The sequence below is a fragment of the Acidovorax sp. CF316 genome (assembly GCF_000276605.1).
Classification (GTDB): domain Bacteria; phylum Pseudomonadota; class Gammaproteobacteria; order Burkholderiales; family Burkholderiaceae_C; genus Acidovorax.
In genome coordinates, this window is sequence record NZ_AKJX01000137.1 from 1 (window position 1) to 43,013 (window position 43,013).

The 43,013-nt window shown below is 68.0% G+C and carries 40 protein-coding genes, 1 tRNA gene and 1 pseudogene; 21 read left to right on the forward strand and 21 right to left on the reverse strand.

The window, feature by feature from the left end; translation table 11 throughout:
* The 4 genes and pseudogenes from PMI14_RS16985 to PMI14_RS17000 all read left to right on the forward strand — a co-directional run.
* Positions 1-751 (forward strand): annotated as a pseudogene (locus PMI14_RS16985) (hypothetical protein); the annotation flags it as partial.
* Positions 748-1,008: a hypothetical protein gene (locus tag PMI14_RS34285; RefSeq protein ID WP_007856450.1), complete on the forward strand. Its 261-nt coding sequence runs from the start codon at positions 748-750 to the stop codon at positions 1,006-1,008. The pseudogene PMI14_RS16985 and the gene PMI14_RS34285, both read left to right, overlap by 4 nt.
* A gap of 135 nt (positions 1,009-1,143) precedes the next feature.
* A complete protein-coding gene (locus PMI14_RS16995; RefSeq protein WP_007856451.1) occupies positions 1,144-1,785 on the forward strand; it encodes a trimeric intracellular cation channel family protein in 642 nt (213 codons plus the stop codon).
* 157 nt (positions 1,786-1,942) lie between these two features.
* A complete protein-coding gene (locus PMI14_RS17000) occupies positions 1,943-2,563 on the forward strand; it encodes a Pr6Pr family membrane protein (protein WP_007856452.1) in 621 nt (206 codons plus the stop codon).
* A 182-nt stretch (positions 2,564-2,745) separates the two neighbouring features.
* On the opposite strand, the gene PMI14_RS17005 is transcribed toward PMI14_RS17000, so the two are convergent.
* The 4 genes from PMI14_RS17005 to PMI14_RS17020 form a co-directional block, all read right to left on the reverse strand.
* Entirely contained in the window at positions 2,746-3,693 is a 948-nt protein-coding gene (locus PMI14_RS17005; RefSeq protein ID WP_007856453.1) for an NAD-dependent epimerase/dehydratase family protein, read from the reverse strand.
* Positions 3,694-3,781: 88 nt separating this feature from the next.
* On the reverse strand, positions 3,782-4,072 hold the full coding sequence (locus PMI14_RS35425; RefSeq protein ID WP_007856454.1) for a hypothetical protein: 291 nt from the start codon (positions 4,070-4,072) through the stop codon (positions 3,782-3,784).
* The gene (locus PMI14_RS35430; protein WP_035204270.1) at positions 4,069-4,476 is read right to left on the reverse strand and encodes a M24 family metallopeptidase; all 408 of its coding nucleotides are present in this window, start codon (positions 4,474-4,476) and stop codon (positions 4,069-4,071) included. Before PMI14_RS35430 ends, PMI14_RS35425 begins: the two co-directional genes overlap by 4 nt.
* A gap of 245 nt (positions 4,477-4,721) precedes the next feature.
* Positions 4,722-5,321 carry a LysE family translocator gene (locus PMI14_RS17020; protein WP_007856456.1) on the reverse strand — a complete coding sequence of 200 codons (600 nt, stop codon included), beginning with the start codon at positions 5,319-5,321 and terminating at the stop codon, positions 4,722-4,724.
* A gap of 124 nt (positions 5,322-5,445) precedes the next feature.
* On the opposite strand from PMI14_RS17020, the gene gcvA reads away from it, so the two are divergent.
* Together gcvA and PMI14_RS17030 are read left to right on the forward strand one after the other, a co-directional pair.
* Complete coding sequence (gene gcvA, locus PMI14_RS17025; RefSeq protein WP_007856457.1) at positions 5,446-6,360, forward strand: transcriptional regulator GcvA; 915 nt, start codon at positions 5,446-5,448, stop codon at positions 6,358-6,360.
* Between the two features lie 133 nt (positions 6,361-6,493).
* Positions 6,494-6,931, forward strand: coding sequence for a surface-adhesin E family protein (locus tag PMI14_RS17030; RefSeq protein ID WP_035204274.1), 438 nt, complete (start codon positions 6,494-6,496; stop codon positions 6,929-6,931).
* A 120-nt stretch (positions 6,932-7,051) separates the two neighbouring features.
* On the opposite strand, the gene PMI14_RS17035 is transcribed toward PMI14_RS17030, so the two are convergent.
* Together PMI14_RS17035 and PMI14_RS17040 are read right to left on the reverse strand one after the other, a co-directional pair.
* The gene (locus tag PMI14_RS17035; RefSeq protein ID WP_146187875.1) at positions 7,052-9,508 is read right to left on the reverse strand and encodes a hypothetical protein; all 2,457 of its coding nucleotides are present in this window, start codon (positions 9,506-9,508) and stop codon (positions 7,052-7,054) included.
* Positions 9,509-9,719: 211 nt separating this feature from the next.
* The gene (locus PMI14_RS17040) at positions 9,720-10,616 is read right to left on the reverse strand and encodes a LysR family transcriptional regulator (RefSeq protein WP_007856460.1); all 897 of its coding nucleotides are present in this window, start codon (positions 10,614-10,616) and stop codon (positions 9,720-9,722) included.
* 122 nt (positions 10,617-10,738) lie between these two features.
* Between PMI14_RS17040 and PMI14_RS17045 the strand changes: the two genes are divergently transcribed.
* Complete coding sequence (locus tag PMI14_RS17045) at positions 10,739-11,353, forward strand: short chain dehydrogenase (protein ID WP_007856461.1); 615 nt, start codon at positions 10,739-10,741, stop codon at positions 11,351-11,353.
* 81 nt (positions 11,354-11,434) lie between these two features.
* Here the strand turns inward: PMI14_RS17045 and PMI14_RS17050 are convergent, their stop codons facing one another.
* The gene (locus tag PMI14_RS17050; protein ID WP_162137121.1) at positions 11,435-13,945 is read right to left on the reverse strand and encodes a hypothetical protein; all 2,511 of its coding nucleotides are present in this window, start codon (positions 13,943-13,945) and stop codon (positions 11,435-11,437) included.
* Positions 13,946-14,176: 231 nt separating this feature from the next.
* On the reverse strand, positions 14,177-15,688 hold the full coding sequence (locus PMI14_RS17055) for a PLP-dependent aminotransferase family protein (protein WP_007856463.1): 1,512 nt from the start codon (positions 15,686-15,688) through the stop codon (positions 14,177-14,179).
* Positions 15,689-15,754: 66 nt separating this feature from the next.
* Between PMI14_RS17055 and PMI14_RS17060 the strand changes: the two genes are divergently transcribed.
* The gene (locus tag PMI14_RS17060) at positions 15,755-17,014 is read left to right on the forward strand and encodes a benzoate/H(+) symporter BenE family transporter (protein WP_238541858.1); all 1,260 of its coding nucleotides are present in this window, start codon (positions 15,755-15,757) and stop codon (positions 17,012-17,014) included.
* A gap of 150 nt (positions 17,015-17,164) precedes the next feature.
* Here the strand turns inward: PMI14_RS17060 and PMI14_RS17065 are convergent, their stop codons facing one another.
* From PMI14_RS17065 to PMI14_RS17090, 6 genes are all read right to left on the reverse strand, one after another.
* Positions 17,165-18,166, reverse strand: a complete 1,002-nt coding sequence (locus PMI14_RS17065; protein WP_007856465.1) for a tripartite tricarboxylate transporter substrate binding protein — start codon at positions 18,164-18,166, stop codon at positions 17,165-17,167.
* Between the two features lie 81 nt (positions 18,167-18,247).
* A complete protein-coding gene (locus tag PMI14_RS17070; protein WP_007856466.1) occupies positions 18,248-18,976 on the reverse strand; it encodes an SDR family oxidoreductase in 729 nt (242 codons plus the stop codon).
* A 105-nt stretch (positions 18,977-19,081) separates the two neighbouring features.
* Positions 19,082-19,873, reverse strand: coding sequence for a 3-oxoadipate enol-lactonase (gene pcaD, locus PMI14_RS17075; RefSeq protein WP_007856469.1), 792 nt, complete (start codon positions 19,871-19,873; stop codon positions 19,082-19,084).
* A gap of 29 nt (positions 19,874-19,902) precedes the next feature.
* Positions 19,903-21,108, reverse strand: coding sequence for a 3-oxoadipyl-CoA thiolase (gene pcaF, locus PMI14_RS17080; protein WP_007856470.1), 1,206 nt, complete (start codon positions 21,106-21,108; stop codon positions 19,903-19,905).
* 53 nt (positions 21,109-21,161) lie between these two features.
* Entirely contained in the window at positions 21,162-21,821 is a 660-nt protein-coding gene (locus PMI14_RS17085) for a 3-oxoacid CoA-transferase subunit B (RefSeq protein ID WP_007856471.1), read from the reverse strand.
* A 26-nt stretch (positions 21,822-21,847) separates the two neighbouring features.
* Positions 21,848-22,549 carry a 3-oxoacid CoA-transferase subunit A gene (locus PMI14_RS17090; RefSeq protein ID WP_007856472.1) on the reverse strand — a complete coding sequence of 234 codons (702 nt, stop codon included), beginning with the start codon at positions 22,547-22,549 and terminating at the stop codon, positions 21,848-21,850.
* Positions 22,550-22,684: 135 nt separating this feature from the next.
* Here PMI14_RS17090 and PMI14_RS17095 point away from each other — a divergent pair, with 135 nt between their 5' ends.
* Complete coding sequence (locus PMI14_RS17095) at positions 22,685-23,485, forward strand: IclR family transcriptional regulator (RefSeq protein WP_007856473.1); 801 nt, start codon at positions 22,685-22,687, stop codon at positions 23,483-23,485.
* 111 nt (positions 23,486-23,596) lie between these two features.
* On the opposite strand, the gene PMI14_RS17100 is transcribed toward PMI14_RS17095, so the two are convergent.
* Entirely contained in the window at positions 23,597-23,830 is a 234-nt protein-coding gene (locus PMI14_RS17100; RefSeq protein WP_007856474.1) for a hypothetical protein, read from the reverse strand.
* Positions 23,831-24,059: 229 nt separating this feature from the next.
* Here PMI14_RS17100 and PMI14_RS17105 point away from each other — a divergent pair, with 229 nt between their 5' ends.
* On the forward strand, positions 24,060-24,353 hold the full coding sequence (locus PMI14_RS17105) for a hypothetical protein (RefSeq protein WP_007856475.1): 294 nt from the start codon (positions 24,060-24,062) through the stop codon (positions 24,351-24,353).
* An 80-nt stretch (positions 24,354-24,433) separates the two neighbouring features.
* A complete protein-coding gene (locus PMI14_RS17110) occupies positions 24,434-24,868 on the forward strand; it encodes a DUF1841 family protein (RefSeq protein ID WP_007856477.1) in 435 nt (144 codons plus the stop codon).
* A 66-nt stretch (positions 24,869-24,934) separates the two neighbouring features.
* On the opposite strand, the gene PMI14_RS17115 is transcribed toward PMI14_RS17110, so the two are convergent.
* The gene (locus PMI14_RS17115) at positions 24,935-25,600 is read right to left on the reverse strand and encodes a cytochrome c (protein WP_007856478.1); all 666 of its coding nucleotides are present in this window, start codon (positions 25,598-25,600) and stop codon (positions 24,935-24,937) included.
* Between the two features lie 109 nt (positions 25,601-25,709).
* On the opposite strand from PMI14_RS17115, the gene PMI14_RS17120 reads away from it, so the two are divergent.
* From PMI14_RS17120 to PMI14_RS17140, 5 genes are read left to right on the forward strand one after another with little or no spacing between them, the layout of a single operon-like run.
* On the forward strand, positions 25,710-26,564 hold the full coding sequence (locus PMI14_RS17120; protein ID WP_007856480.1) for a MoxR family ATPase: 855 nt from the start codon (positions 25,710-25,712) through the stop codon (positions 26,562-26,564).
* 10 nt (positions 26,565-26,574) lie between these two features.
* Positions 26,575-26,868: a hypothetical protein gene (locus PMI14_RS17125; RefSeq protein WP_007856482.1), complete on the forward strand. Its 294-nt coding sequence runs from the start codon at positions 26,575-26,577 to the stop codon at positions 26,866-26,868.
* Entirely contained in the window at positions 26,865-27,467 is a 603-nt protein-coding gene (locus tag PMI14_RS17130; protein WP_007856484.1) for a GNAT family N-acetyltransferase, read from the forward strand. The genes PMI14_RS17125 and PMI14_RS17130 overlap by 4 nt, the downstream gene beginning before the upstream one ends.
* Before the next feature lie 31 nt (positions 27,468-27,498).
* Positions 27,499-28,686: a VWA domain-containing protein gene (locus tag PMI14_RS17135; RefSeq protein WP_007856486.1), complete on the forward strand. Its 1,188-nt coding sequence runs from the start codon at positions 27,499-27,501 to the stop codon at positions 28,684-28,686.
* A 49-nt stretch (positions 28,687-28,735) separates the two neighbouring features.
* Positions 28,736-29,011, forward strand: coding sequence for a hypothetical protein (locus tag PMI14_RS17140; RefSeq protein WP_007856487.1), 276 nt, complete (start codon positions 28,736-28,738; stop codon positions 29,009-29,011).
* 62 nt (positions 29,012-29,073) lie between these two features.
* Here PMI14_RS17140 and PMI14_RS17145 read toward each other — a convergent pair whose 3' ends face one another.
* Complete coding sequence (locus tag PMI14_RS17145; RefSeq protein ID WP_007856488.1) at positions 29,074-30,408, reverse strand: ankyrin repeat domain-containing protein; 1,335 nt, start codon at positions 30,406-30,408, stop codon at positions 29,074-29,076.
* A gap of 306 nt (positions 30,409-30,714) precedes the next feature.
* Entirely contained in the window at positions 30,715-31,200 is a 486-nt protein-coding gene (locus PMI14_RS17150) for a DUF4279 domain-containing protein (RefSeq protein WP_007856489.1), read from the reverse strand.
* Between the two features lie 140 nt (positions 31,201-31,340).
* Here PMI14_RS17150 and PMI14_RS17155 point away from each other — a divergent pair, with 140 nt between their 5' ends.
* Positions 31,341-32,642, forward strand: a complete 1,302-nt coding sequence (locus tag PMI14_RS17155; protein ID WP_007856490.1) for an aminotransferase class V-fold PLP-dependent enzyme — start codon at positions 31,341-31,343, stop codon at positions 32,640-32,642.
* A 406-nt stretch (positions 32,643-33,048) separates the two neighbouring features.
* On the opposite strand, the gene PMI14_RS17160 is transcribed toward PMI14_RS17155, so the two are convergent.
* The gene (locus PMI14_RS17160) at positions 33,049-33,615 is read right to left on the reverse strand and encodes a dihydrofolate reductase family protein (RefSeq protein WP_007856491.1); all 567 of its coding nucleotides are present in this window, start codon (positions 33,613-33,615) and stop codon (positions 33,049-33,051) included.
* 90 nt (positions 33,616-33,705) lie between these two features.
* Positions 33,706-34,137, reverse strand: coding sequence for a hypothetical protein (locus PMI14_RS17165; protein WP_007856492.1), 432 nt, complete (start codon positions 34,135-34,137; stop codon positions 33,706-33,708).
* Between the two features lie 261 nt (positions 34,138-34,398).
* Here PMI14_RS17165 and PMI14_RS17170 point away from each other — a divergent pair, with 261 nt between their 5' ends.
* From PMI14_RS17170 to PMI14_RS17185, 4 genes are all read left to right on the forward strand, one after another.
* Positions 34,399-34,944, forward strand: coding sequence for a hypothetical protein (locus PMI14_RS17170; protein WP_007856494.1), 546 nt, complete (start codon positions 34,399-34,401; stop codon positions 34,942-34,944).
* 183 nt (positions 34,945-35,127) lie between these two features.
* The gene (locus tag PMI14_RS17175; protein WP_007856498.1) at positions 35,128-37,086 is read left to right on the forward strand and encodes an autotransporter assembly complex family protein; all 1,959 of its coding nucleotides are present in this window, start codon (positions 35,128-35,130) and stop codon (positions 37,084-37,086) included.
* A 54-nt stretch (positions 37,087-37,140) separates the two neighbouring features.
* Positions 37,141-41,574, forward strand: a complete 4,434-nt coding sequence (locus PMI14_RS17180; RefSeq protein WP_007856499.1) for a translocation/assembly module TamB domain-containing protein — start codon at positions 37,141-37,143, stop codon at positions 41,572-41,574.
* Positions 41,575-41,934: 360 nt separating this feature from the next.
* Positions 41,935-42,009, forward strand: a tRNA-Arg gene (locus PMI14_RS17185).
* A gap of 413 nt (positions 42,010-42,422) precedes the next feature.
* Here the strand turns inward: PMI14_RS17185 and PMI14_RS17190 are convergent.
* Positions 42,423-43,013: LysR substrate-binding domain-containing protein (locus PMI14_RS17190; RefSeq protein ID WP_007856500.1), on the reverse strand; the 591-nt coding region annotated here is incomplete at its 5' end.

Genomic DNA, 43,013 nt, shown 5'->3' on the forward strand with positions numbered 1-43,013 from the left:
GGCCGGCCTGCCGCCGCTGGCGCAGCGGCCGGTGTGGGCCGTGTGGACGCTGATCGGCACCTGGCTCATCACCTCGCTGCTCGCGGCCTGGGCGCTGCGCCACCTGGCGCTGTGGCGCGTGTCACTGGGCGCGGCCGGCGTGCTGCTGGGGTTCGCCGGCGCGGCGGGCCTGGTGCTGGGTGCCCCGCTGCAGTGGCCCATGCTGGCCAGCCTGGTGACGCTGGGTGTTGTGCTGGCGGGGCTGGCCGCCTTCATCGGCCCGGCGCGGGTGCAGGCGAATCGCCGCCGCGACAGCAGCGGTGGTAGCCACGGAACGCATCACAACCAACACCGCCGCACCGCGCACTGGCGGTGGTGCTGGCCCTCCATGCCTTCCACGCAGGCCCTTTCGTTCTGGCTTGCGGGTCTGCTGGCGGCCGAGTCCTTGCGCATCGCCCTTGCGGCGGGCGAGCCCGCGCGCGGGGCCGGCATGCTGGGCCTGCTAACGGCCTTCTTTCTGGTGCTACCCGCTGCCACGCTGCAGGCCTGGTGGCCGCGTGCCGCCGCCGTGCTGGCGGCCCTGTCAGCGTCAGCGCTGGCGGGTCTGGCCTGGCGTTCGGGCATGGTGGTGTGGGGCATCGCTGCGGCCCTGTGCCTGGCCATGGGCATCGCGGTGCTGCGCCGCCTGTGGCGGCAACGGTGGCAGCACACAGCATCGGTGCCCGCCACCCAACCCGCCCAGCCCACGCAGCACGCGGAGCCGGCAGCATGAACGACACCCTCGCCGTGGCCTGCACGGCCGCCGCCTGCCTGCTGGCCCTGGTGCACTGGGCCCAGGCCACGTCCACCCGCGCCTGGGGCGATGCCTTGGCGGGCCCGCCAATGCAGCGCAAGGCCTGGGGCCTGGCGCTGGGCACGCTGGCCCTGCAGACTGCTGCCGCCACCGCGTGGCCGCCGGCCTGGCCGCGGGCATCGCCATCGCGCTCGCCTCGTGGATGGTGCTGGGCTGGGGCCTGGTGCTGGCCATGAACCAGTGGCCAGAGGGCAGCCTGCGCTGGGCGCGGCGCATCGGTGCCCTGGGTTGGGCCGGCTGTGTGTTGGGCCTGCTGGTGCACGCACTGGCGTAGCCCCCCGTAACAAGCAGCGCGCGGCACAATCGCGCCCATGGACCTGCTCGACGCCCCCTGGATTCACACGCTGCGCTTTTTCATCGAAGTGGCGGCGACGATTGCCTTCGCGCTGTCGGGCATCATCGCCGCGGCGCGCAAGCGCATGGACGTGGTGGGCGTGTGCGTGGTGGCCTTTGTCGCGGCCTTCGGCGGCGGCACGCTGCGCGACCTGTTGCTGGACCAGCGGCCCTTTTTCTGGATACGCCACACCGGCTTTATCTGGGGGCTGCTGGCGCTGTGCGTGTGCGCCATGCTGTTCATGCGCCAACGCCATTTCAAGCCCACCGAGCGCGCCATGCTGCTGCCCGACGCCATCGGCCTGGGCCTGTTCGCCGCGGTGGGCATCGACACCGCCACCGCCGTGGGCATGCCGCCCATCATCGCCGTGATGATGGGCGTGACCACCGGCGTCTTCGGCGGCGTGCTGCGCGACGTACTGTGCAACGAGGTGCCCCAGGCCTTCAGCGACCACCGGCCGTACGCCCTGTGCGCGTTTGCCGGCGGCTGGATCGACGTGGCCCTGCGCCAGATGGACATGCCCCCCTGGGCCCCGCTGCTGGCCTGCGTGCTGGCCACGGCCGGGCTGCGCGGCCTGGCGCTGTGGCGCAATTGGGAGCTGCCGGCGTGGCGGGTGTGATGCAAGGGGCTGCGCGCGCACACAAGCCTCCGTCAACCCTGCACGCGCAAAGTGGGAGCAAACGGTCGCCTCGATGGGCTTAAATTAACGGGCTGAATGCATCGATTGCGCAATTTCGACCACGCGGCAGCTTCGTCGCCACCAACGCCGATCCACCATGCCCCCCACACCCCTCACCGCCGTTCTCCGCCTGGCCTTCGCCCTCCTCACGCTCGCTGCCGTCGGCTGGCAACTGTGGCTGCATGTGGGGCTGGGCTACAACGTGCTCAACTTCTTCAGCTACTTCACCAACCTGTCGAACCTGTTGGCCGCTGGCGTCTTGATCGCGGGTGCATGCCGCCAATGGACGCTCGCGCGGCCCTCGGCCGCTTTCGAATCGCTGCGCGCCGTGACCGCCACCTGCATGCTGGTGGTCGGCGTCGTGTTCGCGCTGCTGCTGCGCGATGTGGATCTGGGCGAGCTGAGGCCCTGGGTGAACTCGGTAGTGCACCATGTGATGCCCGTCGTGGTGCTGCTCGACTGGCTGCTGTGGCCGCCGCGCCCGGCCGGGGGCGTACGGCCGCTGCGTTGGGTAGTGGGGTTCGCGGGCTTGTACCTCGCGTATTCGATGGTGCGCGGCGCTGCCGTTGGGTGGTACCCCTACCCCTTCCTGAATCCGGCGCAGGTGGATGGGTACGGCGGCGTGGCAGTCTATGCGGTGGGAATCGCGGTCGTCTTCGTGCTCGCAGGGTGGGCGCTGCTGGCCTGGGCCAGCCGGCGTGCGCGGGTGGCGACCTAGCTAGTGTGCTGCCTCACAAACATGGGGTGCCAAAGCCGCGTTTTTCACACGCACGGTTGCGTCGTGAGCGCCAACAGGTGTGGTGCCGCAATTTCGTGCGCAACAACGAGTGGCGCGCCGATGCACTGCGGCCGCATCGCTGCAAGTCAATCGGCCAATACGATCGCACCCCTCTCCAATGACTACGCGCCGGGTGCGCAAAGGCGCCGCAAGTCCACTTCTCTTTGCGACGGCTCCACGGTGAAGTGGGAGGCAGAAGAAATCCAATCGAATGCTGCCTGCAGACCCTCCACAAGCGGCGTCTGAGGTCGCTCGCTCCAGGTGGCCAGTTTCTGCGTCGACAAGATCAGGTGTGCCTTGCGGAAGGGGAAATACTCCCGTGCCGGGATGGTGGAGTCCGAGACATGAACGACATGGCTCTGGCGACCGGCGATCTGCCCAAGAAGTGCGATGTACTGGTTGAAGGAAACGTAGGTTGGTGATGCCAGGTTGTAGATTCCGGGAGCCACGGCACACTGCGGGTCCAAGAATCCGACGATGGCGCGCGTCAAATCGTCAATGCCCACGAACTGGATGAGCGTCTCCCCGTCTGCCGGAACAAAAATGGGGGCCTGCGCCAGTTGTCTGGCCCACACGAAGCGCTCCCGGTCCAGGTTGTTCCCGGGGCCATAGATGTACGGCGGCCGAACCACGAATTGGCGAGGGATCGAGGATGCGCAGAGCACCGTCTCGGCCGCGGCCTTGTCGCGGCCATACGTTCCCCAGATGCCATCCCCGTGTGCAGGCGATGCCTCAGAAAACGGGAGTGGCGCGGTGGACCGCTCATAGACCGCGGCAGAGCTGAGCAACACATAGGTGGTGGGCATCGCATGCAGCCCGGCAAGAAGCGCACGGCAATCCTCCGGGCCGTAGCAAGAAGCGTCGACCACTGCATCAAAAGTGTGTCCGCGCAAGCGCGATGCCAGTTGGTGCGCATCCCTCCGGTCACAGGCGATGTGGTGTGCAGCGCCCCAGTCGGACTGAACCAACCCACGCGTCACCGCCGTGACGTCGAAGCCCTGTGCGATCAATCGCTGCAGCAACGCGCGGCCGACAAACACCGACCCTCCCAGGAGCAGTACCTTCTGCATAGATAGAGACTTTGCGGTTGGAGTGGGCTAACCCGTGGCCAAGATGGTACTGAAATCCATGTGCGGTGGCCACATGCCCAACGCGGCGTCAGAGGGCGGCAATTTTCCCGTCGGCCCCGAAGAAATAAATGTCCTCATGCTTGAAGCCCCATTGGCCTCCCAGTTCACGGATGTGAGGTTCAAACGTGAACAGCTTCGCATCGCCAAGCCGTGCGCTGTTACCCGCCTCGATGAATCGACGATCTATTCGAGAGGATTCGATACTGTGTCCAACGTTGCCTGAGAAGTCCAGATTTTCGAAGCCAAGGCTGGCGATCTCCGCGTTCGCAAAATCGAACAGGTGCTCGAAGCTTGTTTCCCTGGTGGCGAAAGAGATCACTCGCCGATGTAGTTGTCGCTCTGCGTCCAAACCCGCTTGAACTCAGGCAATGTGGGCATATCCGTGTGCCGACCGTTTTCGACAACAAAGCTGCGGGCGCAGTCTCCCCAGGCTCCATTCAGCGACGGACTTAAGTCGACGGTGACGAGATTGGTGGCGCCGACGGGCTCGCTTTCAGGCACATAGTTAGCACCTGACACGGACAAGCAACTCCGGGAACCTAAAAGAACAAACGCCGGGCAGTCGTAGTACCAAGTGGCTGTTATGCCAAGGCGTTTCATCATCGAGGTCGCACGCGCGGCGATTGTCCTCTCGCTATCGTCGGGGGTGATGGTCTCGCCCAGGTCTGCGAGCACCCGTCTGGCAATGGCTTGGACTTCGCGATGGTGTCTGATCGTCGGCATGTGGGCTTCCAGGGAAAGCGGAGAAACATCGCCGCAAAGCGTCGAAAGCCCGCTGGGGGCTGATTGTCAAAATCTAGCCTACACGCCGACAGGCTGCAGTCCAAGTAAGAATTTGTCCATCATGAAAGGCAGGCATCTGGAGCCATCGGGGGCAGGGCTTGATGGGGGCTGCAGGTTGACTGCGGCTAGTGGGCTGTCACCCCATATCGGTGAATCGAATGGCAGGCCCCGGCCGGCCGCGCCCCTCACGACACCGCCATCACCCCCGCCACCACCAGCATGCACGCCCCGAACGCCAGCCCCTGCAGCCGAATGGCACGCGGGCTTTGCGCGCGGCTGAAGAGCACCTGCCCGCCATAGATCCACACGAAGTGGCAGGCCAGGCCCACCACGACGAAGACCACGGCCATCTGCAGCACCTGGGCCGAGAGCGGCAGCGCAGGCGAGAGAAACTGCGAGAACATCACCAGAATCATCGAGTGCACCTTGGGGTTGAGGCTCAGCGAGACAAACCCGTCGACAAAACCCAGCGGCCGCAGGTCCTGCCGCTCGGTTGCGCCCGCGCTGCGAAAGAAACACCAGGCCAGGTACACGATGTAGGCCGTGCCGCCCCACTTGAGCGCGGTGTAGGCGGCCGGGTTGCGCGCGAACACCTCGCTCAGCCCAAAGCCGTAGACCAGGCACCACACCAGGTTGCCAGCCTCGAAACCCATCCAGAACGGCACCGTGCGCCGCAGCCCGAACTGCCCGCCCGATGCGGCCAACACCGTATTGCCCGGGCCGGGGCTGACGATCATGGGCACGGCAAAGGCAAGGATCAGGAGCCAGGTGGACAGTGCGATCATGGGCGGCGCTTCCAATACAACAACGGAGGGAGAAAGCACCGATTACAGCGGCCGCACCCGCTGTTGCCAAACGATGTAATCTCATGCCATCGATAAGTAATATTGATGGAGAGGATTTCATGCAATGGCCCGCCGCCTGCCCCCGCTGAATGCCCTGCGCGCCTTCGAGGCCGCGGCACGCCACCACAGCTTCACGCGTGCGGCCGATGAGCTGCACGTGACCCAGGCGGCCATCAGCCACCAGGTGCGGCAGCTCGAAGAGTGGCTGGGGCTCAAGCTGTTCGAGCGCCAGGGCCACACGCTCACCCGCACCGCGGCCGGCAAGGCCTATGCTCCCGAGCTCAGCCGCCTGCTCGACGCCCTGGCCAGCGCCACCGAGCGCGTGGCCGGCAACGACCGCAGCCTGGTGGGCCCCCTGCGCATCACCGCCCTGCCCTCGTTCGTGGCGTGCTGGCTGGTGCCGCGGCTGGCACGCTTTCGGGCGCTGCACCCGGGCATCGACCTGCACATCACCAGCGAGCTGGGGCTGCACGACTTTGCGCACGGCGGCTTCGACCTGGCCATACGCCTGGGGCTGGGGCGCTGGCCCGGCCTGCAGGCCGACCTGATTTCGCGCGAGCGCCTGTCGCCCGTGTGCAGCCCGGCCCTGCTGTCGGCGCAGGCACCGCTGGCCACCGTGGCCGACCTGCAGGCCCACATCCTGCTGCACGACCAGCCGGGCGACCTGTGGCCGCGCTGGCTGGCCCTGGCCGGCGCCAGCCGCAGCGAGGCCGAGGCCATCGCGCGTGCGGGCCCGGGGTTCAGCGATTCGGCCCTGGTGCTGCAGGCCGCCGCCGAGGGCCAGGGCGTGGCGCTGGGGCGCATGTTCCTGGCCTCGGCCGACATCACGGCGGGGCGGTTGGTAAAACCCTTCGTGCTCGACCTGCCCAACGACTACAGCTACTGGCTGGCCTACCCCCCGGCGGCGGCCGGGCAGCCGCGCCTGGCGGCGTTTCGCGACTGGGTGTTGGCAGAAACATCGGCCTGGCGCAACACCTGAACGGGTGGGCACGCCACGGCCCGGTGCACGCCCTTTTTGTAACGGGGAAATGCCGGGCACCCGCCTCAGTGATAATGAATTTCCGATTGCCTCCCCCATCCACCCTCCGTCCCTGGACCGACCGAAGACCCCCATGCTGTGTGCTGTTGTCCTGTGTATCGCAGCCCTGGCAGGCGGGCAGCAACCGCAGCAGCGGCCCGTTTCCTCGGATGGCTGGTTCACGCTGAGCGGCGACCGCGCCGATGCCGGCAAGAACCTGATCGAGATCCTGCCCGAACCCATCGGCGTGGACCAGCGCGTGGTGCTCGACCTGCGCGTCTCGCGCGACCAGCAGCGCACCTCGTTCCGCGGCCAGAAGTACCGCTCCTACTACGCCAAGGTCGTGGTCGACTGCCCCTCGCGCAAGGCCTGGTACCTGTGGCTCTCGTACTACGCGCAGCCCGAGTGGGCCGGTGCCATCGTCGGCCGCGAGGAGTACAAGGAGGGCGAGGCCCCGGTGCTGTTCAAGGACATGTCCAGCGAGTGGTCGCGGCGCATGATCTCGGCGGCGTGCAAGGTGCGCAATCTGTAGTGCCGGCTCCTGCCCGCACTGTCCAGTCTCCGTCCGACCGGTGAGCGATGCACCTCCCTGCGCTTTCTCGATCAGGCCCGAGGCCTTTGATCCAACAGGCGCCCTGCATCCGGTGATGCCTCAATCGGTGATGCGCACAGCCTGCACCTGGTTACCCTGCCGCAAGTACAACAGCCCGTCGGCTCCCATCCACCAGGGTCCCGCCAGCGGCGGCACCTGCGCAGCACTGCCCGTGGGCAACGCCCACTGCGGCACCAGGCGCCATGCCTGGCCCCCCAGGGTCAGCACCATGCTGCCGTTGGCCGCTGAGGGCTGCACTGCAAGCCCGGCACCCGGCATCGCGGCGCTCACGATGGCGCCCGCCTGGGTGTAGTTGAGCAGCGATGGCAGCAACAACTGCCTTGCGCCCGGCCCTGTCTGCAGGTAGATGCGGCCCTGCTCGTCCAAGCCGATGCGGGGCGTGCCGGCGATGGCGCCGGCGCCGGCCCAGTCCGGCCGCAGCACATAGGTCTGCCCGCCCGTGCGCAGCTGCAGCACGCCTTCGGCGCCGAGCTTGATCGTCGCATCGGGCAGCACGGCTGTCACGGCGTTGGCCAGGCCGGCCAGGTCGGCCACTGCGGGGGCGAACTGCACCACCACGCCGCCGCGCACCCAGCGCAGCAGGCCCAGGGGGGTGAACGTGAGGCCATCGGGCAGGCGCGCATCGATGGTAATGGGCAGCGTGGGCAGCAGTTGGAAGACCTGGCCGCCATCGCGCACCAGCAGCACGCCGGAAGGCGTCACCTCCAGCCCCTGGGCCAGGTTGCTGCCCGACAGGCGCGCCAGTGCGCCAGTCAGTCGGGCGAATGCCTTGTTGTCCACCGTGATGGACGCAGGCAGACTGGCAAAGGCCATCGCATCGCCTGGCTGCTGGGTGTCGCCCTTGAGCGAGCCCAGGGTGATCGCGACCACGGCGCCCTGGTCGTTGACCTGCAGCCGCTCGCCGGCCTGCAAGCCCATGCTGCCCACGGCGGGCAGGCTGCCTGCCGGGGCGGTGAGCGAGCCCACCTGCACCGCCACAGCCAGCGGCTGGGCTTCAATGACGGTGTTGGCGCTGCCCGAGCTGAGCAGCACCTGACCCGCCAGCACCATGGGCTGGCCCACGGCGCTCGCGGTCATGGTGGCCCAGCCCTGCAGCACCACCAGCACCAGTACGCTTTTGCCGTTGACCTCGGCGATGCGCAGCTGTGTGCCGGGCAGTGCCTGCACCGATACCGGCTGGCCGTTGACGATGACATGCAAGGTCACCGGCGTGGTGCCCGTGCCGGGCAGCACGATGGTGCCGCCAGCAGCGCCCGGGCCCACCACTACCGGCACGGACGGATCGGTGACGGTTGCGGTGCCGGAGGTGTTCAGCGGCAGGGTCGGGGCGGCGACGGGCTCGTCCGGCACCTGGGGGGCGGGCAGGCTGACCGAAAAGACGCCCGGCATCGTGGCCACCCGCTGCAGGTTTCCATTGGCATCCCGTGCACCGGCAACCCGTACGTCCACTGCGGCAAAGGTCGCCACACCGGCGCCCACCGTGTAGTTCTGCACATAGTGCGTGCTGTCGGCCCAGTTGCCCGTGGTCGCCGTCAGAATCGTGCCCAGGCTCTGGTTGGGGAAGCTCAGCGTAGGCGTGCTGGCCGTGTCCATGGCTTCACTGAACGCCACGGTCAGCGTCTGCACGCCGCTGGCGGGCACTCCGCTGCGGAGGGTTGCAGCGCTGGGCGTCACGCTGCCGACGGTGGGGTTCTTGGTGTCGATGCTGAACACGCCCGTGAGAGCGGTGTCGCTGTTCTTGATGTTGGTATCGTCCTTGCGGCCTACGCCGCCCGCCACCGTGATGTTGATGCTGTCGAACTGCTCATCGCCATCCGCAATCGTCCAATAGATTCTGACCGCATTGCGACTCGCCCATGTCGCGGAGAGGTTCGTCAAGCTGAGCGGTATGCCGCCGGTATTGGTGAACACCAGGTTCGGGCACAGATAGTTGAGCGTCACTCCGTTGGGACACCCCGCGTAGTCTGTCGCAATGTTGTACCGGATGACGAACTCGACGGTTTTCCCGATATCGGCGTCCGTGATGACACGGCCACTGCCCGCGGGGTTCACGAAAACGTTGTCGATGACGCCCCGCATGTCTTGCACGCTCGGCGGCGGAATGACGACGACGTAAGGCGTGATGTCGAATACATCGGCCTTGAACCCTGGCACCTGTGCCGCGCCCAGCGTGTCCTGCGCGCCATCCACGGCCACATCGACGGTGCTGGTGTTCACCGTGACATAGTCCGCCTCATAGATCTGCCGGAATGTCGTTGCATTGACCCAGTCCGAACTTTTCGGCATGAGAAACGAGCCCGGGTCTTCTCCAGGGGTCGGAAAGGAGAGCACGGGATTGACTGCCGTGTCCATGGGGCTGTCGTAGGTCACCATCAGGTAAAACGACTGGCCCGCCTGCACCGGGTTGAGCTCGGACACGATCGACAGCACCGTGGGGGCCGCCAGCGCCAGGGGCGCAGCGAGGCAACAACCCACCAGCAAGACAAGACGGCCCACGACCCGCGCCGCGCCCGAACACATGCGCGCACCGATCCGCGCCATTCCCATCCCGGGAATCATTGGAAAACTCACAAACACCCCTCGCAGGCCGATCGCCACGACTGTTTATATTTGCGCCATGCGCTGTTGGTTATTGGCAACCCAGCATCTCGAGTGGCGCTGAATTATATCGTTACACCTCAAAATAACGGCCCTCGACTGCGCAGACTCACGTTGCACGCTCCCCCATCGCCCGCACCATGAACTCGACAAAGCGCGCCAGCTTGGGCAACTGGCGCCGGTCCGGCGCATAGACGAGGTGCACCGGGCGCGGTGCGGGCACGCAGCGGGTGAGCACCGGCACCAGCCGGCCCTCGCGGATCTCCTCGGCCAGCAGCACCTCGGGCTGCATGATGAGGCCCAGGCCGCGCAGCGCCGCCTGGCGCAGGCCGTCGCCCTGGTTGCAGGTGAAGCGCGCCAACTCGGGCCACTGGAAGGCCTTGCCGCCATCGTCGTACAGCGTCCACTCCACGCGCCGCTGCCAGACCGAATGGCTCAGGCACTGGTGCTGCGCCAGGTCGGCCACGCGCTCGGGGCGGCCGTGGCGCGCCAGGTAGCCGGGCGTAGCGGCGATCACCATGCGGTAGGGTTTGAGCGGCCGGGCCACCAGGCCCTCGTCGGCAATGGCGCCGATGCGCACGGCCGCGTCGAAGCCCTCGCCCGCCATGTCCACCACGCTGTCGGTCAACTGCAGCTCCACACGCACCTGCGGGTGGGCGAGCAGGAAGTCGGCCACCAGCGGCGCGATCACCTGGTTGCCCAGCGTGAAGGGCGCGCTCACGCGCAGCAGGCCCTGGGGCACGGCACGGTTGCGCTCCACCGCCGACTCGGCCCAGCGCACCTGTTCAAGCACGCGCCGGCAGTCCTCGTAGAAGGCCGCGCCCACCTCGGTCAGGCTGTTCTGGCGCGTGCTGCGCTGGAACAGGCGCGCGCCCAGGTGCTCCTCCAGCTTGCGGATGTGCTTGCCCACCATCACGGCCGAGATGTCCTGCTGGCGCGCGGCGGCCGCAAAGCTGCCGGCCTCAACCACGGCCACCATGACCTCCATGTTGCGCAGCTTGTCCATGGCGATTGCAAACCCTAAGTTAGTTCAGGAAGAACTTCACTGTACTTTATGCGCTGATTGATTCACAAAACAATCCAGGCTTCTTCAACGCTTTCGGGCAACACCCGCAAAAGGAACAAGCCATGTCCTCCATCAGCAAGGTTCTTCTCATCGGCGCCAGCGGCACCATCGGCCAGGCCGTTCTGGCCAACCTCTCGGCGCGCCACGAGGTCATCACCGCGGGCCGCAATAGCGGCACTCACCGCGCCGACTTCGCGCAACCTGGCGGCGTGGCCGCCTTGCTCAAGGCCGTGGGCAAGGTCGATGCCATCGTGAGCACCGCCGGCAACCTGCACTTCGGCCCTCTGGCCGAGATGACGCCCGAGCAATTCAACCTGGGCCTGCAGGACAAGCTCCTGGGCCAGGTGCAACTGGCGCTGCTGGGCCAGCACTACCTCAACGAGGGTGGCTCGATCACGCTGACCAGCGGCATCGTGGGCATCGAGCCCATCCGCAACGGCGCCAACGCCACGGCGGTGAACGCCGCCATCGACGGCTTCGTGACGGCCGCCGCCATCGAACTGGCGCGCGGCGTGCGCATCAACGCGGTGAGCCCCACCGTGCTGACCGAATCCATGGGTGCCTACGGCCCCTTCTTCCCGGGCTTTGAATCCGTGCCCGCCGCGCGCGTGGCCCTGGCCTACCAGCGCAGCGTGGAAGGCGGGCAGACGGGGCGGGTGTACCGCGTGGGGGGCTGATAAAGCCGGTGGCGGGGGTGCTGGGCCTGCATGCCTGCAGGTTGAGCGCCCACGCGGCAACCGCCGCCTGCCCGTAAAACCTCAGGCAATCAGGTTGCCCGTCGAAATGGTGCCGATGGTTCCCACCAGTTTGACGAAGAAGTCGGTGTTGTCGAACTGGCTGGTGTCCGAGCCCGTGTTCTGGAACAGGTAGGTGCCTGCAGCCGTGCCGGTCTGGATGGTGATGAGGTAGGACTGGCCGGTGTTGTTGAGGACGACGGACAGGCCGGCGGACATGGTGGCCAGGTAGTTGCTGGTGTCGGCGTTGCCGATGATGTAGGACCCCACGAACGCGGCATTCACGCCAGTCTTGAAATAATCCACCCCGGTGGCATTGAAGTTGCCCACGACGTCGATCTGCGTCCGGTTCGACATGTTGGCGCCCGTCTCGATCAATGTCTCCGAACCGGAGCCGGCAGTTTGCAGATTGATCACATCGACCGCCGCCCCACCCGTGACCGTCGTGGCGGCGGGGCTTGAGCCCAGAAGATTCAAGGTCTGGCCGCCCGTGCCCAGGGTGATCGTGTTGTCACCGGTACTCTTGGTGTAGTTGAGGGTGACACCCGCACCGTTGACGTTGGTCAAGCTGGCAGTGCCGGTGCTGCCGGCGACGTTGACCACCTCGATACCAGCGACCTTGGTGCTCAGGTCGATGTTCTGGGTGGTGGTGGCGCCGATGTTCAGGACGTCGCTACCGTTGCCGCCATCCACCGTCGTCAGAAAATTGATGATCTGGTTGGACGTGAAGTTGAAGGTGTCCGCCCCGGTACCGCCGATCACGCTCACGGCGACATTGGCCGACGTGAAGTTGTTGGTGCCGTTGGCCAGGTTGTAATTTTCAATCGTATTGAAGGCGTTGAAGCTGCCAGCGGTGGTCAGGTTCAGCGTTTCGGTGCCAGCCGCGTTGATGGTGCCGCTGAACTGCGACATCTGTGCAATCGTGGCGGTGATGTTGGCATTGTTGGTCACCGTCAGGTTTTCGAAGCCGGTGATGGTGGCGTTGCTGAGGTCCGGCGTGGACGAGAAGAGCGCCAGGCTGTCGGTGCCCGTGCCCCCGGTGTAGGTGCCCAGGATGGTGACGCCGTTCAGGGCCAGGCTGTTGTTGCCATTGCCCAGCGCGGCCGTGCTGGAAACGGTGGCGTTGATGGTGACGTTGTCGTTGCCCGTGCCGCCGGTGTAGTTGACACCCGCCGTCGCGGAGTTCATGTTGACCGTGTTGGTGCCCGAGGCGCTGCCCTTGACGGTGGCCGTGCCGGTCAACGCGCTGGCCGTCCAGGTGAAGCCGCCCAGGGTGATGCCACTGGCATCGACGGTGGTGAGCGCCGTGCTGTTGGCCGTCAGGGTCAGCCCGGCGTTGCCGCTGACGTTGAAGCTCTTGACCGAGTTGCCCAGCCAGGTCAGGCTGTTGTTGAAGGCGCCAGTGGGGGTGAGCTGGGTGTCGCTGACGGTGATGTTCACGGTTTCCACGCCGCTGGCGGTGACGCCGGTGGTGGCGAAAGCGACACCGCCGGTGCTGCCGTCCGTCAGCGTGAGGTTGACGATGTCATTGACTCCGCCTGCAAACGCCGCATTGGAAATGGTGAACGCGGTACCGGCGCCCGTCAGCGTGACCTTGCCGTTGCCGGGCAAGTTGACCAGGGTAAGGCCGTTGGCGCCGGAAAAACTCACATCGCTGTAGTTGCCCAGGGTCTGCAGGTCGATGGTCTGGTTGGTCACCCCGGTCAGGCGCAGCTTCTCGAAGCCGGTCACGTTGGCGGCAAAGGTGCCGCTACCCGACGCCGTGGCCGCATAGGCGGCCGTCAGGACGATGGTGTCGGTGCCGGCGCCGCCATTGACCTTGATGGGCAAGAGGGCCGTGTTGGGGATGAAGGTGTCGTCGCCCGAGCCGCCGTTGATCTGGGTGAAGCCCGCCGGGACGTTGTAGGTGAGGGTGTTGGTGCCATCGGCCAGGTTCAGCACCTTGATGTCGCTGATGGTGCCGCCCGTGCTGCCGTTGTTGATGGTGACCGTGCCGGCGGTGGTCAGGGTCAGGACATCGTTGTCCGAGGCATCGCCGGCGATGGTCGTCCCGTTGAGGGCGGCAATGGTGGACTTGAACACGTCCGTGGCCCCGACGAGACCGGTGAACGTGCCGCCCGCGGTGGTCGTGATGGTGCGGTCGGTGATGGGTTCGAGAATCCCCGCCAGCTCGGGCGTGGACTTCAGCCGCAGGTACTCGTAGGGCGTACCGACGGACCAGTTGGCGTCATAGGCAAAGCCCATGCGCTCGGCCAGCTGCCGGTAGGTGTACTCGGCCTGCTCTGGCCGGGCCCCGCGCGCGCTGTACAGCTGCAGGTTGCTCAGCAGGTAGTTCTTGTCCTGGTACTGGCGCACCAGGGCCCGCTCGGCAGCCTCCAGCGGATTGCTGCTTTGCATGATGGCCGTCCAGTCGCGCGTATCCAGGTTGCTGCCGACATTGCCGTACAGCGTGAGGATGGCGCGCGCAATCAGCTGCTGCCCGCCTGGGCCTGTCATGGAAGCACCCAGAAGTTCGGCAATGGTCGGTGTTGGCATGGCGTGGATGAAAGAAGAGATGAATTCGGTGGGACATACCGCCCAGGCAGTCTTCCGGGAGAAGAAAGGCGGGCCCTGGCAGGAACGCGCAGGCGGCGGCAGGCACAGAAAAAGCGGGCCTTCCCTGGAGGCGCGCCACCCCAATTGCAAAAATTTGCAACAGACGGTGATTATCTTAGTTCAAGGCGTCCGGGGCGCCAAACTTTGCTTTGCAGGGGCGGGTTGCCGCCCTCACACCCGCCCGCCAACCCCACCCGCATGCTGCAACTCCCCCGCCAGCTGCCCCAGCACGCGCACGGCCTGCTCCAGCTCGCGGCTCCAGGGGCGGGCGATGTTCAGGCGCAGGTAGTGGGCGTATTTGGCGGTGGTGGAAAACAGCACGCCGGGGGTGAAGGCGATGCCCTGGCCCACGGCCAGGCGCAGCAGGGCGAGGGCGTCCACGGCCTCGGGCAGCTCCAGCCACAGCCACCAGCCGCCGGCGGGGCTGTGCACGCGCGTGCCGACCGGGAAGTGGCGCTGCACGGCCTCGGCCGCGCGCGGCGTGGTCTGGGCCAGGCGCTCGCGCAGCTTGCGCAGGTGGGGCTGCAGGCCGCCGGTGCGCAAGAACTCGGCCAGCACGGCCTGCTCAAGCCAGGGGGCGGCCAGCGAAGTGCTGAGCTTGAGCGATTCCATGCGCGCATGCCAGCGCCCGCCCGCTGCCCAGCCCAGGCGAAAGGCGGGCGCCAGGCTCTTGCTGGCGCTGCCGCAGTAGATCACGCGGCCATGGCGGTCCCAGGCCTTCACGGGCTGGGGCCGGTGCGGCGTGTGCGAGAGGTCGCCGAACACGTCGTCCTCGATCAGCGCCAGGTCGTGCTGCTCCACCAGGCGCAGCAGGCGGCGCTTGTTGCGCTCGGGCATGGTGTGGCCCAGCGGGTTCTGGAAGTTGGGCATGACGACCACGGCGCGCACGCCGCTCTCGTGCTCCAGCACGTACTCCAGCGCTTCGAGCCCCATGCCCTCGCTGGGCGTGCAGGGCAGCTCGATGGCGCGCAGGCCCAGGTTGCCCAGCATCTGCAAGAGGCCGAAGTACACGGGCGACTCGACCACTACCGCGTCACCGGGCCGGGCCACGGCGCGCAGGGCGACGTTGAGCGCCTCGGTGCTGCCGTGCGTCACCATCAGCTCCTGGGGCTGCAGGTCCAGGCCGTAGCCCGCCATCCATGCGGCCAGCTCGCTGCGCAGCGCGGGCAGGCCGCTGCCTGTGGGGTAGGTGCCCAGCATCTCGGGCTGGCTGCGCAGCAGGCGCTGGGCGATGCGCGCCAGCGCCGCGGTGGGGTACCAGGCGGGCGCGGCGTTGGCCAGGTGCAGGCCCCACTGCAGGGGCTGCTGCGTGGTCAGCGCATACAGCTGGGTCATGCGGTGCTCCAGCGAGACCAGGCGGTCGAGCTCCACCGGGGGCGGCGGCGCAGGCCTGTTGTCGGCCTTTGCGGCGGCGGCCACGGCGGCCACCGCGGGGGTGCGCCCCGCGTTCGCCGGCTCGGCCACGTACATGCCCGACTTGTGGCGTGCCTGCACGGTGCCCAGGGCTTCGAGGTGGCGGTAGCAGCGCACCACCGTGTCCACGCTCACGCCCTGCGCCGCGGCCAGCGCGCGCACCGAGGGCAGGCGCTCGCCCGGCGCGTAGCGTCGCCGGGCGATGTCGCGGCGCAGCTGCTGCGCGAGCTGCAGGTAACTGTGCTGCAGTACAGATGAAGTCTTGGCCATCTGTACAGCATAAACGCAGCGCGCTCTGTGCGCGCCGGCGCGCCGCGCGCGGGCACCATGGGCGGCATGACGACTCACCAAAGCCCCCTTGCCCCCACGCTCCCCGGCAGCACCCGCCTGCTGGCCACCGCGCGCGACCTGTTCCCCGCCGTGCTGGCCGGCCTGGTGGCCGTGCTCATCTCCTACGCCGGCCCGCTGCTGCTGGTGCTGCAGGCCGCGCAGGCGGGCCATATGCCGGCGGCGCAGCTCACCTCGTGGGTGTGGGCCATCTCCATCGGCGCCGGCGTCTGCGGGGTGTGGATGAGCTGGCGCCAGCGCGTGCCCGTCATCTGCGCCTGGAACACGCCGGGCGCGGCGCTGCTGGCCAGCGCCCTGGTGGCCCTGCCCTACAGCCAGGTCATCGGCGCCTACCTGCTGGCCGCCGCGGCGCTGCTGCTGATCGGCGCGACCGGCGTCTTCGACCGGCTGATGGCGCACATCCCGCGCAGCCTGTGCGCGGCCATGCTGGCGGGCATTCTGCTGCGCTTTGGCATGGACGCCTTTGGCGCCGCGCGCAGCACCGTGCCGGGCGCGCCCTGGCTGGTGGGCGCCATGTTCGCGGGCTACCTGCTGTTCAAGCAGCGCTCGGCGCGCTATGCGATTGCGCTCACCCTGCTGCTGGGCGTGGCGCTGTGGCAGGGCCTGGGCTGGGGCCAGGCGGCCACGCCTGCCACCACCGCCGCCGCCGCCGCCAGCCTCGCCGGCTGGGGCTTTGCCTGGCCGGTGTGGACCACGCCCGAATTTTCATGGAACGCCGCGCTGGGCACGGCCCTGCCGCTGGCGTTGCTGTGCCTCACCGGGCAGCAGGTGCCGGGCGTGGCGGTGCTGCGCGCATCGGGCTACACCACCCACAACAACAATGCGCTGATCGCCGGCACCGGGCTGGCCAGCCTGCTGCTGGCGCCGTTCGGCGCGCACGGCACCAACCTCGCGGCCATCACGGCCGCCATCTGCACCGGGGAAGAAGCCCACCCCCTGCCCGAGCGGCGCTGGGTGGCGGGCGTGGCCTGCGGCGTGTTCTACCTGCTGCTGGGCAGCTTTGCCGGGGCCATCACGTGTGCGTTTGCGCAGCTGCCCGCTGCGTTGGTGAGCACCGTGGCCGGGCTGGCGCTGCTGGGCGCTATCCAGAACGGCCTGGCCGGCGCCCTGGCCGAACCCAGCGAGCGCGAGGCCGCGCTGGTCACCTTCGTGGTCACGGCGTCGAACGCCAGCCTGCTGGGCCTGGGCTCGGCCTGCTGGGGGCTGGCGCTGGGGCTGCTGACCTGGTGGGCGCTGAAGCGGCGCTGAACCGCGACGCTGGTAGCGCCACGTTGAAACTGGCGCGGCCAAGGCCAGTGCCCCCGCGCAAGGGCCGCCCCGCCGCGCTGGGGGCGTCCCCCTCCCGAATCGCGCAGCGAGTCGAGAGAGGGGTGAAGGCGCGAAGCGACTCAGGGGATGTCAATCCAGGCTAGCGCCCGACTCCTGCACGACCTTGCCCCACTTCACGCTTTCCGTCTTGATGAAGGCGGCGAATTGCTCGGGCGTTTCGCTGTATGTCTCGGCACCCTGCTCGTTGATCTTCTTCTTCACCTCGGCCTGGTTCAGCACCTTGACCAGGGCGGTGTTGAGCTTGGCCAGCACCGGTGCGGGCGTGCCGGTGGGCGCGAACATGCCGAACCACGAGGTGGCCTCGTAGCCGGGCACGCCGGCTTCGGCGATGGTGGGCACGTTGGGCAGCTCGGGCGAGCGCTTGGCGGTGGTCACGGCGATGGGCACGAGCTTGCCCGAGCGCACGTGCTGGATGGCCGAGGGCATGTTGTCGAACATGATGCCGATCTGGTTGCCCAGCAGGTCGGTCACAGCCGGTGCGCTGCCCTTGTAGGGCACGTGCACCATGTCCACCTTGGCCAGCGACTTGAACAGCTCGCCCGACAGGTGGATGGAGCTGCCGTTGCCCGACGAGCCGAAGTTCACCTTGCCGGGGTTGGCCTTGGCGTAGGCAATGAGTTCCTTCACGCTCTTGTAGGGCTGGGCCGGGTTGGCCACCAGCAGGTTGGGCACGTTGGCCACGCGCGTGAGCGGCGCAAAGTCCTTGATCGGGTCGAAGGGCATCTTCTTGTACAGGCTGGCGTTGATGGCATGCGTGCCCACCGTGCCCATGAACAGGGTGTAGCCGTCGGCTGGGGCCTTGGCGGCCAGCGCGCCGCCGATGTTGCCGCCCGCGCCTGCGCGGTTGTCCACGATGACCGGCTGGCCCAGCTCCGTGGTCAGGGCCTGGCCGATGATGCGCGCCAGGATGTCGGTGGTGCCGCCCGCCGCGAACGGCACGACGATGGTCACGGTCTTGCTCGGGTAGGCGGCTTGCGCGAGGGCGCCTGCCGGGATGGCAGCGCCGACGGCGGCGGTGGCCAGGGCCGCCAGCAGGGTGCGGCGGGTGGAGGGAATACGGATGGGGTTCATGTCATCTCCTGAACACGGTTAGAAATGGGGGAAGGCAAGGCCGCTGGCACTGCAGGACCTCGGGGGAAAAATGCCGGGACGTCAGACACCGGCCACGCCGACCGTCATGCCGCCGCAGACATACAGGACTTGCCCGGTGACAAAGCCGCTGCGCGCATCGAGCAGATACGACACGGCATGCGCCACGTCGTCCGGCGTGCCCACGCGCTTGACGGGCACGGATTCGATGATGGCGCGGGTGCGCGGCGCGTCGGGCGGGTTGGCGCGGTCGAACAGCTCGGTGCGGATAGGGCCCGGGCCGATGGCGTTGGCCGTGACGCCGTGGCGGCCCAGCTCCAGCGCCCACACGCGCGTCATGCCGATGAGGCCGGCCTTGGTGGCCGAATACGCGGTGCGCAGCTCCTTGCCCAGCGCGGCGCGCGAGGACATGTTGACGATGCGCCCGAACCCCGCCTCCTTCATGCCGGGCAGCAGGGCCTGCATGCACTGCAGGCTGCAGCGCAGGTTCAGCGCCACGGCCAGGTCGAACTCGTCCAGCGTCTGGTGCTCGGCCTCGGCCGGCACCACGATGCCCACGTTGTTCACCAGCCGCGTGATGGGGCCGCCGGCCAGGGCCTGCTGCAACGCGCGCGCCGTGTCGGCGGTGTTCGACAGGTCGGCCTGGATACCGCCGGGCACGTGGTCGACCACACGGTCAATGACCACGGGCTCGTAGCCGTCGGCCCGGCAGCGCTCGGCCGTGGCCGCGCCAATGCCGGCACCACCACCGGTGATGAGGACGCGCTCGCGCAGGCTGCTTGCTTGGGTCATGGGGGTTCTTCCTTCCAATGTTCAGGGGGTGGCCAGGGTTGCGCCCAGCCAGCGGGCGCCACACGCGCCATTCGGCGCGGTGGCAGGGGTGGTGTGTTTCAGTGCTCAGGCCACAAAGGCGGCCAGTGCGGCGTCGAATTCGGCCGGGGCTTCCAGGTTGGACAGGTGCGATGCCGGCAGCTGCACCAGCTGCGCACCGGGTATCGCGGCCTGCATGGCGCGTGCGTCGGCCACCGTGGTCACGGGGTCGGCCACGCCGGCAATGAGCAAGGTGGGTACGGCGATGCGGGCGATGTCCCCGCGCAGGTCGCTGGTGGCCAGCGCCTCGCAGCAGGCGGCATAGCCCTCGGGGGCGATGCCGGCGATCCAGCCCTGGGCGCGGCGCACCAGGTCGGGCTGCGCGGCCACGAAGGCCTCGCTGAACCAGCGGCCGGGAGACGACGCGGCCAACTCGGCCATGGCGGCGGCACCCTTGTCGCGCACCAGGGCGGCGCGCGTGCGCCAACCCTCTTCGGTGCCGATCCTGGCGGCGCTGTTGGCCACCACCAGGTGGTTCAGGCGGTGGCCGGCGTGCACGCCCAGCCACAGGCCGGTGAAGCCCCCCATGGAGATGCCGCAGAAGCTGGCACGCTCGACCTGCAGGGCGTCGAGCAGGGCCAGCACATCGCCGCCCAGCTGCTCGAAGCGGTAGGGACCGGGCGAGACGACGCTGCCGCCATGGCCGCGCGTGTCGTAGCGCAGCACGCGGTGGTCGCGGGCCAGGCGCGCGGCCTGGGCGTCCCACATCTCCAGGGTGGTGCCCAGGGAGTTGGAGAGCACCAGCACGGGTGCGCCCTCGGGGCCGTCGATGGCGACGCGAAAGGCCCCGGCGGGGGTCTGCAACAAGGTGGTGGGCACGGCCTGGGCTCCTGTAGACAAGCTGCGGGTCAGACGCGCTCGAGGATGATGGCGATGCCCTGGCCCACGCCGATGCACATGGTGCACAGCGCGTACTGGCCCGCGTGCTCGTGCAGGCGGTTGACGGCGGTGGTGACCAGGCGCGCGCCGCTGGCACCCAGCGGGTGGCCCAAGGCGATGGCGCCGCCCCAGGCGTTCACACGCGCGTCGTCGTCCTTCAAACCCAGGGCGCGCAGCACGGCCAGGCCCTGCGCGGCAAAGGCTTCGTTGAGCTCGATCACGTCCATGTGGTCGATGGTCAGGCCGGTCTGCGCCAGCACCTTGAGCGTAGCAGGCGTGGGGCCGAAGCCCATGATGCGCGGTGCCACGCCAGCCGTGGCCATGCCGACCACGCGGGCGCGGGGCTTGAGGCCATACTTGCCGGCGCTGGCCTCGTCGGCCAGCAGCAGGGCGCAGGCGCCGTCGTTCACGCCGCTGGCGTTGCCAGCCGTCACGCTGCCGTCAGGCCGCACCACGCCTTTGAGCTTGGCCAGCGCTTCCAGGCTGGTTTCGCGAGGGTGCTCGTCCTTGTCGACCACGATGGGATCGCCCTTTTTCTGGGGGATGGTCACGGGCGTGATCTCGCGCGCCAGGTGGCCGGCCTTCTGTGCGGCCACGGCGTTGAGCTGGCTGGCCAGGGCCATGCGGTCCTGCGCCTCGCGCTCGATGCCGAACTCCACGGCCACGTTCTCGGCCGTCACGGGCATGGAATCCACGCCGTACTTTTCCTTCATCAACTTGTTGATGAAGCGCCAGCCGATGGTGGTGTCGTACACCGCGTTGTTGCGGCTGAAGGCCGTCTCGGCCTTGGGCATCACGAAGGGCGCACGGCTCATGCTCTCCACGCCGCCGGCAATCATCAGGCCCGCCTCGCCGGCCTTGATGGCGCGCGCGGCCGAGCCCACGGCGTCCAGCCCCGAACCGCACAGGCGGTTGATGGTGGCGCCGGGCACCTCGATGGGCAGGCCCGCCAGCAGGCTGGACATGTGCGCCACGTTGCGGTTGTCTTCGCCGGCCTGGTTGGCGCAGCCGTACAGCACGTCGGTCACCGCGGCCCAGTCCACACCGGGGTTGCGCGCCATCAGCGCCTTGAGCGGGATGGCGCCCAGGTCATCGGTGCGCACGCTGGACAGCGCGCCGCCGTAGCGCCCGAAGGGGGTGCGGATGGCGTCGCAGATGAAGGCTTGCTGGCTCATGGTTCTTGTCTCCTGAGGATGGTTGTGATGAAAGCGGTGATGGACGAAAGGGGTCAGGCAGCGGCCAGCAGGGGCAGGCCGACCAGGCGTTCCAGCTCGGCATGCGTGAGCCCGTCCACCATGTCGATGACCTGCAGGCCCGCTGGCGTGCATGCCAGTGTGCACAGATCGGTGTAGATGCGCTTGACGCAGGCGACACCGGTGAGCGGGTAGCTGCACTGCGCCACCACCTTGCTGGCGCCCTGCTTGGTCAGCAGGTCCATCATCACCCAGGTCTGCTTGGCGCCGATGGCCAGGTCCATGGCGCCGCCCACGGCGGGGATGGCGCCCGGCTCGCCCGTGCTCCAGTTGGCCAGGTCGCCCGTGGCCGAGACCTGAAATGCGCCCAGCACGCAGATGTCGAGGTGGCCACCGCGCATCATGGCAAAGCTGTCGGCATGGTGAAAATACGCGCCGCCGGGCAGCAGCGTCACAGGCTGCTTGCCGGCGTTGATGAGGTCGTAGTCCTCATTGCCCGCAGCGGGCGCCGGGCCCATGCCCAGGATGCCGTTCTCGCTTTGCAGGATGACCTCGCGGCCCGCGGGGATGTGGTTGGCGACCAGGGTCGGCTGGCCGATGCCCAGGTTCACGTAGGCGCCGTCGTGGATGTCCTGCGCCACACGGCGGGCCAGGTCGTCCTTGCTTCGTTTTTGGTAGCTGGTGGAAGTGGTCATGGTGGTGTTCACTCGGTCCGCGATGTTCAGGCTGTCTTCTTGATGCCGCCGGCTTGCGTGGCGACCCGGTCGATGCGAACGACATGGGTGACGTGGATGCCGGGCGTGACGATGGCCTCGGGGTCCAGCGCGCCCAGTTCCACCACCTCATGCACTGTGGCGATGGTGGTCTTGGCGGCTGTGGCCATCACGGGGCCGAAGTTGCGTGCCGACATGCGGTAGGTGAGGTTGCCCCAGCGGTCGCCCTTTTCAGCCTTGATCAGCGCCACGTCGCCGTGGATGGGGTATTCGAGCACGTAGTGCTTGCCGTTGATCTCGCGCGTCTCCTTGCCCGCAGCCAACTCGGTGCCATGGGCCGTGGGGCAGAAGAAGGCGCCGATGCCGGCCCCCGCGGCGCGCAGGCGCTCGGCCAGGTTGCCCTGGGGCACCAGCTCCAGTTCCAGCTTGCCGCTGCGGTACAGCTCGTCGAAGACATAGCTGTCGACCTGGCGCGGAAAGCTGCAGATGATCTTGCGCACCTGGCCGGCCTTGAGCAGCGCGGCCAGGCCGTGGTCGGCATTGCCCGCGTTGTTGTTGACCACGGTGAGGTCGCGCGCCCCCTGGGCGATGAGCCCGTCGATCAGCTCGCCAGGGATGCCGGCCGTGCCGAAACCGCCGATCAGCACCGTGGCGCCATCCTTCACCCCGGCCAGCGCCTGGGCCACCGAGTCTGCAATCTTGTTGATCATCGATCTGCTTTCCTGAGAATGGAGGCATGCCGCGCGTTCGTTGTCTCGCGCCCGCAACTTCGCCTGGAAAATTTTGCCGGCATTTGTTCGCATATAGAACAAATGTTCGCTAAAAGAATTATAGTCACACCGCCCATGAACACCCAAATCGCGCCCGCCAAAGACCCCAAGCCCAGCGACAGCTACGTGCAATCCTTTGCGCGCGGGCTGGAGGTGATCCGCTCGTTCAGCGCCAGCGCGCCGCAGCAGACGCTGAGCGAGGTGGCCGCGCAGACCGGCCTCACGCGCGCCGGGGCGCGCCGGATCCTGCTCACGCTGCAGACGCTGGGCTATGTGGAGACCGATGGCCGGCAGTTCCGCCTCACGCCGCGCATCCTGGACCTGGGCTTTGCCTACCTGTCGTCGCTGCCCATCTGGAACCTGGCCGAGCCGGTGATGGAAGACCTGGTGGAGGAGGTGCGCGAGTCCTCCTCGGCCGCCGTGCTCGACGGCCTGGACATCGTCTACGTGCTGCGCGTGCCCACGCACAAGATCATGCGCACCAACCTGGGCGTGGGCTCGCGCCTGCCCGCTTGCTGGACATCGATGGGCCGCGTGCTGCTGGCCGCCCTGCCCGACGAGGAGCTGCAGGCGCGCCTGGAGGCCCACACGCTGCAGCGCTGGACCGAGCACACCGCCACCGACGTGCCCACCCTGCTCACCCGCATCCGGCAGGCGCGCCAGCAGGGCTGGTGTTTGGTGAACCAGGAGCTGGAGGAAGGACTGATCTCGATTGCCGCCCCACTCACCAACCGCACCGGCCAGACCGTGGCTGCGCTCAACATCAGCGGCCAGGCCAACCGCACGAGTGCCGAGGTGATGCAGGAGACGATGCTGCCGGCGCTGCTGAAAGCGGCGCGCACCATCTCGCGCATGATGGGTGCGCCGCGGACCTGATACTTCAGGGGACTGACAGAAACGCTGCCCCACTGGAGAAGCAAAAGACAAAAGGGCAAGCCGTGAGCAGCAGTGCTCCTGGCTCGCCCTTAGCCCGGGGAGTTATCGCGTTCAGCGGCCGCCGCGTCGAAACCCCAGCACCAGCACCACCGCGCCCAGCGCCATGGCGCCCACGCTCAGCCACTGGGGCACGTTGACGGACTCTTTCTCCTGCACCTTGAGCTCCAGCGGGCCGAGCTTGGCCTGGGTGGTTTCCTTGGTGAAGCTGAAGCCGCCCGTGAAGAAGCCGGCCAGGCCGACGATGAGCAGCAGGGCCCCGATGATGCGCGTTGCGTTGTTGTTCATGGCAGTTTCCTTGGTGGTTTGTCTTGGGATGTAGCGCGCGGTGACCAACTGTGTGCATCCCCCGCGGCTCCAATGTAGGTTCGGGTCCGTGGCGAATTCGTAGGACAGATTCGCCCCGCCCTGTGCAGCAAATTCGACAGCCAGCACCGCCCCGGCCCGCCAAAACCGCACCGCGGGCGCTGGTAATTTGGCACTACCGCTTGTCACGGCAGGCTGCTAGATTGGCCCGATGACGTTCCTGATAGGCACCCGCTCGCCGGGCCTCGCGGTACTCTTCGCGTGCTGCGCGGCCATCTCGGCAACCACCTCCACTGCCGCCACGGATGACAACACCGTGGTGTTCACCCTGTACCGCAACAGCGCCGTCAACGGCACCCTGCGGATGCATGTCGCCACCTTCGATGCGGCCGATGGCAAGGCCTACAACATGGCCAACTGCGGCCAGGCAGCTGACCTGTTCGAGGCCCAGCCGGGGGTGAAGACCCGCTTCTGGTGCGAACCGGGCCGCTTTCGGCAGCGGTGACCGGGGGCAGGCTCGCCACCCGCCCACATACCCCCGCACCCCACCCCGGCACGCCGTGCGTGCTACGCTGCGGCCCCATCATGTTCAACCCGTCCCAAGCCGACGTGCGCCGCTTCCTCTGCGGCGTGCACGCCAAGTCCCAGACCGGCGCCCCCATGGAGGCCATCGAGACGCTGGCCAGCCTGTGGATCGCCGAGCACCCCGAGTACCACGCCGATTTCTCCGATGCCGAGGCCGCCGTGGCCCGCAACTACGACGAGAAGCCGGACCGCACCAACCCGTTTTTGCACCTGTCGATGCACCTGTCGATCAGCGAGCAGTGCAGCATCGACCAGCCGCGCGGCATCCGCCAGGCGGTGGAGCTGCTAGCCAAGCGCCTGGATTCGCTGCACGACGCGCACCACGCCACCATGGAGTGCCTGGGCCAGATGCTGTGGGAGAGCCAGCGCTCGGGCCGCCCGCCCGATGGCGATGCCTACATTGCCGCCGTGCAAAGGCGCGCCACGCGCGACTGATCGGTTTCACCGCCCCAAAGAAAAAGCCCGCAACTGCGGGCTTTTGTCTTTTGGGAGCTGCTTGGCTCAGCGGAAGCGCGATTGCGGCACCACGTGCATGTCACCTTCCAGGCTGCCAAGGTAGTTGGCCAGGGCCTTCAGCTCGGCATTGGTGAACTGCTTGGCCACGCCGGCCATGATGGCGTTGCTGCGGCCCAGGTTGGGGTTCTTCTCGGCCTTGTACGACTTGAGCGCCACGAACAGGTAGTCCGCGTGCTGGCCCGCGATGTGGGGGTACGAGGGGTCGATGGGCTTGGCGAAGTTGTCGCCGTGGCAGGACACGCAGGCGCCCTTCTTGAGCAGCTCTGCCACCTGCACGCTGGGTTCGCGCTTGGGCTTGGCCGGCAACTCGGCGGCGCCGGCCTTGCCGTGCTGCGAATAGTAGGCGGAGACGTCGGCGATGTCCTGGTCGGTCAGCGAGTCGGCAATGCCGCGCATGGTGGGGTGCTTGCGGTCGCCCTTGCGGTAGGCGTCCAGTGCGGAGGAGATGTACGCACCGCTCTGGCCCGAGATCATGGGCACCTTGTGGATCTCGGGAAAGCTGGCTTGGTAGCCCACAATGCCATGGCAGCCGATGCACATGGCGATCTTCTTTTCCCCCGCCTTGACATCGCCCTTGACTTCCTGAGCGTGAGAGAAGGCCGTCACGGAAGCGACAGCCAGGGCAAATATCGTGGTCAACGTCTTGTTCATTTTGCGCGCACAATCTCGTGGAAGTTCAGCCCGAGGGCTCTGCTTAACCGGCCAATTATAGCCAGCGCCTGTCAAGCCCATTCATCAACGATCCGGTGTTTTCCCTGCCATGAAATTCCAAGGTTCCCAGAATTACGTTGCGACCCAAGACCTGATGCTGGCCGTGAACGCCGCCATCACCCTGCAACGCCCGCTGCTCATCAAGGGCGAGCCGGGCACCGGCAAGACCATGCTGGCCGAGGAAGTGGCCCAGGCGCTGGACATGCCGTTGCTGCAATGGCACATCAAGTCCACCACCAAGGCGCAGCAGGGCCTGTACGAATACGACGCCGTGAGCCGCCTGCGCGACAGCCAGCTCAACGACGGAGACAGCAGCGAGCGCGTGAAGGACATCCGCAACTACATCATCCAGGGCGTGCTGTGGCAGGCCTTCACCGCAGACCGCCCTGTGGCGCTGCTGATCGACGAGATCGACAAGGCCGACATCGAGTTCCCGAACGACCTGCTGCGCGAAATCGACCGCATGGAGTTCTACTGCTACGAAACCCGCGAGCTGATCCGCGCCAAGCACCGCCCGCTGGTGTTCATCACCTCCAACAACGAGAAGGAACTGCCCGACGCCTTCTTGCGCCGCTGCTTCTTCCACTTCATCAAGTTCCCTGAAGCCGACACCATGCGCCAGATCATCGGCGTGCACTTCCCCACGCTCAAGGCCGACCTGCTCAGCGTGGCGATGAAGACCTTCTACGACGTGCGCAACCTGCCGGGCCTGAAAAAGAAGCCCTCCACCAGCGAACTGCTCGACTGGCTCAAGCTGCTGGTGGCCGAAGACATCCCGCTCTCGGCCCTGCAAAGCGCCGACAACAAGGTGGCCGTGCCCCCGCTGGTGGGCGCGCTGCTCAAGAACGAGCAGGACGTGAGCCTGTTCGAAAAACTCGTCTTCATGAACCAGCGTAACCGCTGATCGGACCGCCATGACGCAGCCAACCCCGACGCCCCCCTCGCTGCTCGACGGTGTGGCCGACGCCATCGGCTTTGTCGGCGGTGCGCTGGCCGGCTTCTGGTTGGGCCAGCTCGCGGGCTTCGACATCTTTGCGCCGGGCTACGGCACCAAGGCCCTGCTCGGCATTGCCCTGGTGGGCCTGGGCGGCGGTCTGGGCCTGCACGCGGCACGGCGCTGGCAGCAGCAACGCCGCCAGAAGCTGCTGCAGGCCGAGCAACAACAGCAGCCGCAGCCACAACCTTCCCCCAAGAAGAAGAACAAATGAGCCCCATGCCCTCCTTCGTGCAACCCGTCACCCTGCGCGACCGTGGCCTGCGCCTGGAGCCCCTGGCCCTGGAGCATGAAGCCGGCCTGCAGGCCGCCGCGGCCGACGGTGAGCTGTGGACGCTGCGCGTGACCTCGGTGCCCGAGCCCCAGGACACCCGCGCCTACATCGAGACGGCGCTTGCCACGCGCGACCGCTTTGCGTTTGCCGTGATCGACGAGGCCACGGGCACCGTGCTGGGCACCAGCAGCTACCACGACATACTGCCGGCGGTGAAGCGCGTGGAGATCGGCTACACCTGGTACCGCCAGAGCGTGCAGCGCAGCCATGTGAACACCACCTGCAAGCTCCTGCTGCTGGGCCATGCCTTCGACACCCTGGGCTGCAACGTGGTGGGCTGGCGCACCGACAACTACAACTTCGCATCGCAGCGCGCCATCGAGCGCCTGGGCGCGCACAAGGACGGCGTGCTGCGCGGCCACGCCATGCGCCGCGACGGCACCATCCGCGACACCGTGATGTACAGCATGCGCGCCGGCGAATGGCCCGAGGCGCGCGCCCAGCTGCAGTACCTGCGCGCGCGCCGCGAGACGGCCTGAAGAACCAAGCCAAGCCCGAGGAGGCTCCCCCATGCTCATCGATTTTTTCTACACCCTGCGCGCGGCCAAGCTGCCCGTGTCGGTCAAGGAATACCTGACCCTGCTCGAAGCGCTGGATGCCGGCGTGGTGGGCCCCCGCTCCGACGACGCGTGGAGCCTGGACGACTTCTACAACCTCTCGCGCCTGACTCTGGTCAAGGACGAGAAGCACTACGACAAGTTCGACCGGGCCTTCGGCGCCTACTTCAAGGGCGTGGAGATGCTGGCCGACTTCACCAAGGAAGTGCCCGCCGACTGGCTGCGCAAGATCCTGGAGAACGAGCTGACGCCCGAGCAAAAGGCCGCCATCGAGAAGATGGGCTGGGACGAGCTGATGGAGACGCTGAAAAAGCGCCTCGAAGAGCAGAAGGAACGCCACGAGGGCGGCAACAAGTGGATCGGCACCGGCGGCACCAGCCCCTTTGGCCACGGCGGCTACAACCCCCAGGGCGTGCGCATTGGCGGCGCCGGCAAGAACAAGAGCGCCGTGAAGGTGTGGGAGCAGCGCGCCTACAAAGACTACGACGACCAGCAGGAGCTGGGCACGCGCAACATCAAGGTGGCCCTGCGCCGCCTGCGCAAGTTTGCGCGCGAGGGCAACGAGCTGGAGCTGGACCTGCCCGACACCATACGCAGCACCGCCGCCAACGCCGGCTACCTGGACATCAAGATGGTGCCCGAGCGCCACAACAACGTGAAGGTGCTGCTGCTCATGGACGTGGGCGGCACCATGGACGAACACATCCAGCGCGTGGAAGAACTCTTCAGCGCCGTGAAGGGCGAGTTCAAGCACTTGGAGTTCTATTACTTCCACAACTGCGTCTACGACTTCATGTGGAAGAACAACCGCCGCCGCTTTGCCGAGAAGTTCCCCACCTGGGACATCATCCGCAAGTACAACAAGGACTACAAGCTGATCTTCGTGGGCGACGCCACCATGAGCCCCTACGAGATCCTGCAGCCCGGCGGCAGCGTGGAATACAACAACGAAGAACCCGGCGCCGAGTGGATCCAGCGCCTGACCCACGCCTTCCCCAAGTTCGCCTGGATCAACCCCGAGCCCCAGGGCGTATGGCAGTACCGCCAGAGCATCAGCATCATCCAGCAGCTCATCGGCAATCGCATGTACCCGCTGTCGCTCAAGGGGTTGGAAGAGACGATGCGGTTGTTGTCGAAGTGAGGGGTGGGGCACGAATCCTTCGTCGGCCAAGGCAAGAGAACGACTCCCGATGGGCAGCAGTTCAATCAACATCCAGCTGTCGCATGACGAAGCGCTGGTCCTGCTCGAGTTCTTCGGCAGGTTCGAGGGTGGTGGGGAATTTCGCTTGCACCACAATGCCGAGTTCGTGGCATTTGCCAGCGTGTCTGCGCAACTGGACAAGGCGCTGGTCTCGCCTTTTCAAGAAGCCTATGCACAGCAAGTCGAAGCCGCACGACAACGGCTGGCGGGTGGCTACGAGGGCAATGCACCGTGCGTGGAGCCTGCGAAGTTCGGACCACTCTAGTCGCGTTACCGGGGAATGGGCAGGCCCCGCTCGTCGGCGCAAGGCCCTTGCTTGCTTGATTGCTACCCGCGCCGGCTAGCGAGCAGGTCGGCCGGCGTTCTGCCCGCCACGTTGGTGGCGCTGTCGTCGGCGCCGTGCTGGCGCAGCAGGGCCATGACCTGGGCGTTGTCGTCCAGCGCAAACCACAGCGGACCCCCTTCGGACACCCAGGTCTGGCCGCTGCAGTAGTGCAGGGCCGTGTTGCCGTACACGTCCACTGCGTGCACATCGGCCCCGACGGCCAGCAGGTACTGCACCACCGCCAGGTCGTCCGTCAGCGCGGCGGCCATCAGGGGCGTGGCCATGCGGCGCACGCTGCCCAGCGATTCATGGATGCCGCCAGCAGCGCGGGCGTTCACGTCGCAGCCCAGGTCTTGCACCAGGTAGCGCACCATCTCCAGCTTGGTCGGCATGGCGCTGTGGGCCGCGCAGGCCTGCAGCAGCAGCCCAGGGCCCACCAGATGGGCATGGCCCTGGGCCATCTTGCGCACCATGTCCACCGACAGGCTGCGCACGGAGCCCTGCAGCGCACCCGCGTTGACGGTTGCACCGTTTGCCAGCAGCAGGTCCACAAAATCCACGCTGCCAGACTCGGCGGCCAGGCCCAGCGCGTCGGTGCCATCCCGGTTGCTCGCGGCCAGGTCCGGCTGGCGCTGCAGCACGGTCTGCAGGTTGTGCGCCTGCACCGCCAGCTCTGCGGCGGCACTGGCCTTGGCCTCGCGGTCGTCTTCGTCTTCGTCGTCGTCCTCTTCTTCCATCTGCGCATCGGCATGCTGCGCAATGGCCCAGCGGTAGCGTGTGCACGTCGCCAGCAAGGGCGTGTTGCCGTTGTAGTCCCGAAAGTCCACCCGGCCCTCGCTGGCGATGAGGACATCGAGCTCGGCCAGGGTGATCTTCTCGTCCCTCATCCCGCCGATGAAGTCGTCGACCGCTTCGCTGGCGTGGTGGTGCTCGTCGCCATCCCCATCGTCGTCACCATCCTCCCCATCGGCGCACACTTCACGGAGCATGGCCTTGGTCCCGGGGGCCATGGAGCCTGGGTTCTCTTCGCGCGCCAGGTCTTCGATGAAATCCCAGTAGTACGCCGACAGGTCGACCGATTCGCCGCCCTCGAAAGGCACCAGCAGCAGGTCGCCGCCATCCACATCGCACTGCATGCCCAGCAGCTCGAACGCCCGCGCTAGATAGCGCGTGCGGGCGAACTCCTCGGGGTTCTGCAGGTAGTCGGCAACCACCATGTGCTTGGGGCACCCGCGCTGCAGGGCCTGTAAGGCGGCCGCCTGGTCGGCCTGGCGGATGCGGAAGGTGCCGGGTGGGATGAATGAAGAAGAAGCTGAAGTAGTAGTTGCGTCTTGCATGAAGTGTGTGGGTCTGTAGCTGTGTCTGTTGCCATGGCGGGTGGCAGCGCCCGCGGCGCATCTGCGGTGGCTGCTGCGCAGTGGCGCACCGGCCTCACGCCGTGTGGCCGGGCCCCGGTGGGGTGCCATGGCACGATGATAGGTGGCGCCTGTCGCGCCGCACTGGACGAATTGTCCAGCGGCGCGTGCCAATGGGTCGCCTGCAACCGGGTAAGCAGCGTGGCCGCAGGATTGTTCGGATGCGAGCGGGCCGGGCTTACCGATTGGCCTTTGAATGCGCCATGCCCCTCAGCTCCTGCGCGCTGCCTACACGCACGTGAAGTTGAAGGAAACCCCCAGCTTCAACTCCCGAAGAAGGTGCAGCGAATCGCTCTCCACCGTGAGGTACGGGTACGGGCTTTCGGAGAAGCACCCAAGAACCAGCTCGGCACTGGATGACAGGGCGATGAGCTGTCGAAAATAGTCCTGGTGCGGAGCGATGGTCTGCCATAGCCATTGCAGGTGTGCGTCCAGCGAGGCCACGCCGCCCAAAGGCGAGTTCAGGAGCCACAGATCCTCTTGCCATCGCTTTCCGGCGAACCGTGGTTCCCCCTTGCGGACAGCATGTGTGGGCTCGATGCCCGTGCGCAGCTGCATGGCGTCGTGTTGCTCGCCGATGCCGGCAATGCGCAGCGATGCATCGAAGCGGTAGAGGCGGGGTGTGCCCCGGTAAGCGGGGTCGGCAAGAATTTTGTCCCGGCGCCGCACGCCGCGTTCCGCGCGCCGCCGGACCTTAGTGGAGATACGGGCCATCTGCTTCCTTGTGACTTGGGTATGGTGCACGGCCCCCCTTGGGGCTGTGACGCCAGGGGGCCACTCTGATTGGCAAAAACCACTGTCATGCCAGCCTGCTACAACCGCAGGCTCACACCATTTTGACGAAGGAAAAGCCCATGATCACTTCCTCCGAACGCCGTGGCTTCATGCTGGGTCTGGCGGCCACCGCCACCACCGTGGCCTCTGTTGGCCGCGCCGTCGCACAAACTGCCAGTTCGTTGACCCTGTCCGCCGCGCCGGGCCAGGCCCTGGCGACCGACGCTCCCTACTGGGCGGCAGTGCGCTCCCTCTACGCGGTCACGCCGGACATCGTCAATCTGGAAAACGGCTACTGGGGCGTCATGGCCGAGCCGGTGCGCCGCGAGTACCTTGCCAAGACCGACATGGTGAACCGCGACAACTCGTTCTATGCGCGCAACGCCTACGGCCGCGAGATCGAGCCGATCCGCGCCGCACTGGCCGCCGCCGTGGGCTGCTCCGTGGAAGAAATCGCCTTCACGCGTGGCGCCACCGAGGCGTTGCAGTTGTTGATCGCCGGCTACAACAAGCTCAAGGCCGGCGACACCGTGCTGTACGCCGACCTGGACTACGACTCCATGCAGTACGCGATGAACTGGCTGAAGGATCGCCGCGGTGTCGACGTGGTGCGCTTTGCCATCCCCGAGCCCGCAACGCGCGAAGCCGTACTGCAGACCTATCAGAAGCAGCTGGAAAGCAACCCCAAGGCGCGCCTGTTGCTGCTCACGCACCTGAGCCACCGCACCGGCCTGGTGATTCCGGTGGCGGAAATCGCAGCCATGGCCCGCGCGCGCGGCGTGGACGTGGTGGTGGATGCAGCCCACTCCTGGGGCCAGATCGACTTCAATGTGGGCGACCTCCAATCCGATTTCGTGGGCTTTAACCTGCACAAGTGGATCGGCGCTCCGTTGGGCACGGGTTTCATGTACATCAAGAAGGACCGTTTGCCCGACATCGACCGCGCCTTGGGCGACGAAGACTTTCCGCTTGCCGACATCCGCTCGCGCGTGCACACCGGGACCGCCAACTTTGCGGCCTTTCTCACGCTGCCCACTGCGCTCAAGCTGCACCAGGAAATCGGTGCCCGCGCCAAGCAGGCGCGGCTGCGCCATCTGCGCGACCATTGGGTCAGCCGCGCGCGTGGTTTCAAGGGCCTGGAAATCCTGACTCCCGACGAGCCGGGCATGGCCGCCGGCATCACCTCGTTCCGCCTCGCAGGCAAGACCAGCGCGGCGGACAACAACGCCATCGTCGCGGAGCTGCGCGACAAGCACGGCATCTTCTCGGTGCGCCGTGCCGGCGTGGCCAAGGGCCAGTGCATCCGGATTTCGCCGGCGCTCTATACGACCGAGGGCGACATGGACAAGCTGGTGGCCGCGCTGAAGGCGATTACCGGCTAACACCACCGATCCACGAAGCGTGCGCAGATGATCGCTGTACATCCCCACGGGCCACGGCGGGCCAGTAACCCTCCATCATTTACGTGCGCAAGTGCCACTTTGGATTGCATGACGCCATGGGCAGAACTTGCGGACCATCGCTGCATCGTGACGCGCTTCTCGGCAGTGAGTTTGCTGCCTGCTACTACTGCCTTGGCACATTCCCGTCCAGCACCATCGCACAGTGGTGCGATGGCGACCACCAGGACCAGACGGCTATCTGTCCCCAGTGTGGCGTAGATGCCGTGGTGGGCTTCGACGGGCCGCCGGACAAAGCGTGGCTGCAAGCCACCCATGCCAGGGCCTTCGGTCCGGCCTGAGGCTGCATTTGGGGTTCACGCCAACAGAAGAAACGCCCCTCTCCCCATCAACCCACCCGCCGGAAATGCATGGCGACCGCGCCGCAGCGCAGCGGCTTCGCAGAGACCAGCGTGAGCCGCCGCGTGGCGGGCAGCCCGCCCTGGTACAGCGTGGGGCCGTGGCCAGCGATGCGGGGGTGCACGAGCAGCTGGTACTCGTCGATCAGGTCCAGCCGGTCGAGTGCGGTGGCGAGCTTGCCGCTGCCCAGGAGCACGCCGGCGGGCGTCGCGTCCTTGAGCGCCTGGATGCCCGCGCGCAGGTCATCACCGCCAGCGACCAGGTGGCTGTGGGCCCACGGGAAGTCCTTGCGCGTGGCGGACACCACGTACTTGGGCTTGGCCTGCAGCTTGACCGCCCACTCGCGCACCGCCGGCGGCGCACCCTCCACCTCGCCGCGGGCGACCGCGGGCCAGTAGTGTTCCATCATCTCGTACGTCACGCGGCCCCACAGCATGGCGCCGTGCTCGTCCATGAGGCGGGTGAAGAAGGCGTGTGTCTCGTCGTCGGCGATGCCTTCCTGGTGGTCCACGCAGCCGTCCAGGGTGAGGTTGATGCTGAAGGTCAAGCGTCCCATGCAGTGCTCCGTTCGGTGTGCGCGGCGGGGCACCCCTGCAACCACCGCAGGCAATGGAGTGAAAGTGCGATCCGGCGCCGTGCGCCGTGCTCAAGCGTCGATGAAGGCATGGCGACTTCCCGCGGCCAGGATCCAGCCGCTCAATCCATAGGAGCTGGACAGCTCGATGCACTTTACCTGCAGGGCAGTCAGCGCGCGAAGCGCTTCTTCCCGCTCGACTTCGACGGCGCGCTTCGGGTGAGGGATCGGGCGCCAGAATTTGGGCCAGCCCCATTTGCATTCGGCTTCGAAGCGATCGGTCCATTCCGTCAAGAATTCTTGCAGCGGTCTCTCTTCGAACGCGTACACGATGTTGCCGCCCAGGTCGTGCTCCAGGAAGTAGCCCTCGACCCCGGCAAAAACAAGCTTCGCTCGCTTCATGTCAACGCTGGAGTCATGGGGCCACTCCAGCTCGAACACCAGCTCGCTACGTGTGCCATGGACCGCGTAGCCAGTGATATGGAAATCGTGCCAGGAGCGCATGGTTTTCTGACGCCAAGCGTCCTGTGGAGAGAGTGTGGGGGTGTGCAATGCCAATCGGCGGGAGTGCCTTGCCTGCGGCGGTAGCCGCCATCGTAGCAGTGGCTGGAGCGGGCTCCGAGCACCCCACAAGGCATCACGTCCGACACCCATCCCCGATTTCATCGTGACAATCGCCCATGGGTGCGCAGCCGTGGCGCACCCTGCCCCCTTGTTTTTTCATTCATTGACTGACTGACTGCCTGAAAGACGCACCCACCCCGCATGGACAGCAGCACGACCACCACCTGGATCACCGATGCCCTCGCCCACCCCCTGGACTGGGCGAGCGTGCGCGCGCAGGCGCTGGATACCCGGGACTGGCTGGTGCTGGGCGGCATCCTGCTCTTCCAGCGCCTGTGCGTGCACATCGGCATGTGGACGTACTGCCTGGCGGTGCTGCCGGGCACGGCCTTGCACGAGGCCATGCACTGGACGGTGGCCGCGCTGCTGGGCGCCCGGCCCACCATGCCCAACCTGGTGCCGTTGCGCACGCACGGGGGCTGGCGGCTGGGGTCGGTGCGGTTTCAGGCGGGGTACCTGCGCTCGTTGCCGATTGCGCTGGCGCCAGTGGCGCTGGCACCGCTGAGCTTTTGGTGGGCCACCACCTTCATGCCGGGAGCCGGGTCGGGCGCCATGTACTGGCTGCATGCCTGGCTGGCGGCGTCGGCCTTCGGGGCGAGCGTGCCGTCCACGCAGGACTGGTCGGTGGCTGCGCCGGCCTTGCTGGCAGGCGCAGTAATGGGGGTGACGCTATGGGTGGTGGTTTGAAGGAGCATCTGCGCAGTCGCTTTCGGCCAGGCAGCGTCCCCTCGCTCTCACCAGATACACCCCGATACGCTGCGGGAATCTGTCTTACAAAGGAACGCGGTTTTTGCGGCGATAGTGTGGCCTTCGCAGGCAGCCCCCTGTGGCGATCCCGGCGCCGGGGCGCAAGCCTGCCTGTGCCGTACCATGACCCGTCGTCCACCCCAACCCAAACCGCCTGCCGTGTCCCGTAGCCCCCTGCCGCCCACTGCCCATTCCCCAACGCCGGCCCGATGGCCGGCGTTGCTGCTTTGCAGTGCTGCGGGGCTGTTGCTGCTGCAGGGCTGCAGCCTGCTGCCCGGGCGCGGGGGCGAGGAGGCGCCCCGCGATGCGGCGTCGAGCCCCATTGCTGCGGACAGCGATGGCAGCCCCTCGTTCGACGTGCAGGTGCGCGCGCCCGGCACGGTGCGCGAGACGCTGGAAAAGCACCTGGAGCTGCAGCGCTTTCGCCAGCTGCCCGACCTGCAGGCCAGCGAGCTGCAGCGCCTGTTGGGCGCGGCCGATGCCAACGCGCGCGAGCTGCTGGGCACGCTGGGCTACTTTGCGCCCACCATCACGGTGGAGATGACCGAAACGCCCGATGCCAAACTGGCGCCACGCACGGTGGTGGTGACGGTGGACCCCGGGCCGCAGACGCGCATCGCCAAGGCCGACATCACCTTTGCCGAAGCAATCAGCAACGCGCAGGACGGCGAGGGCCGCGCGCGCCAGTTGCGGCGCGTGCAAAACGGCTGGGGGCTGCCGCCGGGCCGGGCCTTCACCCAGTCGGCGTGGGACAGTGCCAAGAACGACGGCCTGCGCCAGCTGCAGGTGCGCCGCTACCCCACGGCCAGCATCACCAACAGCCGCGCCGAGGTGGATGCCGACAAGCACGAGGCGAACCTGAGCGTGGCCTACGACACGGGCCCGCTGTACCGCTTTGGCCCGCTGCGGGTGGAGGGCGACCAGCGCTACGACCCCGATGGCGCGCGCCGCCTGGCGCGCCTGCCCACGGGCGCGATCTATGACGAGACTGAGCTTCTGGACGCGCAACTGCGCCTGGCCAGCAGCGGGTACTACGACGCGGTGTTCTTGACGCTGGACACCGAGGGCACCGACCCGCTGGCCGTGCCGGTGGTGGCCCAGGTGCGCGAGGCGCAGTTGCAGAAGGTGGTGTTCGGCGCGGGCCTGTCGACCGACAGCGGGCCGCGGCTGACGATTGACCACATCCACAACCAGATGCCCCTGCTGGGCTGGCGCGCTGTGAGCAAGCTGTCGCTGGACCGCAAGAACAAACTGCTCAGCACCGAGTGGACCGATCTGCCCGGCGAGAACGGCTGGCGCTGGTTTGCTGGCGGCCAGGTGCAGCGCGAGGACACGGGCGACTATGAGACCAACAGCGCCCGGCTGCGCGGCGGCCGCAGCAAGAGCACCAAGAACATCGACCGCAATTACTTTCTGCAGTACGACTATGCCAAAAGCCAGGGGCTGAACGCCCCGCCCTCGGGCACGGCGCTGAGCATCAACTACGGCTGGACGGGCCGCTACTTCAACAACAACACGGCCCCCACGCGCGGCCATGGCATTGCGGCCGAGCTGGGGGTGGGCACCACCCTCACGCCCGAGCGCGACCCCTTCGTGCGCACGCTGCTGCGCTGGCAGACCTTTATCGCCGCGGGCCGCGTGGAGGCCGACGACGGCGCCTCGCGCGCAGCGCGGCTGGCGGTGCGTGCCGAGGGCGGCGCGGTGTTTGCGCGCCAGGGCGCACAGCTGCCGGTGACGCAGCTGTTTCTGACCGGTGGCGACACCACGGTGCGCGGCTATGGCTACCGCAAGATCGGTGCGCGCACCGACAACGACCAGCTGTACGGCGGACGCTACCTGGCCGTGGGCAGCCTGGAGTGGCAGCGCCCCATCGTCTACAAGGGCAGCATGACGGACTGGGAGAGCACCCTGTTCGTGGATGCCGGCGCCGTGGCCGACAAGGTGGGCGACCTGGACCCGCGCGTAGGCGTAGGTGCCGGCGTGCGCTGGCGCAGCCCCGTGGGCCCGCTGCAGGCCGACCTGGCCTATGGCGTGCAGGCCAAGGAGCTGCGGCTGCACCTGCGCCTGGGCTTCACGTTCTGAGACGGCCGCACGGCCTGCCTTTTTACTGCCCCTGATTTCCTGACTTGTTGATTGATGCCTTCTCGCAACCCGCCCGCCTCTGCCGCCAACCGCTCGCCCGATTTCAGCGCCGGGTCGTCGGCACCGCCGCCACCGCCGCGCCGGCGCCGTACCTGGCTGCGCCTGCTGGTGTGGCTGGTGGTTGGCCTGCTGGCGCTGGTGCTGGCAGTGGCCGGCGCGGCGTGGTGGTGGGCGGGCAGCAGCACATCGCTGGCCCTGGCGCTGGCGCGCGCCGCGCAGTACCTGCCGGCGGACCAGAAGCTGGAGAGCCGCGACGTGAGCGGATCGCTGCGCACGGGCGGCAGCATTGGCTGGCTGCGCTGGAGCAGTCCGGCCCTGGTGGTGGAGGTGGACGGCGCGCGCATCGGCTGGCAACTGGCGCCGCTGCTCAGCCGCAAGGTGGAGCTGGGCGAGGTGCATGCCGCGCGCGTGCGCATCACCCCCCAGGCCACGGCGCCCGCCAGCACCGAGCCCCTGAAACCGCTGGAGCAGCTGGTGCTGCCGGTGCAGGTGGCCGTGCCCTTCAAGGTGGACAGCCTGGAGTGGGCGGGCTCGCCCGAGCAGCAGATCAGCCTGGCCGGCAAGCCCGCCGTGCAGGCCCAGAACCTGGCCGGCGACTACCGCTACGACGGCACCGAACACCACCTGAAGATCGACAACGTGGAGCTGGCCCAGGGCCAGTACCAGGCCCGCGTGAAGCTGCAGGCCCAAGCCCCCATGGCCATCGACGCCACGCTGGACGGCACCGTGCACACCACGCCCCCGGGCGGCGGCAACCCGCTGCAGGTGGCGGCGCACGCCACCGTGCAGGGCACGCTGGCCACGGCCGCCGCGCAGCTGCAAGCGGCGGCGCAGTTGAAGCCCGTGGTGGTGGCGGCGGCTGAGCCTGCTGCTCCGGCGGCATCGGCCGCAGCCACACCCGCACGCAAAGGCGCCCCGGCCAACGCCAAGGCGCCCTCCGCCCCTGCCGAGGCCATGCAGGCCGACGTGCAGGCCACCATCCTCCCCTGGGTGCCCCAGCCCCTCAAGCAGGCCGCTGCCGCTCTCAAGGCGCTGGACCTGGCCGCCCTGTGGCCCCAGGCGCCGCGCACGCTGCTGCATGGCACGGTGAAGGTGGACCCGGTGAATGCGACCGCTGCCACGGCACCCACCGGTTCATCCCCCGCACCCGCCATCGCCGGCTGGAACATCGAGGCCGACCTGCGCAACGACCTGCCCGGCCCCTGGGACAGCAAGCACCTGCCCCTGGCCGCGCTGCAGGCCCGCGCAGGCTTTGATGGCACGCGCTGGGATGTGCCTGCGGCCACGGCCACCATCGGCACGGGCAAGGCCGCGGGCACCATTGCCCTCAAGGGCCAGTTCACACCCGCCACCGGCGCGGCCGAGGGCCTGGCCGAGCTGCGCAACCTGCGCCCCGATGCGCTGCACACCGCGCTGGCGGCGGCGCCGCTGGGCGGGCGCATCACCGCCCAGGGCCAGGCCGACCAGGCCGTGCGCTTCACCGCCGACATCCGCGCCACGGGCGCTGCGCCGGTGCAGCCGGCCGCAGCGGCCCCTGGCAAGAAGGGCGCGCCCCTGCTGCGCATCAACACCTTCACCGCCCAGGGCCAGTACCTGGCGCAGACGGGTGGCGGCACAGTGCAGCTGGACCGCCTGCTGCTCGATGCGCTGCAGGCCAAGGTCGAGGCCACGCAACTGCGCGTGGCCCTTGGCGAGCAATCGGCCCAGGGCCAGTTGCGCGCCACGGTGCCGGGCGCCACCGCCAATGCCAACGGCCAGATGGCGCCCACCAAGGGCGCGGGCGAGTTGCAGCTGCAGCTAAGCGATGCCGAGCGCACGCAAGCCTGGCTGGCCAGCCTGCCGGGCCTGGGTGATGCGATGAAGGGAGTCACCGCCAAAGGCCAGGCCCAGCTCAATGCCCGCTGGACGGGTGGCTGGCAGACGGCAGCAAGCCAGATCGAGGCCCTGGCGGCCGGCAAGGCCCTGCCGGCAGGTGGCAAAGACGCCAGCAACTTCACCCTGCAGGCCCGCGTGAACGCACCCCAGCTCGATGTGGCCCTGCCACCGGCCAAGGGGGGCGCACCGGGCGGCATGGCGGCCGTGCAGCTGCGCGGTGTGAATGCCGAGCTCTCGGGCTCGCTCGCCCAGGCCACGCTGGCGCTGGATGGCGAGGCCCGCACCGGCACGCAGCGCGCCACGGTGCGCACGCGCCTGGCGGGCGGCACCAGCGGTGCCAACGAGTGGCAGGCCCAGGTGACCGAACTGCGCCTGCAGGCGCAAGACACGCAGTTGCCCGGCCCCTGGGCCGTGCAACTGGCCGAGCCCGTGACCGTGAAGCTGCGCATGGGCGGGGCCGCGCTGGCACCGGCCATGCCAGCATCGGGCACCGCCCCTTCTGCCACCGGTGCGGCAGCCCTGTCGGTGCAGGCCTCTGCCGGGCAGGCGCGCATCACCGGGCCGGTGGCCGGCACGGCCACGCTGCGCTGGCAGCCCATCAGCTACGCGGGCGGCGGCGGCAGCCCGCTGCGCCTGCAGACCCAGGGCAGCCTGCAAGGCCTGCCCATGGCCTGGGTGGATGCGTTTGGGGGTGGAGGCAGCGACCCCGCTGGCAAGCCTGCCCAGCCCCTGCTGGCCCGCCTGGGCCTGGCCGGCAACATCGTCTTCGACGGGCAGTGGAATGTGGACACCACCACCAGCGGCCCGCTGCGTGCCAGCGCCAGCGTGCGCCGCGCCTCGGGTGACCTGCGCATCCTGGCGGTGGACTCGGCCCCCATCACCACCGTGCAGAGCAGCGGCCAGGGCACCGGCGCGGGCAGCCCCACGGCCACCGTGACCGAAGAGCCCGGCAGCGGCAGCAATGCTGGCGTGCGCCAGGCCGAGCTGACGCTGGAGGCCGAGGGCGATGCCCTGCGCGCCAGGCTGGTGTGGGCCAGCGACCGCGCCGGCGAGGTGGACGCCACCGCCAGCACCCGCCTCACCCTGGGCAGCACGCTGGGTGCGACCACGCTGGCGCCCGACGCGCCGCTGGCCGGCACCCTGCGCGCCCGCCTGCCCGACGTGGGCGTGTGGTCCGCCCTGGCCCCGCCGGGCTGGCGCGTGCGCGGCACGCTGGATGCCAACGCCACCCTGTCGGGCACGCGCGCTGCGCCGCGCTGGGCCGGCACGCTGGGGGCCGACGAGCTGGCCGTGCGCTCCATCCTCGATGGGGTGGACCTGCAGGGCGGGCGCCTGCGCGCGGCGCTCAATGGCAACCAGCTCGATATCACCGAGTTCAGTCTGCGGGGGGGCACGGGCAGCAAGGCGCGCATTCCCGGCTACAGCGGCAACCGCACCAGCGCCCCGCAAGACGGCGGCAGCCTCACCGGCACCGGCCGCGTGACCTGGGGCGATGCGGCAACCAGCAACAACGGTGGCATGTCGGGCCTGGCCATGAGCTTTCAGGCCGAGGCCAAGGCCCTGCAGGTGCTGGGCCGGGCCGACCGGCAGGTCAGCGTGTCGGGCAAGGTGCAGGCGCAATTGCAGCAGGGCCAGTTCAGCGTGCGCGGGCAGTTGACCACCGACCGCGCCACCATCATCCTGCCCGACGAGACCGCGCCCAGCCTGGGCAGCGACGTGGTGGTGCGCTCGGCCGCCAAGGACCGCGAAGCCCAGGCAAAGGCCCAGGCAGTGGCCAAGGCGAACCAGGCCGCCGCGCAGCCTGCCACCGGCACCACGCCCACCACGGCCAAGCCGCCCGACATCGCCATCACCCTGAACCTGGGGCGCGACTTTGCGCTGCAGGGCCAGGGCATCACCACGCGCCTGACGGGCGAGCTCGACATCCGCAGCAGTGCGGTGCCCGGCGCGCCCCCGCGCGTGATCGGCGAGGTGCGCACCGAGCAGGGCCGCTACCGCGCCTGGGGCCAGGTGCTGGACGTGGAGACGGGGCTCATCCGCTTCAGCGGCCCGTACAACAACCCCTCGCTCGACATATTGGCGCTGCGCCCCAACATCAGCGTTCGTGCCGGCGTGCAGGTCAGCGGCTCGGCCCTGGCCCCGCGCGTGCGCCTGTACTCGGACCCCGACCTGCCCGATGCCGAAAAACTGTCGTGGGTGGTGCTGGGCCGCGACGCCGCCGCCGGCGGCGCCGAAGCCGCCGTGCTGCAGCAAGCCGCCCTGGCCCTGCTCGGCCGCAAGGGCGGCACCGGCGCCACCGCCAACATGGCCAGCCGCCTGGGCCTGGACGAAATCGGCTTCAAGGGCCCCGGTGCCGGTGAAGACGCCACCGGCGCCGCGCTGACCTTCGGCAAGCGTTTGTCCACCGACCTGTACGTGACGTACGAGCGCAGCCTGTCGGGAACGCTGGGCACGCTGTACATCTTCTACGACCTGTCGCGCCGCCTGACTCTGCGCGGGCAGACGGGGGCGCAGAGTGCGGTGGACATCATCTACACGTTGAAGTACGACTGATGCGGCTGTGCCTTCAACCGCCTGGCGTCGTTGGTTCGCCTTGCCGTGCTCAGAACCTGTTTACGATCTCGCAGGGGTCGCGCAGCGGCCTTGCCCGAAGGGTTGGAGCGAAATCGGGCGATTGGACGCCCCGGCTGCTTGCATGGGCACGAGCCCATGCGGCGCACCCGGAGCATCCACTCATACCGATTGCGCCCCAACGCGATCCCCTGCGAGATCGTAAACAGGTTCTAAAGCACTGTCTGCGGCTTCCCGCCTAGCCATGCGGCTGAAGGCAAGGCCGCATGCGGGACGGCGCGGAGCAAAAAGCGGGCATTGCCGGGACCACCCCGCACTGCCCCTACAATCGCCCGCTGCGTCCTCCTCGTAGTTCAATGGATAGAACGAGTGCCTCCTAAGCGCTAGATACAGGTTCGATTCCTGTCGAGGGGACCACTTTCCGCCTTTGGAATCAACCACTTGGCGCGACCCACCCCCGAAAACGGGACAAGAACGGGACAAAGCGACGTTCAGAGCCCCACGGGCGCCTTCGATTCCACCCTGTCAGCCCGCGCCGCAGGCCATGGCTTCACAGCCACCAGCCGACCCGGCAAAAAATGCCCGCCCCGAAGGGCGAGCAAAAGATAGGCCGGCTGGAGTACCCGCAAACGCCTCGGCGCCTATCCGGCCACGTCTGCCCACGTGGCACCGCACCATGAAAGCGGCACGACCACTGTGGCGCACGGTTCACGCAAGGGGTGTAGGAGCAGGGGCCTCGCCCAGGGCCTGCAAGCCCGTGCCTCGCAGGCCCAGCGGTCCTACATACACCTTTCGCCGTACTGGCCTACAAGGGAGTATCGAAGTCGGTCTCAAGGCAGCGTGGACGGCGCCCCCTCGCGCGCAGCCTCCTCCAGCAACCAAGCGGTAACCTCGTCCAGCAAGCCCCCATCACCGCCGCGCGCCCGCTGCGGCCACACCAGGTGGTAGTCGCTGCCCGTGCGCAGCGCCACCTGCGGCAGCACCCGCACCAGGCGGCCTGAGGCGACGTCGGAGGCGACGAAGAAGGGGCTGGCCAGCGCCAGGCCCTGGCCGGCGATGGCCGCGTCGATGGCCAGGCTGATCTGGTTGAAGCGCGTGCCGCCCGGTGGCGGGGCCGGCATGCCGGCCTGCGCGAAGAACGCGGGCCAGGAGCCATGGGCGTCGTGGATCAGCGGCAGCTTGGCCAGGCGCTTTGGCGTCAGCGCGCCCGGTGCTCCCACCAGCGCCGGGCTGCCCACCGCGATCAGGGTGTTGTCGAGCAGGCGCTGCACGTGCAGCCCCGGCCCAAACGGGGGCTGGCCATAGCGGATCGACAGGTCCACCCCCTCCGCATGGAAGCGCGACACGCGCTCGGTGGCCAGCACGCGCAGCTCGGTGCCGGGGTGGCGCTCGGCAAAGCGCGGCAGGCGTGGCAGCAGCCA

What these genes read in the sequence shown, in the direction of transcription:
- PMI14_RS34285 (WP_007856450.1), top strand. Translation starts at nt 748, where the DNA reads ATGAACGACACCCTCGCCGTGGCCTGCACGGCCGCCGCCTGCCTGCTG.
- PMI14_RS16995 (WP_007856451.1), top strand. Translation starts at nt 1,144, where the DNA reads ATGGACCTGCTCGACGCCCCCTGGATTCACACGCTGCGCTTTTTCATC.
- PMI14_RS17000 (WP_007856452.1), top strand. Translation starts at nt 1,943, where the DNA reads ATGCCCCCCACACCCCTCACCGCCGTTCTCCGCCTGGCCTTCGCCCTC.
- PMI14_RS17005 (WP_007856453.1), bottom strand. Translation starts at nt 3,693, where the DNA reads ATGCAGAAGGTACTGCTCCTGGGAGGGTCGGTGTTTGTCGGCCGCGCG.
- PMI14_RS35430 (WP_035204270.1), bottom strand. Translation starts at nt 4,476, where the DNA reads ATGCCGACGATCAGACACCATCGCGAAGTCCAAGCCATTGCCAGACGG.
- PMI14_RS17020 (WP_007856456.1), bottom strand. Translation starts at nt 5,321, where the DNA reads ATGATCGCACTGTCCACCTGGCTCCTGATCCTTGCCTTTGCCGTGCCC.
- gcvA (WP_007856457.1), top strand. Translation starts at nt 5,446, where the DNA reads ATGGCCCGCCGCCTGCCCCCGCTGAATGCCCTGCGCGCCTTCGAGGCC.
- PMI14_RS17030 (WP_035204274.1), top strand. Translation starts at nt 6,494, where the DNA reads ATGCTGTGTGCTGTTGTCCTGTGTATCGCAGCCCTGGCAGGCGGGCAG.
- PMI14_RS17040 (WP_007856460.1), bottom strand. Translation starts at nt 10,616, where the DNA reads ATGGACAAGCTGCGCAACATGGAGGTCATGGTGGCCGTGGTTGAGGCC.
- PMI14_RS17045 (WP_007856461.1), top strand. Translation starts at nt 10,739, where the DNA reads ATGTCCTCCATCAGCAAGGTTCTTCTCATCGGCGCCAGCGGCACCATC.
- PMI14_RS17050 (WP_162137121.1), bottom strand. Translation starts at nt 13,945, where the DNA reads ATGCCAACACCGACCATTGCCGAACTTCTGGGTGCTTCCATGACAGGC.
- PMI14_RS17055 (WP_007856463.1), bottom strand. Translation starts at nt 15,688, where the DNA reads ATGGCCAAGACTTCATCTGTACTGCAGCACAGTTACCTGCAGCTCGCG.
- PMI14_RS17060 (WP_238541858.1), top strand. Translation starts at nt 15,755, where the DNA reads ATGACGACTCACCAAAGCCCCCTTGCCCCCACGCTCCCCGGCAGCACC.
- PMI14_RS17065 (WP_007856465.1), bottom strand. Translation starts at nt 18,166, where the DNA reads ATGAACCCCATCCGTATTCCCTCCACCCGCCGCACCCTGCTGGCGGCC.
- PMI14_RS17070 (WP_007856466.1), bottom strand. Translation starts at nt 18,976, where the DNA reads ATGACCCAAGCAAGCAGCCTGCGCGAGCGCGTCCTCATCACCGGTGGT.
- pcaF (WP_007856470.1), bottom strand. Translation starts at nt 21,108, where the DNA reads ATGAGCCAGCAAGCCTTCATCTGCGACGCCATCCGCACCCCCTTCGGG.
- PMI14_RS17085 (WP_007856471.1), bottom strand. Translation starts at nt 21,821, where the DNA reads ATGACCACTTCCACCAGCTACCAAAAACGAAGCAAGGACGACCTGGCC.
- PMI14_RS17090 (WP_007856472.1), bottom strand. Translation starts at nt 22,549, where the DNA reads ATGATCAACAAGATTGCAGACTCGGTGGCCCAGGCGCTGGCCGGGGTG.
- PMI14_RS17095 (WP_007856473.1), top strand. Translation starts at nt 22,685, where the DNA reads ATGAACACCCAAATCGCGCCCGCCAAAGACCCCAAGCCCAGCGACAGC.
- PMI14_RS17100 (WP_007856474.1), bottom strand. Translation starts at nt 23,830, where the DNA reads ATGAACAACAACGCAACGCGCATCATCGGGGCCCTGCTGCTCATCGTC.
- PMI14_RS17105 (WP_007856475.1), top strand. Translation starts at nt 24,060, where the DNA reads ATGACGTTCCTGATAGGCACCCGCTCGCCGGGCCTCGCGGTACTCTTC.
- PMI14_RS17110 (WP_007856477.1), top strand. Translation starts at nt 24,434, where the DNA reads ATGTTCAACCCGTCCCAAGCCGACGTGCGCCGCTTCCTCTGCGGCGTG.
- PMI14_RS17115 (WP_007856478.1), bottom strand. Translation starts at nt 25,600, where the DNA reads ATGAACAAGACGTTGACCACGATATTTGCCCTGGCTGTCGCTTCCGTG.
- PMI14_RS17120 (WP_007856480.1), top strand. Translation starts at nt 25,710, where the DNA reads ATGAAATTCCAAGGTTCCCAGAATTACGTTGCGACCCAAGACCTGATG.
- PMI14_RS17125 (WP_007856482.1), top strand. Translation starts at nt 26,575, where the DNA reads ATGACGCAGCCAACCCCGACGCCCCCCTCGCTGCTCGACGGTGTGGCC.
- PMI14_RS17130 (WP_007856484.1), top strand. Translation starts at nt 26,865, where the DNA reads ATGAGCCCCATGCCCTCCTTCGTGCAACCCGTCACCCTGCGCGACCGT.
- PMI14_RS17135 (WP_007856486.1), top strand. Translation starts at nt 27,499, where the DNA reads ATGCTCATCGATTTTTTCTACACCCTGCGCGCGGCCAAGCTGCCCGTG.
- PMI14_RS17140 (WP_007856487.1), top strand. Translation starts at nt 28,736, where the DNA reads ATGGGCAGCAGTTCAATCAACATCCAGCTGTCGCATGACGAAGCGCTG.
- PMI14_RS17145 (WP_007856488.1), bottom strand. Translation starts at nt 30,408, where the DNA reads ATGCAAGACGCAACTACTACTTCAGCTTCTTCTTCATTCATCCCACCC.
- PMI14_RS17150 (WP_007856489.1), bottom strand. Translation starts at nt 31,200, where the DNA reads ATGGCCCGTATCTCCACTAAGGTCCGGCGGCGCGCGGAACGCGGCGTG.
- PMI14_RS17155 (WP_007856490.1), top strand. Translation starts at nt 31,341, where the DNA reads ATGATCACTTCCTCCGAACGCCGTGGCTTCATGCTGGGTCTGGCGGCC.
- PMI14_RS17160 (WP_007856491.1), bottom strand. Translation starts at nt 33,615, where the DNA reads ATGGGACGCTTGACCTTCAGCATCAACCTCACCCTGGACGGCTGCGTG.
- PMI14_RS17165 (WP_007856492.1), bottom strand. Translation starts at nt 34,137, where the DNA reads ATGCGCTCCTGGCACGATTTCCATATCACTGGCTACGCGGTCCATGGC.
- PMI14_RS17170 (WP_007856494.1), top strand. Translation starts at nt 34,399, where the DNA reads ATGGACAGCAGCACGACCACCACCTGGATCACCGATGCCCTCGCCCAC.
- PMI14_RS17175 (WP_007856498.1), top strand. Translation starts at nt 35,128, where the DNA reads ATGACCCGTCGTCCACCCCAACCCAAACCGCCTGCCGTGTCCCGTAGC.
- PMI14_RS17180 (WP_007856499.1), top strand. Translation starts at nt 37,141, where the DNA reads ATGCCTTCTCGCAACCCGCCCGCCTCTGCCGCCAACCGCTCGCCCGAT.